46 protein-coding genes are annotated in these 49,010 nt (G+C 71.1%); 22 read left to right on the top strand and 24 right to left on the bottom strand.

The window, feature by feature from the left end:
* Window positions 1-714: 714 nt before the first annotated feature.
* The 9 genes from DEI98_RS17210 (at window position 715) to DEI98_RS17170 (ending at window position 12,511) form a co-directional block, all read left to right on the top strand.
* Window positions 715-2,418, top strand: a complete 1,704-nt coding sequence (locus DEI98_RS17210; protein WP_111101441.1) for a xylulokinase — start codon at window positions 715-717, stop codon at window positions 2,416-2,418.
* Window positions 2,415-3,125, top strand: a complete 711-nt coding sequence (locus tag DEI98_RS17205) for an L-ribulose-5-phosphate 4-epimerase (protein WP_111095893.1) — start codon at window positions 2,415-2,417, stop codon at window positions 3,123-3,125. Before DEI98_RS17210 ends, DEI98_RS17205 begins: the two co-directional genes overlap by 4 nt.
* Complete coding sequence (araA, locus tag DEI98_RS17200) at window positions 3,122-4,657, top strand: L-arabinose isomerase (RefSeq protein WP_111101440.1); 1,536 nt, start codon at window positions 3,122-3,124, stop codon at window positions 4,655-4,657. Before DEI98_RS17205 ends, araA begins: the two co-directional genes overlap by 4 nt.
* 17 nt (window positions 4,658-4,674) lie before the next feature.
* On the top strand, window positions 4,675-5,949 hold the full coding sequence (locus DEI98_RS17195) for an FAD-binding protein (protein ID WP_111101439.1): 1,275 nt from the start codon (window positions 4,675-4,677) through the stop codon (window positions 5,947-5,949).
* Window positions 5,950-6,043: 94 nt separating this feature from the next.
* Window positions 6,044-6,967, top strand: coding sequence for a cation-transporting ATPase (locus DEI98_RS17190; RefSeq protein ID WP_111101438.1), 924 nt, complete (start codon window positions 6,044-6,046; stop codon window positions 6,965-6,967).
* A 204-nt stretch (window positions 6,968-7,171) separates the two neighbouring features.
* Entirely contained in the window at window positions 7,172-8,839 is a 1,668-nt protein-coding gene (locus DEI98_RS17185; protein WP_111101437.1) for an ABC transporter substrate-binding protein, read from the top strand.
* Window positions 8,836-10,578 carry an ABC transporter ATP-binding protein gene (locus DEI98_RS17180; RefSeq protein WP_111101436.1) on the top strand — a complete coding sequence of 581 codons (1,743 nt, stop codon included), beginning with the start codon at window positions 8,836-8,838 and terminating at the stop codon, window positions 10,576-10,578. The genes DEI98_RS17185 and DEI98_RS17180 overlap by 4 nt, the downstream gene beginning before the upstream one ends.
* A complete protein-coding gene (locus tag DEI98_RS17175) occupies window positions 10,575-11,510 on the top strand; it encodes an ABC transporter permease (RefSeq protein WP_017888404.1) in 936 nt (311 codons plus the stop codon). Before DEI98_RS17180 ends, DEI98_RS17175 begins: the two co-directional genes overlap by 4 nt.
* Window positions 11,507-12,511: an ABC transporter permease gene (locus DEI98_RS17170; protein WP_111101435.1), complete on the top strand. Its 1,005-nt coding sequence runs from the start codon at window positions 11,507-11,509 to the stop codon at window positions 12,509-12,511. Before DEI98_RS17175 ends, DEI98_RS17170 begins: the two co-directional genes overlap by 4 nt.
* Window positions 12,512-12,606: 95 nt before the next feature.
* Here the strand turns inward: DEI98_RS17170 and DEI98_RS17165 are convergent, their stop codons facing one another.
* The 7 genes from DEI98_RS17165 to DEI98_RS17135 form a co-directional block, all read right to left on the bottom strand.
* Window positions 12,607-13,074 carry a DUF2087 domain-containing protein gene (locus DEI98_RS17165; RefSeq protein WP_111101434.1) on the bottom strand — a complete coding sequence of 156 codons (468 nt, stop codon included), beginning with the start codon at window positions 13,072-13,074 and terminating at the stop codon, window positions 12,607-12,609.
* On the bottom strand, window positions 13,074-14,393 hold the full coding sequence (locus DEI98_RS17160) for a GNAT family N-acetyltransferase (protein WP_111101433.1): 1,320 nt from the start codon (window positions 14,391-14,393) through the stop codon (window positions 13,074-13,076). Before DEI98_RS17160 ends, DEI98_RS17165 begins: the two co-directional genes overlap by 1 nt.
* A gap of 577 nt (window positions 14,394-14,970) precedes the next feature.
* Window positions 14,971-15,402: a hypothetical protein gene (locus tag DEI98_RS17155; RefSeq protein WP_110865289.1), complete on the bottom strand. Its 432-nt coding sequence runs from the start codon at window positions 15,400-15,402 to the stop codon at window positions 14,971-14,973.
* Entirely contained in the window at window positions 15,368-16,171 is an 804-nt protein-coding gene (locus DEI98_RS17150) for a signal peptidase I (protein ID WP_258370928.1), read from the bottom strand. Before DEI98_RS17150 ends, DEI98_RS17155 begins: the two co-directional genes overlap by 35 nt.
* Window positions 16,168-17,064 carry a hypothetical protein gene (locus DEI98_RS17145; protein WP_111101431.1) on the bottom strand — a complete coding sequence of 299 codons (897 nt, stop codon included), beginning with the start codon at window positions 17,062-17,064 and terminating at the stop codon, window positions 16,168-16,170. The genes DEI98_RS17150 and DEI98_RS17145 overlap by 4 nt, the downstream gene beginning before the upstream one ends.
* Window positions 17,061-17,639, bottom strand: coding sequence for a TasA family protein (locus DEI98_RS17140; protein ID WP_111095952.1), 579 nt, complete (start codon window positions 17,637-17,639; stop codon window positions 17,061-17,063). Before DEI98_RS17140 ends, DEI98_RS17145 begins: the two co-directional genes overlap by 4 nt.
* A 45-nt stretch (window positions 17,640-17,684) precedes the next feature.
* A complete protein-coding gene (locus DEI98_RS17135) occupies window positions 17,685-18,239 on the bottom strand; it encodes an alternate-type signal peptide domain-containing protein (protein ID WP_071404262.1) in 555 nt (184 codons plus the stop codon).
* Window positions 18,240-18,632: 393 nt separating this feature from the next.
* On the opposite strand from DEI98_RS17135, the gene pnuC reads away from it, so the two are divergent.
* Both pnuC and DEI98_RS17125 read left to right on the top strand, forming a co-directional pair.
* Entirely contained in the window at window positions 18,633-19,298 is a 666-nt protein-coding gene (gene pnuC, locus DEI98_RS17130; protein WP_110865285.1) for a nicotinamide riboside transporter PnuC, read from the top strand.
* A 90-nt stretch (window positions 19,299-19,388) separates the two neighbouring features.
* On the top strand, window positions 19,389-20,021 hold the full coding sequence (locus tag DEI98_RS17125; RefSeq protein ID WP_111101430.1) for a hypothetical protein: 633 nt from the start codon (window positions 19,389-19,391) through the stop codon (window positions 20,019-20,021).
* 25 nt (window positions 20,022-20,046) lie between these two features.
* Here DEI98_RS17125 and DEI98_RS17120 read toward each other — a convergent pair whose 3' ends face one another.
* The 6 genes from DEI98_RS17120 to DEI98_RS17095 all read right to left on the bottom strand — a co-directional run bounded on the left by DEI98_RS17120 (window position 20,047) and on the right by DEI98_RS17095 (window position 27,361).
* Window positions 20,047-21,267: an ABC transporter permease gene (locus DEI98_RS17120; RefSeq protein ID WP_111101429.1), complete on the bottom strand. Its 1,221-nt coding sequence runs from the start codon at window positions 21,265-21,267 to the stop codon at window positions 20,047-20,049.
* Window positions 21,264-22,199, bottom strand: coding sequence for an ABC transporter ATP-binding protein (locus DEI98_RS17115; protein ID WP_111101428.1), 936 nt, complete (start codon window positions 22,197-22,199; stop codon window positions 21,264-21,266). The genes DEI98_RS17120 and DEI98_RS17115 overlap by 4 nt, the downstream gene beginning before the upstream one ends.
* Window positions 22,200-22,443: 244 nt before the next feature.
* Window positions 22,444-24,102, bottom strand: coding sequence for a glycoside hydrolase family 13 protein (locus DEI98_RS17110; protein WP_111101444.1), 1,659 nt, complete (start codon window positions 24,100-24,102; stop codon window positions 22,444-22,446).
* 77 nt (window positions 24,103-24,179) lie between these two features.
* Window positions 24,180-25,094: a carbohydrate ABC transporter permease gene (locus DEI98_RS17105; protein ID WP_111101427.1), complete on the bottom strand. Its 915-nt coding sequence runs from the start codon at window positions 25,092-25,094 to the stop codon at window positions 24,180-24,182.
* Window positions 25,094-26,050, bottom strand: a complete 957-nt coding sequence (locus DEI98_RS17100; RefSeq protein WP_110865283.1) for a carbohydrate ABC transporter permease — start codon at window positions 26,048-26,050, stop codon at window positions 25,094-25,096. The genes DEI98_RS17105 and DEI98_RS17100 overlap by 1 nt, the downstream gene beginning before the upstream one ends.
* 12 nt (window positions 26,051-26,062) lie before the next feature.
* Window positions 26,063-27,361 carry an ABC transporter substrate-binding protein gene (locus tag DEI98_RS17095; protein ID WP_111055491.1) on the bottom strand — a complete coding sequence of 433 codons (1,299 nt, stop codon included), beginning with the start codon at window positions 27,359-27,361 and terminating at the stop codon, window positions 26,063-26,065.
* Between the two features lie 132 nt (window positions 27,362-27,493).
* On the opposite strand from DEI98_RS17095, the gene DEI98_RS17090 reads away from it, so the two are divergent.
* A complete protein-coding gene (locus DEI98_RS17090) occupies window positions 27,494-28,723 on the top strand; it encodes an ROK family protein (RefSeq protein WP_111101426.1) in 1,230 nt (409 codons plus the stop codon).
* Here DEI98_RS17090 and DEI98_RS17085 read toward each other — a convergent pair.
* Complete coding sequence (locus DEI98_RS17085; RefSeq protein ID WP_258370926.1) at window positions 28,635-29,327, bottom strand: CoA pyrophosphatase; 693 nt, start codon at window positions 29,325-29,327, stop codon at window positions 28,635-28,637. The genes DEI98_RS17090 and DEI98_RS17085 overlap by 89 nt on opposite strands.
* A gap of 183 nt (window positions 29,328-29,510) precedes the next feature.
* Here DEI98_RS17085 and DEI98_RS17080 point away from each other — a divergent pair, with 183 nt between their 5' ends.
* From DEI98_RS17080 to DEI98_RS17065, 4 genes are all read left to right on the top strand, one after another.
* Window positions 29,511-30,842, top strand: coding sequence for an esterase family protein (locus DEI98_RS17080; protein WP_111101425.1), 1,332 nt, complete (start codon window positions 29,511-29,513; stop codon window positions 30,840-30,842).
* Between the two features lie 5 nt (window positions 30,843-30,847).
* Window positions 30,848-33,346: a bifunctional lysylphosphatidylglycerol flippase/synthetase MprF gene (locus DEI98_RS17075; RefSeq protein WP_146243553.1), complete on the top strand. Its 2,499-nt coding sequence runs from the start codon at window positions 30,848-30,850 to the stop codon at window positions 33,344-33,346.
* Between the two features lie 38 nt (window positions 33,347-33,384).
* Window positions 33,385-33,918 carry a hypothetical protein gene (locus tag DEI98_RS17070; protein WP_111101423.1) on the top strand — a complete coding sequence of 178 codons (534 nt, stop codon included), beginning with the start codon at window positions 33,385-33,387 and terminating at the stop codon, window positions 33,916-33,918.
* Window positions 33,919-34,016: 98 nt separating this feature from the next.
* Window positions 34,017-34,472: a hypothetical protein gene (locus DEI98_RS17065; RefSeq protein WP_146243552.1), complete on the top strand. Its 456-nt coding sequence runs from the start codon at window positions 34,017-34,019 to the stop codon at window positions 34,470-34,472.
* Window positions 34,473-34,532: 60 nt separating this feature from the next.
* Here the strand turns inward: DEI98_RS17065 and DEI98_RS17060 are convergent, their stop codons facing one another.
* The 3 genes from DEI98_RS17060 to DEI98_RS17050 are packed head-to-tail and all read right to left on the bottom strand — an operon-like array spanning window position 34,533 to window position 36,779.
* Window positions 34,533-34,931, bottom strand: a complete 399-nt coding sequence (locus tag DEI98_RS17060) for a hypothetical protein (protein WP_111101421.1) — start codon at window positions 34,929-34,931, stop codon at window positions 34,533-34,535.
* 40 nt (window positions 34,932-34,971) lie between these two features.
* Window positions 34,972-36,222, bottom strand: coding sequence for an MFS transporter (locus DEI98_RS17055; protein ID WP_111101420.1), 1,251 nt, complete (start codon window positions 36,220-36,222; stop codon window positions 34,972-34,974).
* Window positions 36,207-36,779: a helix-turn-helix domain-containing protein gene (locus DEI98_RS17050; RefSeq protein ID WP_111101419.1), complete on the bottom strand. Its 573-nt coding sequence runs from the start codon at window positions 36,777-36,779 to the stop codon at window positions 36,207-36,209. The genes DEI98_RS17055 and DEI98_RS17050 overlap by 16 nt, the downstream gene beginning before the upstream one ends.
* Window positions 36,780-37,097: 318 nt before the next feature.
* Here DEI98_RS17050 and DEI98_RS17045 point away from each other — a divergent pair, with 318 nt between their 5' ends.
* A complete protein-coding gene (locus DEI98_RS17045; RefSeq protein ID WP_181438080.1) occupies window positions 37,098-38,057 on the top strand; it encodes an SGNH/GDSL hydrolase family protein in 960 nt (319 codons plus the stop codon).
* Between the two features lie 213 nt (window positions 38,058-38,270).
* Here DEI98_RS17045 and DEI98_RS17040 read toward each other — a convergent pair whose 3' ends face one another.
* Window positions 38,271-39,128, bottom strand: coding sequence for an enoyl-CoA hydratase/isomerase family protein (locus DEI98_RS17040; protein ID WP_111101418.1), 858 nt, complete (start codon window positions 39,126-39,128; stop codon window positions 38,271-38,273).
* Between the two features lie 119 nt (window positions 39,129-39,247).
* Here DEI98_RS17040 and DEI98_RS17035 point away from each other — a divergent pair, with 119 nt between their 5' ends.
* Window positions 39,248-39,841 carry a TetR/AcrR family transcriptional regulator gene (locus DEI98_RS17035; protein WP_111101417.1) on the top strand — a complete coding sequence of 198 codons (594 nt, stop codon included), beginning with the start codon at window positions 39,248-39,250 and terminating at the stop codon, window positions 39,839-39,841.
* A 134-nt stretch (window positions 39,842-39,975) separates the two neighbouring features.
* Here DEI98_RS17035 and DEI98_RS17030 read toward each other — a convergent pair whose 3' ends face one another.
* The 3 genes from DEI98_RS17030 to DEI98_RS17020 form a co-directional block, all read right to left on the bottom strand.
* Complete coding sequence (locus DEI98_RS17030) at window positions 39,976-40,227, bottom strand: hypothetical protein (RefSeq protein WP_146237757.1); 252 nt, start codon at window positions 40,225-40,227, stop codon at window positions 39,976-39,978.
* 108 nt (window positions 40,228-40,335) lie between these two features.
* Window positions 40,336-41,901 carry an FAD-dependent monooxygenase gene (locus tag DEI98_RS17025; protein WP_110865269.1) on the bottom strand — a complete coding sequence of 522 codons (1,566 nt, stop codon included), beginning with the start codon at window positions 41,899-41,901 and terminating at the stop codon, window positions 40,336-40,338.
* 38 nt (window positions 41,902-41,939) lie between these two features.
* Complete coding sequence (locus DEI98_RS17020; RefSeq protein ID WP_110865268.1) at window positions 41,940-42,545, bottom strand: TetR/AcrR family transcriptional regulator; 606 nt, start codon at window positions 42,543-42,545, stop codon at window positions 41,940-41,942.
* Between the two features lie 170 nt (window positions 42,546-42,715).
* On the opposite strand from DEI98_RS17020, the gene DEI98_RS17015 reads away from it, so the two are divergent.
* Complete coding sequence (locus tag DEI98_RS17015; protein ID WP_111101416.1) at window positions 42,716-43,234, top strand: hypothetical protein; 519 nt, start codon at window positions 42,716-42,718, stop codon at window positions 43,232-43,234.
* Window positions 43,235-43,540: 306 nt separating this feature from the next.
* Window positions 43,541-44,032 carry a hypothetical protein gene (locus DEI98_RS17010; protein ID WP_146237756.1) on the top strand — a complete coding sequence of 164 codons (492 nt, stop codon included), beginning with the start codon at window positions 43,541-43,543 and terminating at the stop codon, window positions 44,030-44,032.
* A gap of 59 nt (window positions 44,033-44,091) precedes the next feature.
* Here DEI98_RS17010 and DEI98_RS17005 read toward each other — a convergent pair whose 3' ends face one another.
* Both DEI98_RS17005 and DEI98_RS17000 read right to left on the bottom strand, forming a co-directional pair.
* Window positions 44,092-45,072, bottom strand: coding sequence for an alpha/beta hydrolase (locus DEI98_RS17005; protein WP_111101415.1), 981 nt, complete (start codon window positions 45,070-45,072; stop codon window positions 44,092-44,094).
* The gene (locus tag DEI98_RS17000) at window positions 45,065-46,606 is read right to left on the bottom strand and encodes an MFS transporter (RefSeq protein ID WP_309147107.1); all 1,542 of its coding nucleotides are present in this window, start codon (window positions 46,604-46,606) and stop codon (window positions 45,065-45,067) included. The genes DEI98_RS17005 and DEI98_RS17000 overlap by 8 nt, the downstream gene beginning before the upstream one ends.
* A gap of 194 nt (window positions 46,607-46,800) precedes the next feature.
* Between DEI98_RS17000 and DEI98_RS16995 the strand changes: the two genes are divergently transcribed.
* The gene (locus DEI98_RS16995) at window positions 46,801-47,163 is read left to right on the top strand and encodes a hypothetical protein (RefSeq protein ID WP_111022117.1); all 363 of its coding nucleotides are present in this window, start codon (window positions 46,801-46,803) and stop codon (window positions 47,161-47,163) included.
* A gap of 114 nt (window positions 47,164-47,277) precedes the next feature.
* Entirely contained in the window at window positions 47,278-48,084 is an 807-nt protein-coding gene (locus DEI98_RS16990; protein WP_111101413.1) for an isocitrate lyase/phosphoenolpyruvate mutase family protein, read from the top strand.
* A gap of 99 nt (window positions 48,085-48,183) precedes the next feature.
* Here DEI98_RS16990 and DEI98_RS18960 read toward each other — a convergent pair.
* Window positions 48,184-49,010: glycoside hydrolase family 16 protein (locus DEI98_RS18960; protein WP_309147106.1), on the bottom strand; the 827-nt coding region annotated here is incomplete at its 5' end.

Genomic DNA, 49,010 nt, shown 5'->3' with positions numbered 1-49,010 from the left:
GGTCCGCCGAGGTCGCACGACACGCCGCGACCGGTCCGCCGAGGTCGCGCGAACTCGGCGGACCGGTCGCGGCGTGTCGTGCGACCTCGGCGGACCGGTCGCGGCATGTCGTGCGACCTCGATCGTGCTGGTGCTGGTGCTGGTGCTCGTGCTCGTGGTCGTGCTCGTGGTCGAGCGGTCACAACACCCCGTCCGCCGTGGTCGAGCGGTCACGACTCGTCGCTCGGCGCCCCTCCAGCCGACACTTCGTGACCGCGCGGAGGGGATGCAGCGGGGTGTCGTGACCGTCCCGAGCGCCGGAGTTCGGGGTGTCGCGGGTTCGGAGAGTCGGTGGTCGGGACTTGCGCGGGTGCGGGGCAGTGAGTGGTCGGGACGTGCGCGGGTGCGGGGCAGCGGGTGGTCGGGACTTGCACGGATGCGGGGCAGCGGGTGGTCGGGACTTGCGCGGGTGCGGTGTTGCGGTGGTCGCACGTCGTCGCCGGCCTCGTTCGTCGCGCGGTCACGACCCGTCGCGCGTGGGACGTCGAGTGGTCAGGAATGGTCGGCTGCGGAAGCGCCGGACGACGGTTCGTGACCGGTCGGGGGAACTGAGCGGGGTGTTTCGACCGCTGGCGGGACGGGTGCACCGGCGGCGCGCCGCGGCGTTGCGTGAGTGAGCGCTCACGTGCCAGGATGTGAGCGCTCACTGAGGACGACGAGGTTCTGGAGGAACACATGGGTGACGACCGCCGACAGCGGATCGTGGACGGCCGCACCACACTCGGGATCGAGCTCGGCTCCACCCGCATCAAGGCCTGCCTGGTGGACGAGGACCTGGTACCCATCGCGGCCGGTTCCCACGAGTGGGAGAACGAGTACGTCGACGGCCGCTGGACCTACTCGCTCGAGGCAGTCGAGACCGGACTCCGTGCCGCGTACGCCGCCCTGGTGGCCGATGTCGAGGCGCAGTACGGCGTCGCCCCGAGCACCTACCGCGCGGTCGGCGTGAGCGCGATGATGCACGGCTACCTGGCGTTCGACGCCGCGGGCGAGCTGCTCGTGCCGTTCCGGACCTGGCGCAACACCTCGACCGGCCCCGCGGCCGAACAGCTCAGCGAGGCCCTCGGGTTCAACATCCCGCTGCGGTGGTCGATCGCGCACCTGTACCAGGCGGTCCTCGACGACGAGCCGCACGTGGCCGAGATCGCCGGTGTGACGACCCTGGCCGGCTACGTCCACCGTCGTCTGACCGGCCGGAACGTGCTCGGCGTCGGCGACGCGAGCGGCATGTTCCCGATCGAGGGCGGCCCCGTCGACAGCGGCCCCGGCGACCCGGGCGCGAAGGACTTCGACCACGCCATGCTCGCCACCGCGCAGGACCTGATCGGCGTGCCGGACCTGCGGTCCCTGCTGCCCGAGGTCCTCGTCGCCGGTGCCGAAGCCGGTGAGCTGACCCCCGAGGGTGCGGCCTGGCTCGACCCGACCGGCACACTCGAACCCGGCGCACCGCTCTGCCCGCCCGAGGGCGACGCCGGCACCGGCATGGTCGCGACGAACGCCGTCGCCCCGCGCACCGGCAACGTCAGCGTCGGCACGAGCATCTTCGCGATGGTCGTGCTCGAGCAGCCGCTGACCACCGCGCACGAGGAACTCGACGTCGTCACCACCCCGGCCGGGGACGCCGTGGCGATGGTGCACTGCAACAACGGCGCGAGCGAGATCGCGAGCTGGGCCCGGGTGTTCGGACGCTTCGCCGAGGCCTCGAGCGAGCGGACCGGCGCGACGCCGACCGGCATCGACGACGTCTACGCCACCCTGCTCGCCGAGGCCGTCGCCGACGACACCGACCCGGACGCCGGCGGCCTGCTCTCGTTCAACTACCTGGCCGGCGAACCCGTCACCCACGTCGAGGACGGCCGGCCCCTGCTGCTCCGCACCCCCGGCGCTCGCTTCACGCTCGGCAACCTGGTGCGCTCCGAGGTGCACGGCGCCTTCGCGACCCTGGCCATCGGCATGGACGTCCTGCACGGCGAACAGGTGCAGGTGGACCGGATGACCGCGCACGGCGGGCTCTTCCGCACGCCGGGCAGCCCGCAGCGGCTCCTCGCGGCGGCGTTGCGCGTGCCGATCGCGCTCGAGGAGACGGCGGGCGAGGGCGGCGCATGGGGGATCGCGGTGCTGGCCGCCTACCTCGAGCACACCGACCAGCAGCTCGCCGACTACCTGTCCGACACCGTGTTCGGCGGGGACGCCGTGCACGTGGCCGAACCCGAGCCGGCGGACCTCGCCGGGTTCCAGACGTACCTGGAGCGCTACCGGGCCGCACTGCCCGTGCAGGACGTCGCCGCGGCGACGACCCGCCCCAGCGCGACCACAGGACCGACCGAAGAGACCGACGGCGCCGACCCGCGCCTCCAGACAGAGGAAGTGACCCGATGACGGACGCGATCGACGAGACCACACGCCAGGCGGTGGCGACGACGCGGGAGCGCGTCGCGCGCCTGCACGGCGAACTCGTCCGCTACGGCCTCGTGATCTGGACCGGCGGCAACGTCTCCGAGCGCGTGCCCGGCACGGACCTGTTCGTCATCAAGCCGAGCGGGGTGTCGAGCGACGACCTGACGCCCGAGAACCAGGTCGTCTGCACCCTCGACGGCGTGCCGGCCGAGGGCTGGGGCAACGAGCACGGCCCGTCCAGCGACACCGCCGCGCACGCCTACGTGTACCGGAACATGCCCGAGGTCGGCGGCGTCGTGCACACCCACTCGACGTACGCGACCGCCTGGGCCGCCCGCGCCGAGGCGATCCCGTGCGTCATCACGGCGATGGCGGACGAGTTCGGCGGCCCCATCCCGGTCGGCCCGTTCGCCATCATCGGCGACGACTCGATCGGCCACGGCATCGTCGACACCCTGAGCGGCCACCGCAGCCGCGCGGTCCTGATGCAGAACCACGGTGTCTTCACGATCGGCAAGGACGCGAAGGACGCCGTCAAGGCGGCCGTGATGTGCGAGGACGTCGCACGGACCGTCCACATCGCACAGCAGGGCGGCGAGGTCGTCCCGATCCCCGAAGCAGACATCGATCGACTCTTCGATCGCTACCAGAACGTCTACGGACAGAACCCCGAAGGAGCCATGCGATGACGCAGGACACCACCGTCGCCCCCCAGGAAACGCTCGACAGCTACGAGGTCTGGTTCCTCACCGGCTCCCAGGGGCTGTACGGCGAGGAGACCCTGCGCCAGGTCGAGGAGCAGAGCAAGGCCGTCCACGCGGAGCTCGCCGGGCACCTGCCGGTGAAGCTCGTCTGGAAGCCCGTGCTCAAGGACGCCGACGGCATCCGCCGGGCGCTCATCGAGGCGAGCGCCGACGACAAGGTCATCGGGGTCACCACGTGGATGCACACGTTCAGCCCGGCCAAGATGTGGATCGGTGGCCTGCAGGCGCTGACCAAGCCGCTGCTGCACCTGCACACGCAGGCGAACGTCACGCTGCCCTGGGCGGACATCGACTTCGACTTCATGAACCTCAACCAGGCCGCGCACGGCGACCGTGAGTTCGGCTACGCCCTCGCTCGCCTGGGCGTCCGGCACGCCACGGCCGTCGGCCACGTCTCGGACCCCCGCGTCCAGCAGCGCGTCGCGAACTGGACCCGTGCCGCCGCCGGCGCCGCTGCCGTCCGCGAGCTGAAGCTGACCCGCTTCGGCGACAACATGCGCTACGTCGCCGTCACCGAGGGCGACAAGACCGAGGCCGAGATCGAGCTCGGCGTGCAGGTCAACACGTGGGCCGTCAACGAGCTCGCCGCAGCGGTGGACGCCGCAGCAGCGGACACGGCAGCGGTCGACGCGCTCGTGGCGACGTACGAGCGCGACTACGACGTGGACCCGTCACTCCGCAGCGCCGGCGGCGAACGGCACGCTGCGCTCCGCGACGGTGCCGCCATCGAGATCGGCCTCCGCACCCTGCTCGCGCAGAACGGCAGCGCCGCGTTCACCACCAACTTCGAGGACCTCGGCTCGCTCAAGCAGCTGCCGGGTCTGGCGGTGCAGCGCCTGATGGCCGACGGCTACGGCTTCGGTGCCGAGGGTGACTGGAAGACGGCGGTCCTGGTCCGCGCGATGAACGTCGCCGGCGCCGGCCTGCCCGGTGGCGCCTCCCTGATGGAGGACTACACCTACGACCTCACCCCGGGTGCCGAGAAGATCCTCGGAGCGCACATGCTCGAGGTCTCGCCGACGCTCACCACCACGAAGCCGACGCTCGAGATCCACCCCCTCGGCATCGGCGGCAAGGACGACCCGGTCCGCCTGGTCTTCACCGCCGACTCCGGCGAGGCCGTCGTCGTCGCGCTGTCCGACACCCGCGACGGCTTCCGCCTCACGGCGAACGTCGTCGACGTCGTGCCCCCGACCGAGGCCCTGCCGAAGCTGCCCGTGGGCCGCGCGGTCTGGGAGCCCCGGCCGTCGTTCCCCGTCGCCGCCGAGGCCTGGCTCACCGCCGGCGCCGCCCACCACACCGTCATGACGACGGCGGTCGGCCTGCAGGTCGTCGAGGACTTCGCGACCATGGTCGGTACCGAGTTCCTGGTCATCGACGAGCACACCACCGCACGCGGGTTCCGCGACGAGCTGCGTCTCCAGCAGACGTGGCACCGTCTCGACCGCGGCTTCTAGAGGAGTCAGGACCCACGATGGACGACGTGATCGCGGCCGAGCGCACCCGCACCAACTGGGCGGGCAACGTCACCTACCGCGCCTCGGCGCTGGCCCGGCCGACGTCGGTGGACGAGCTCCGGCAGCTCGTCGCCTCGACGCCGCGCCTGACGGCGCTCGGCTCGCGACACTCGTTCAACACCATCGCCGACACCGATGCCGTTCAGGTGTCACTGTCGGACCTGCCGCCCGTGCTCGACATCGACACGTCGCGTCGCGTCGTGCGGGTCGCGGCCGGCATGACGCACAGCCAGGTCGCGGCCGGTCTGGAGGCCCGTGGCTGGGCACTCGGGAACCTCGCGTCCCTGCCGCACATCTCCACGGCCGGGGCCGTCGCCACGGGAACGCACGGCTCCGGTGTTCGGAACCCGTCGCTCGCGCAGGCGGTGGTCGGCCTCGACGTCGTCCGCGCCTCCGGTGAGCTCGCGCACGTCGACGCCTCGTCGCCCGACGGGCTGCTCGACGCCCACCGGGTCGGGATCGGCGCGCTCGGCGTCGTCACCGCGGTGGAGCTCGCGATCGAGCCGACGTTCCAGGTCGCCACGACGGTGCACCTCGACCTTCCGTGGGACGCCGTCGCCGCGCGGTTCGACCAGGTGATGTCCGACGCGTACTCGGTGTCGATGTTCACGTCGTTCGACGACCGCGGTGCCCGGCAGGTCTGGGTCAAGCACCGCGTCGACGAGGCCGCACCGACCGTCGACCTCGTGGCCCTCGGAGCCCGTGCGGCCTCGGGTCCGGTGCACCCGGGTGAGAACGACCCTGCCGGGGTCACCGAGCAGGGCGGCGTGCAGGGGCCGTGGTCGGAGCGGCTGCCGCACTTCCGGTCCTCGTTCACCCCGTCGACCGGGGCCGAGATCCAGGCGGAGTACCTGATCCCAGCTGCCTCGGCGGTGGCGGCGCTCGAGGCGCTCCGACCGCTGGCGTCGCTGTTCGCCCCGATCCTCATCGCCGCCGAGGTCCGCACCATCGCGGCCGACACCGCGTGGCTCGCACCGTCGTCCGGACGACAGTCGGTCGGCCTGCACTTCACGTTTCGCCGGGACGCCGCCGCCGTGGCCGCGGCGGTGGCCCGGATCGAGGACGTCCTGGCACCGTTCGACCCTCGGCCGCACTGGGGCAAGGTCTCCGCGGCCAGTGCCGAGCGGCTGCACGAGGCGTACCCGCGGCTGTCGGACTTCGCCGCACTCGCCCGGGACCTCGACCCCACGGGGCGGTTCCGCAACGCGTTCCTGGCCCGCATCCTGTCCTGAGCCGCGCTGGTTCCCAGGGGATCAGGATGCGTTGTCCGGGTGTCGCACCGGAGCAGCGCCGGGCGTTCACATGTGAGGACGCAAAGGTCGGGGCATGGCGAACCTCAACCGCATCATCGGCATGGCCTCCAAGGTCATCGACAAGCAGCTCCAGAAGCGTGGGCAGGGGGGAACCGCGCCCGGCGCCGGGTCGCAGCAGGGCGGAACCGACTGGCGCGGCCTCGTGCGCAGCGCCGCGGACAAGCTGACCGGCGACGACCGGAACCAGCAGCAGCCGCAGCAGCAGTACGGCCAGCCGCAGCAGTACGGCCAGCCGCAGCAGTACGGCCAGCCGCAGCAGTACGGCCAGCCGCAGCCGCAGCCGCAGCCGCAGCCGCAGCACGGGGCCGACGCCGACAAGGTCGCCCTGGCGAAGTACGACTACCTGCTCCGCACCTCGTCGCCGGAGCAGCTCGAACAGGTCCACCACGACGCCTTCGCGCGGCTCACCCCCGCGCAGCGCCAGCAGGTCCGCGACCGCCTGAACTCCGAGCTCCCGCCCCATGAGCACCTGCGCGACGACTCGGCGGGCGGCATGGCCCGTGCGATGACTCGCGGAGAGATGTCGCGTCCGGGTCTGGTCCGACGGGTCCTCGGCGGTTCCGGCCGCTCGGGCAACGGCAACGGCCGCGGACGCGCCGGGGCGTTCGCCGGTGGTGCAGCGGTCGGTGCCGGCGCGATGGCGTTCGGTGGCCTCGCCGCCGCGGTGGCCGGGGGAGCGGTGCTCAGTGCTGCCGCCGGTCCGGTCCTGGCAGGGGCGGCCGACCTCGGCGTCGACTTCGAGGGCATCGCCTCGGGCATGGGCGACCTCGGACTCGGTGACCTCGGCGGTGGCGTCGAAGGACTCCTCGGCGGGGGCGAGCAGCTCCTCGGCGGGTTCGGTGAGCAGGCCGCGGGGTTCGGTGAGCAAGCGTCCGGGCTCGGCGAGCAGGCATCGAACCTCGGCAACGACTTCCTCGGTGGCCTCTTCGACCGCTGACGCGCTGCGGTGCGAACGCATCGGGAATAGTGGGACGGCGTCCGGCGCTTGCAATGTTTCGTCGTGCGTCGTCCGACGCACGCGAGATTCGGACGGGCCACCGTCGCGGTGTCAGGATGGACGCCGCCCGGCGGGTGAACCGTTCCGCCGTCGCAGCGACCGCCACCGCGATCGCGACCCCCTTCCCCGAGGAGCAGCACCGTCATGAGACGCCCCAACCGCCTGACGATCACCGCGGCCGTCGCCGCAGCAGCAGCCCTGGTCCTGACCGGCTGCTCGGGTGGGGGTTCGTCCGACGACGGCGCCGAGGGCACGGCGAAGGGCGGCACGCTCAACATCCTGACGCCGCAGACCTCGTTCCACCTCGACCCCGCGACCAGCCAGAGCCTCGGCATCACGTCGATGGGCCTCGTCGCCCGACGGCTCACCACGTGGGACGTCGAGCCGGGCAAGACGGCGAAGGTCGTCCCCGACCTGGCGACCAACACCGGGGTCTCGAGCGACGACGGTAAGACCTGGACCTACACGCTGAAGGACGGCGTCGAGTTCCAGGACGGCACGCCGATCACCACGAAGGACATCAAGTGGGGCATCGAGCGCTCGTTCGCGCCGACCCTCAGCGGTGGCCTGAGCTACCACAAGTCGCTCCTGGTCGGTGGTGACTCCTACAAGGGCCCGTTCGACGGCAAGTCGCTCGACAGCATCGAGACCCCGAACGACAAGACCATCGTCTTCAAGCTGAACGACGCGTACGGCGACTGGCCGTGGCTCGCGTCGATGCCCGCGTTCACCCCGGTGCCCGAGGGCGACGGCAAGGACACCGGCGCCTACGACCTGAAGCCGGTCGCGTCCGGCCCGTACCAGGTGCAGTCGAACACGCAGGGCTCGCAGGTCACGCTCGTCCGCAACAAGAACTGGAGCGCGAAGACCGACGAGGTCCGCACCGCCGGCCCGTCGAAGATCGTCTTCAAGGAGAGCCAGGACCAGTCCACGGTGACGCAGACGCTCATCGCGGACAACGGCGACGCCAAGAACTCGTTCGGCGCCATCTACCTGGGTGCCGCCGAGCTCAACCAGGTCCGCAGCAACCCGGCCGCCCAGGACCGCCTCGCCACCTCGAAGGCCGGCCCGATCAGCTACATGGCGATCAACACGCAGCGCGGTGAGCTCAAGGACCTCAAGGTCCGCCAGGCGCTGCAGTACGCGGTCGACCGCAAGTCCTTCCGGATCGCCGCCGGCGGCGCGATCGCCGGCTCGTACGCCTCGACGCTCATCACCCCGGGCATCGCCGGACGCCAGGACTACGACCTGTACAAGACGAAGGCCACCGGCGACGTCGACAAGGCGAAGCAGCTGCTCAAGGAGGCCGGCGTCAGCAACCTGAAGCTGACCCTGGTCACCCAGAACGACCCGACGTACCTCGCCCAGGCCCAGGCGCTGCAGTCCGGCCTGAAGCGTGCTGGCATCGCCGTGACGCTCAAGCCGCTCGACTACGACTCCTTCACGCAGGCGACCACCAACGGCACCGACTTCGACCTGTCGCTGTCGAGCTGGCAGCCGGACTTCCCGAGCGCGAACGCCAACCTGCAGCCCCTGTACGACTCGTCGCAGATCGGTGGCGGCGGCTACAACGTCTCGAAGTACAGCAACCCCGAGGTCGACGCCCTCATCGAGAAGGCCAGCTCCACCGTCGACCAGGACGACGCCCAGAAGCTCTGGGCCCAAGCCGACCAGAAGATCATGGCCGACGCTCCGGTCGTGCCGCTGATCTACGCGAAGCAGTCCTTCCTCGCCGGTTCGAACGTGCAGAACTTCCAGATCGCGGACTTCCCCGCGTACCCGAACTACCTCAAGGTCTCGCTCAAGCAGTGACCGAACCGATCCTGCAGGTCGAGGGGCTCCGCGTCGCGTTCGGCGACGCGGAGCCCGTCGTCCGTGACGTCTCCTTCGACCTGACGCCCGGCCGGGTCCTCGCCCTGGTGGGGGAGTCCGGCTCGGGCAAGTCCGTCAGCGCCATGAGCGTGCTCGGGCTCCTGCCGCCGCAGGCCTCGGTGTCGGGCAGCGCCCGGTTCCGTGGTGCGGAACTCATCGGTGCGCCCGTCGAGACGGTCCGCGCCGTCCGGGGTGCGGGCATCGGCGTGGTGTTCCAGGAGCCGATGAACTCGTTCACGCCGGTCCTGTCCATCGGCACGCAGATCGCCGAGGCGGTCCGGGCACACCCGACCGGGCTCGACCGTGCCGGCGTCCGGGCACGCGTCAACGAACTGCTCCGTGACTCCGGCCTCACCGACCCGGAGCGCATCCGGAAGGCCTACCCGCACGAACTGTCCGGCGGCCAGCTCCAGCGCGCGATGATCGCGATGGCCCTGGCCGGCGACCCGGTCGCACTCTTCGCCGACGAGCCCACGACCGCGCTCGACGTCACCGTGCAGGCGGGCATCTTCGACCTGCTGCGGCGGCTCGGCCGCGAGCGCTCCCTCGCCGTGCTGCTCATCACCCACGACATGGGCGTGGTCGCGGACGTCGCCGACGACCTGCTGGTGCTGCGCCGCGGCGACCCGGTCGAGCACGGGACCGTCGCCGAGGTCTTCGCCCACCCGACCGCCGACTACACGCGCGAGCTCCTCGCGGCCGTCCCCAGCCTGGAGGCGCGTCCCGCGTCCGCAGCGCCGCTCGCGTCGACCGAGACTCGGCCTGCCGGACCGGACTCGGCTCCGTCAAGCCGGGATCTGTCCGCAGACGCGATCACCGTCTCGGCGGTGAGCGGCGAGGCGGACGCGAGTCGGGCCTCCCGTCCGCTCGTCGCGCGCCTGCGCGACGTCGCCGTGCGGTACTCGCGCCGAGGCGGGCCGACCGTGTCGGGCATCGACCTCGACCTGCACGCCAGCGAGACCGTCGGCCTGGTGGGCGAATCCGGTTCCGGCAAGTCCACGATCGGGCGGGCGCTCGCGGGCCTTGTGCCCGTCGTCGCTGGCTCGGTCGAGGTGGACGGCAGCGACCTGCGGACCGCTCGCGGACGACGACTGCGCGAGCTGCGCAGTCGGGTCGGCATCGTGTTCCAGGACCCGGCGTCGTCGCTCAACCCGCGGCAGACCATCGGCTGGAGCATCGCGGAACCGCTGCTCGTGCACGGCACCGACTCCGCTGCGGAGCGGGCCGAACGGGTCCGTGAACTGCTGACCGCTGTACAGCTCGACCCGACGTGGGCCGAGCGGTTCCCGCACCAGCTGTCCGGCGGCCAGCGGCAGCGCGTCGCCGTCGCGCGTGCGCTCGCGCTCCGGCCGGCACTCGTCATCGCCGACGAACCGACCTCGGCCCTCGACGTGACGGTGCAGGCCGCCGTGCTCGACCTGCTCGCCGGGCTGCAGCGGGAGTTCGGCTTCGGCATGCTGCTCATCAGCCACGACCTCGCCGTCGTCCGTCAGCTCGCCGACCAGGTGATCGTGCTGCGCGACGGCCGGATCGTCGAGCGGGGGAGCACCGACGCCGTGCTCGACGACCCGCAACAGGACTACACGCGCATGCTCCTCGCCGCAGCGCCCGTCGCCGATCCCGTGCGACAGGCCGCCCGCCGCGAGGCGTGGCGCGCGTGGGAAGGAGTGGCCTCGTGACGGCCAACGTCGTCGACCGACCGGTCGCACCGTCCGGCCGCACGACCGGCTTCCGGGCCGTCGTGCGACGGGTGCGGCAGGACCGCTGGGCGGTGGCCTCGGCCGTCGTCATCGCGGTGTTCCTGGTGGTCGCCGTGGCGGCCCCGCTCATCGCGAAGGCGTCCGGGCAGGACCCGTACTCGTACGACATCGACGCACTCAACTCGTTCGGCGCTCCGCGCGGTCCGGGCGGCGGCATCAGCGGCGAGCACTGGTTCGGCGTCGAGCCCCTGACCGGGCGCGACCTGTTCTCGATCGTGACGTACGGCGCGCGGACGTCGCTCGGCATCGGACTCGCCGCGACCCTGGTGTCGATCGTCATCGGCGTCCTCGTCGGCGTCACGACCGGGTTCTTCGGTGGCTGGTACGACCGGGTGCTCTCGCGGGTCGTCGACGTGATCTTCGGGTTCCCGTCGCTCGTGTTCATGATCGCCCTCACCGCGATCGTGCCGTCGTCGTTCCCGAAGCCCGTGCTCGTCGTGCTCGTCATCGGGTTCTTCGGCTGGCCGGCCGTGGCCCGTGTGGTGCGGGGGCAGACGCTGTCGCTCGTCAGCCGCAACTACGTCGTCGCCTCCACCGCGATGGGCGCCGGACGGTGGCACGTCATCCGCACGCAGCTGCTGCCGAACCTCGCCGCGACGATCACCGTCTACGCCACCATCTCGATCCCGTCGATGATCGGTGCCGAGGCCGCGCTCTCCTTCCTGGCCGTCGGCGTCAACCCGCCGACGCCGTCGTGGGGTCGCAGCATCGGCGACGCCATCGGCTGGGTGCAGACCGATCCCATGTACCTCGTGTTCCCCGGAGCCGCACTGTTCCTCATCACCCTCGCCTTCAACGTGCTCGGTGACGCCCTGCGCGACGCCCTCGACCCGCGAGGAGGCACCGCGTGAACGCCGCCACCCTGCGGTTCCTCGCGATCCGCGTGCTCGGGGCCGCCGTCGTGCTGCTCGTCGTCGCGGCCATCACGTACGCGCTCTTCATGCTCCTGCCGACCAACCCGGCCCGGGCGATCTGCGACAAACCCTGCACGCCGGACCGGCTGCGAGAGGTCCAGGCGTTCCTCGGCACTGACAAGCCTTGGCTCGCACAGTTCGGCGCCTACCTGGCCGGTATCTTCACCGGCCGGACCTTCGGCAGCGGCAACAGCGTCATCGAGTGCGCGGCGCCGTGCTTCGGGTACTCGTTCCAGCTGCACGAGAGCGTCACCGAGCTGATCCTCGCGCGCCTGCCCGTCACGGCCTCGATCGCCGTGGGCGCCGCCGTGCTGTGGCTCGTCGCCGGGGTGTTCGGCGGCACCGTCTCGGCGCTGCGCCGCGGCACCTTCGTCGACCGGGCCGTCATGACGGTCGCGGTCGCCGGTGTCTCGTCTCCGGCGTACCTGGTCGGGCTGCTCGGCATCCTGCTGTTCGGGTTCGTGCTGGGCATCCTGCCGACGAGCGGGTACGTGGCATTCGGTGACGACCCGGTCGGCTGGTTCACCCACCTGGTCCTGCCGTGGTGCGTGCTGGCCTTCATCAGCGCTGCGATCTACGCCCGGTTGACCCGTGGTGAGATGCTCGAGTCGATGTCGCAGGACTTCGTGCGGACCGCCCGGGCCAAGGGGCTGCGGGAGCGCCAGGTCGTCGTGCGGCACGGGCTCCGGACCGCGATCCTGCCCGTCGTGACGCTGTTCGGGCTCGACCTCGGGTCGCTGCTCGGTGGGGCGGTCATCACCGAGAAGGTGTTCTCGATGCAGGGCCTCGGCGCGCTGCTCATCGACGCGGTGCACACGCTCGACCTGCAGGTGGTCGTCGGCTTCACGCTGTTCTCGGCGCTGCTCATCGTCACGGCGAACGTGATCGTCGACGTGGTCTACGCGTTCGTCGACCCACGGGTGCGGCGCCGGGCGTAGGGCCCCTCGCACGGTGCGAGGTTGTTCGCCCCGTGCGGCGGAACAACCCCACACCGAGGGACCTACCTCGCACGAGGCGGGACGACCCAGTAGCTTCAGGCCGGGCGGTCGACCCTCAACCGGTAGACCGAACCGTCGTCGGCGCGGGTCAGGACGCCGAGGTCCACGGCATCCCGGCGCACGACGGAGACATCGGTCGCGAACATGCCGACGGCCGCGTTCAGGACGGCCTCCGGAACGGCTCGGTCCGGTCCGAGTCGCTCGAACACGAGCTCGACGATCCGGACGGACAGCGCACGTCGTTCGACGTCCTTCACCGGCATCCGCTCGATCCGGTCGAACTCGAGCACCGCGGCCGGCGACTGCAGTCGCTGGAGTTCGCGTGACGTCCAGCCGAGCACCGACGCGTCCGGGCCGTCGTCGGTGACCCAGTCGAACGAGCCGACGGCCGCCCGGGTGCGGTCCTCGGCCGGGGCTCCGCCGAACACCGCCGCTCGCAAGGTGGGGGACGCCAGGACGGAGACGACCTGACGCGCGCGCCCCACCACCCGGGCGACGTCCATCAGAAGTACGTGATGCCGTGCGGCGTCCGCGGCGGCAGCAGCATCGCGCGGAGCAGCTCCACCGACGCCGGGTCTGCAGCGCGGACGAGCCCCGCGGCCGCCAACGTGACGGGGGAGACCGAGCCGATCAGCAGCGCACCGAGCTCCGCGACGTCGAGCTGGACGTCAGACCCGGCCACGTCGACGTCGTCGGTGATGCGTGTGACGGTGCCACGGGCCTCCTGGACGTCGAGGCGGTACGTACCGGTGGTGAAGCCGAGCGCGTCGGTGACCCCGAGTGTCAGCGACCCGTCGACGGCGAACGGCCGCGAGGCCAGCACCGCGGGCACGTCGAGCACGCGCAGCCAGACGTGGTCTTCTTCGTGGTCGACGTCGTACGCACGGTTGTCGCCGAGCGCCGCGACGATCGGGTCGTCGAGGCGCGAGCGGTTGTACTTCACGACGTCGTTGAGGTCGACCGAGAGCAGGAACTCCCACAGGGCGGTGTAGGCCTGGTCGTCCGCGTACACCAGGTCGACGATCTCGAGCGCGGTGTCGGAACCGCGATCCTCCTTGACGCGCCAGGTCACGTAGCCGTCGATCTCGTCGGAGCCGTCGGGACGGTGCACCGCCGCACGGACGTCCTTCGCCTTCTGCCCGTCGTGCCCGAGCAGGCCGAACGCGATCGGCCAGGTGCCGGTGTTGCGGACCATCGAGCCGGGGGTGCGGACGTGGAACCGGTCGAAGACCGCCTTGCCCGGGCCGTCGGCCAGCCACTGCGGCGTGACGACCGACACCGTGCCGGAGGTCGGGGCGAGCAGGGGGAGCGCGCGCTCGCGGCGGACGTGCACGGCACGCTCGCGGATGGCGCAGCCGAAGCCGAAGCGGCGGTAGATGGTGCCCTCGGACGCGGTCAGCGACGCGACGGCGTAGCCCTCGGCGACCCCGCGCTCGAGCGCGTGCGTCATCATCCGGCGCAGGATGCCACGGCGACGCTCGGTCGGGCGGACGGTGACCGCGGAGATCGCCTGCGTGTCGACGGAGGAACCGTCACCCCAGCTCAGCGCCTTGCGGAACCACGTGAAGGTGCCGGCCGGCCACGTCTCGTCGACGGACCCCGGGAACGGCTCGCGCACGTAGACCCCGAGGAACGTCTCTTCGTCGGCGATGAAGTGCGACGCCATGCGGGCTGCGCCCTCGGCGTCGGGGTCGGCTTCGTGGAAGCCCATCCCGACGGCCTGCATCCACGCTGCCGTCTCGGCGTTCGGTGCCCCCTTGTCGTCCGTCCCGGGCGCGAACTCGCGCAGCTCGTAGCGGTCGTCGAATGCCTCGTTGCTCACGTTCCGACACTATCGGGACCGGGTGACGTCACGACAGGCGCGTGTTCGGTCCGGTCGAACTGGAGGCCCGGATCGCGTTCGGCGGACGGGCTGCGGGGTGCGGGTGGCCGGTTCGGGTGCCGGGTTCGGGTGCCGCGGACGCACGGTGCGGGATGCAGGGCGGGCCGCACGGTGCGGAGTTCGTGGGTCGGGGCGGTGGAGGTGGTTCGGTGCGGGGTCGTGGCGGGGCACGGGGCGGGCAAGTTCGCGCGGGTCAGGATATCCGGCACGGTGCGGTTGTGTGGCTCTGGGCACGAGCTCGCACCGGGAGCGGGAACGCGCACGGAGTTGCCGCCGCTGCACCGTGCGCATGCGCGAGGAACCGGCACCGCACGACGAACCCGGCACGGTGCGGCTCCGTGGTCGCGTACTCGGGGCTCACCCGCAGCCGCACGGTGCGGGGTTCGTGGGTCGGGGCGGCGGAGGTGGCTGGGTGCGCGGTCGTGGCGGGGCACGGGGCGGGCAAGTTCGCACGGGTGGGGTGACCCGGCACCGCACGACGAACCCCGCACCGTGCGATTCCGTGGCCGTGGCCGCCTCAGTCGGTCGCGCCCCGCGGGGGATCGACGAGCAGCCCGACGCGGTCGTCCAGGTAGTCGGCGAGGGGGACCGCGGCGCCGGCGGTTGGGGACCACCGGACCGACGGCACGTCGTCGATGACGACGAGCACGCCCTCGGCGCCGACCAGGGAGTCGTCGACGGGGATCGGGACGGCGCCGTGGTTCACCGTGTCACCGGCGCTGAAGTGCCCCTTCGCGGCGGCGGCGCGGTAGGCGCGACGGACCTCGGCGGAGACCGACTGGTACTGCGACCGACCGGGTTCGGTGACACGGGTGATCGACCCGGTGGCCCAGACACGGCCGGCGGTCTCGGGGGACGACCCGATCAGGAGTGCTCCGACCCGCCACACCCGGCCGAGGGGTCGCATCGTCGGGTCACGACGGATCCCGAGGACGGCCTTCGGCTGCACGTACTCGCCGAGTGCTTCGTCCGGGACGTCCGCGGCGCGGAGCCGTCGGGCCGCTGCGTCGAGGAGCTCCCGCGCCCGCTGCACTCCGTCCGTCACGTCCACCGAGCCTAGACCGGGTGGTGGTCGTGTTCTCGGTGGTGGTCCGCTCGACGTGGTGCGCTGCGCTGCGGCGTCCGTGGCTGGTGCCGGTGCGGCTCGTGCCGGCGCGGCTCGTGCCAGCGCGTCGACGACGTGCGGCGCTCACGAAGCCCGCCGTCATCATCACTGCCCCGTACGTCAGGAGCACGCCGGCGACCGCGGGGATGAGCCAGCTCCGCGACCCGTTGACGACCTGGTTGACGATGCCGATCTCCGGCACGGAGTACCAGACCACGCCACGGATCTGCACGGCGGTGACCGGTGCCGGGTCGGCCTCGGCGTTGTTGTCGCCCTTGAGCACGAAGGTCCGCTCGCCGTCCGACGACGACGACACCGAGACCACGCGGTGGCTGACGACCGCGGGCTGGCCGGACACGATCTGGTAGGTCACGACGTCGCCGACCCGGATGTCGTCGATCGGGGTCGGACGGACCACTAGCAGGGTCCCCGGCGGCAGTGTCGGCTCCATCGACTGCGTCAGGACGGTGAGTGGCATCGAGCCGGTGGCCTTCGGCACGACGATCAGCACGACCGCCAGGGCCGCGACGAGCAGCAGGAGTCCGGTACTGAGACCGAGCACGACGGCGTGGACGACGGCGCGCCAGCCGGAGCGCGGGGTGGGGGTGCTCATGCGCCGCATCGGATCGCCGCCCCGTTGTCCTGCGTGAAGAGCGTGACCTTGCCGGTGCCCGCGACGGTGCTCGTGGGGTTGCCGGCGCTGTCGAGCACCTTGACGGTGACGGTCAGCGTGCCAGCGGTGCCGGCGCTCGCGGGGACGTCCGGCGGGGCGATCGTGATGAACGCGGAGTAGTCCTGCGCCTTCTGCCCGACCGGGGTCGAGCCGACGAACGCGCCGTACCAGGTGTCCATCGGCCGGTTCGCGGCGTCCCACCGGATCTCGACGTACCAACCGCCGTGGTCCGTGCAGACCAGCGAGGGCGTGGTGTCGACGGTCGCTGCCGGGGTGGACAGGGTGAAGCCGCCGGCGACGATGCCCGAGGTCCAGGTGCCGCTCGTGACGGTGAGGTTGACGTTCACCTTGGCGGTCGAGCCGGCCGGAGCCGACGACTGCAGGGTGCTGCGGGTGCACCAGACGGCGGAGGCGCCGGCGGCCAGCTTCGCGCTCATGCTCGGCAGCGACGCCCAGGTGCCGGTGACGGACCCGGTGCCGACGGCCGTGCTCGTGGTGCAGACCGCGGTCGAGGCGACCGGCCAGGCGACGACGGTGACGGCCTTGGCGAGCGCGGTCGAGCTGCCGGACACGACGGAGACCGTGGTGGTGGCGGTGCCGGCGAGAGTGCCCGAGTCGGTCAGGGTGATCGGCTTCGTCGTCGAGGTGACGCTCGACGAGAACGCCGTGGTGAGGCCGCTCGTGCCGCTGATGGACGCCGCGACCGTGCCGACCGTGGTGCTCGCCGCGGTGGTGCCCGACGCGCTCCACAGTGCCCACGCGGCGCTCGAGGTGCCACCGACGAACACGGCGGTGAGGAGCACGGCGACGAGGAGCCGGAGGCGGCGGTTCATGCGGAGACCTGCGTTCCGGTGACGGTGAGGGTGAAGTCGGTGGTGGCGCCGGCGACGGTCTGCGGGGCGTCGGCGTCGAGGGCCATCTCGAGGCAGGCGATGCCGCTGACCCCGGCCGGCAGGGTGAAGGACCCGGTGCCGGTGTCGAAGGTGGCGAGCCGCGCGCTCGTGCCGGTGAGCCCGGGCACGCACTTCGCGGTCGAGGACACCATCGCGAGGCGGAGCGTCAGTTCACCGGTCGCCGCCGCGACGGACGACTTCGAGGCCGTCGTCGTGACGCGCATGGACAGGGGGACCGACCCGGTGTTCCGCACCGTGAAGGTGCCGGTGGTACTCGTGCCCGGCCCGAGGACCGCGGTGTTCATCGCCGTGGTGCTGCCGACGGTGACGGTCGCCGTGGCGGAGCGCACCGTGGTGGCTGCAGTGCTGGCGGTCCCGTTCCAGAGGGCGTACGTGCCGCCGGCGCCGAGGAGCGCCGTTCCGACCGCGACGACCAGGGCGATCGCGACCGGCCACACCCAGCGGTACCGTCGGGCTGCGCGGTGGCGTCCCGTCGTCCGCGATGTGGCGGTCATGTGCGTGCTCCTGGTCGTCGTGGTCGGTGGGGTGCGATCGGGGGATCAGGAACCGATCGCGGTCTGGGTCAGCGTGAAGGCCAGCGCGCTGAGGTTGATCGAGCCGCCCTGACCGGTGGTCGCCGATGCGGGGAGCGTCACCGTGAAGACGACCTTGACGGTCGACGTCGACGAGGACGGCGAGACCACGAAGGTGTTCGTGTTCGACGAGGACTGCACGACCGAGGCGCTCGTCGACGTGACGGCCAGCGTCTTCGTCGTGGCGGCGAGCAGCGCGGCGTCGCCGGTGATGCTCTGGTTGGCGTAGGTCAGGTTCGCCTTGAGGTCCTGGCCGGTCGCACCGATGTTCAGCGTCTGGGTGAACTGGAACGTGTTGCCCGGGACCATCAGGGCCTTCGTCGGGTCGATCGCGGTGGAACGACCGTTCGTGATGTCGGTCCAGGCACCGTCGTTGTTGGCGCTCAGCGTCAGGGTGCCGGCGCTCACGGCGGACGCGGCGCTCGAGGCGCTGGCGTTCCAGAGGGCGAACGTGCCCGCACCGCCGAGGAGGAGTGCGACGCCTGCTGCGCCGGCGATGGCACCGGTGACGATCTTGTGCATGGGGTGGATCCGTTCCTGCGTGCTCCGGGCACGCTGAAGCCCACCGGGGACATTCGGGCGTCGTGTCCGGTGGGGAGGTTGTCATCGACCCAGTGGTTGGAGGGGGTCGCGGCTGACCGGTGCCGAGAGCGGTCGCCGGGCCTCGGAGCGCATGTGCTGCTGCTCGGGCGGGCTGGACTCGCTCTGGTGTCGACGTTACCTGTCCCCCAAAGTGCCGACAAGCGAGAACGAGCGTTCACCCGGACCCCAGAACAGGGGTCATTTTTGTCCCCGCTTGGGAGGACATAGTTTGTACCCCGATTTCTGGGTGCGCGCTGCGCGTGCGCAGGGCAATCGCGGAAGGAATGTCGGTACGCACCGCGTCGTTGCACCGTCCGGAAACGAGGAGGGCCCATGGGCATCGTGCGCTGGTTGTTCGACGCGCAGATCGTCATCGGCGACCAGACGGTGCTCTGGCGCGAGGTGATCGGCAACGTCTTCGGGCTGCTCAGTGCCCTCGGTGGCATGCGCCGGAAGGTCTGGGCCTGGCCGGTCGGACTCGTTGGCAACGCCCTGCTCTTCACCGTCTTCATGGGTGCTCTCTTCGACACCCCGAACCCCGTCAACCTGCTCGGGCAGGCCGGCCGCCAGGTCATGTTCATCATCGTGAGCATCTACGGCTGGTACCGGTGGACGCACCGCCCCGAGGACGCGACGACCGTGATCGACCCGCGCTGGGCCTCCTGGCGGACCCGTCTGCTGCTCGTCGTTGGCATGGTCGGCGGCACCGCCCTGCTGACCCCCGTCTTCCGCGCGCTCGGGTCGTATGAGCCGGTGTGGAGCGACGCCTGGATCTTCGTCGGATCGCTGCTCGCCACGTACGGCATGGCGAAGGGGTGGGTCGAGTTCTGGCTCATCTGGGTGGCGGTCGACCTGGTCGGCGTGCCGCTGCTGTTCTCCGCCGGGTACTACGCCTCCGGGTTGATGTACGTCTTCTACGGCGTCTTCACGCTGACCGGGTTCTTCGTGTGGATGCGCCAGCGGGTCCGCCCGCCGGCGGCGCCCGTCACCGTCGGCTGACCGCCGTGATCATGACGCGCTGACGCGGCCCGGAGCACGGCCCCCGCTCTGGGACGAGACAAACGGCCCGGAATGCGCTGCAATGGTCGGATGGAACCCCTGCACGGCGAACGCGTCGAGGACGACGAGTCCCTCGCAGAGCGCACGGTGCGCGCGGCCATCCGTGCCTACCGGCTGCACCCGTTCGACACCGTCGACGCGGCTGTCGTCGCCGAGGTGGCCGGTATCCCGCTCGAGACCGTCGAGCGGCTGTTCCCGACCTGGCACGCCCTGCTCCTGGTCACCTACGACCGGTGGGCGCAGCTGCGGGGGACCCGGCGGAAGAACCCGCCCACGTGCACGATCGAGCACGTCCGCCTGACCCTGGCCGAGGACGTCGCCGACCCCGGGCTCGTCCGGGTGCTCGCGGGGCTGATCACCGTGGCCAGCTCGGAGTCCGGGTTCGCCGAACTGTTCCGCAAGCGGTTCGAGGAGTACGCCGAGCAGCTCACCGACGGGCTGCAGCGCGACTTCGACAAGGGCTCGGAAGAGGCCGGCATCCCCGCGTACCAGGCTGCGACCCAGCTGCTCTCGGTCTACGAGGGGCTGCAGATCCAGATGCTGGTCCGCCCGCACATCGACGTCCTGGTGGAGTTCGACCGCGCGGCGAACACCCTGCGCCAGGGCTGGAAGCGGCACGCCGTCCCGTCGTGGGACCTCGACGAGGCACCCGTCCGCGTCTGACGTCGTGCGGCACCGACCGACGAGGTCAGCCCCGCCGACCCCGCGTCCACGACAGCATCTGCCGCACCGTCACCTTCGACCCGTACTGCGCGACCGAGTGCCGGAACAGGTACTCCGCGAACCACAGCAGCAGCCCGGCGACGACGAACACCTCGACGATGCAGACCACCGACTCCGCCACCGTCAGGGCACCGACGGCGTTCCGCACCATCGCGGTGATCGGGGTGAAGGTCGGGAAGTACGTGAAGAACTGCGCGACGGGCGACGTCGGCGTCGTCATCACGAAGAACGCCGCGTACAGGGGGATGATCAGCGCGAAGATCGCCGCCGACTGCAGGGCCGAGGCGTCCTTGATCGACGGGACGGCGGCCCCGACGGCGACGAACAGCCCGGACGCCAGCAGCACCCCGCCGACGAGCAGCAGCGCCCCGGTCACCATCCGCCACGGGTCGACGGTCAGCCCACCGAGCTGCGACGACACCAACGGCAGGGCGACGAGCAGCCCGACCAGGCCGGGCACGACGAACACGCTGACCTGCACGAAGCCGACGAGCAGCATTGCGATGACCTTGCCGCGGATCAGGTCGCCTGCGGTCACCGTGGTCAGGATCATCTCGGAGATCCGGTTCTCCTTCTCCTCGACCACGACGGTGACCATCCGGGCGGCGAGCAGGATGACGAGCCCGAAGAACGCTGCGACGAACAGGAACGGCGGCACGACGGACAGCCAGCCCGGTGCGACCCGGCCGTCCGCGTAGGTGGTGACGTCGGTGGCAGGCGGACTGCGGAGCAGCTGCACGGTCTCGGGGTCGTCGACGGACGCGGCGACGCTCTGCTCGAGCACCCGCTCGGCCAGCGACGAGTACACCCCGTTCGCGAAGAGGCCGCGGTCGGCGGCGTCGACCCGGATGGCCGTCGTGGACGGCGACGACGGGAACGCGATGAAGGCGTCGAGGTCACCGGACCGGACGGCGGCGCGGTCGGTGGCGGCGTCGGTGGACGGGGTCCCGCCCCACTTCGCGGCCACGGACTCCGACACCAGGCCGGACTCGTCGACGTAGTGGAACGGGGTCTTCGTGGCCGACGACCCGGACACCACGGAGTTGGTGCCCGCGGCCTGCCCGATGCCGACGAGCAACGAGACGACCACGATGACGACCGGCAGCGCGAGGGTGCCGATCCAGAACGCGGGCTTCTTGACCGCGCGGATGAACTCGAACCGGACGACCGTGCCGAGGTTGCTCATGCCGCTGCCCCGTCGGTCGACGCCGCAGCGAGGGCGTCGTGCCCGTAGACCTGCACGAAGATCTCGTCGAGCGGGATCCGGCGCATCTCGAACGCGGTGACGTGCACCCCGGCCGCGACCAGTTCTGCCAGGACGTCCGCACCGTCCGGAGCGGCGGCCTGGGTCGGGACGAGGTAGGCGACGTGCCCCTCGTGGCGGGCGAGCCGGTACAGCGGTGACTTCGGTACGGGACCGTCGAGCCCCACACGGGCGACGGCGCCACCGAAGGCGTCCTGCACGTCGGGCACGGATCCGTACGCGGCGGCCCGGCCGTCCTTGAGCAGCAGGATGCGGTCGCAGAGCCGCTCGACCTCGTCCATGTGGTGCGTCACGAGGACCACGGTCGCCCCGTCGGCCTTCCGTTCGTCGACCAGGTCGAGCAGGAGCCGCCGGTTCACGGGGTCGAGGCCCTTGGTCGGTTCGTCGAGGATGAGCAGCCGCGGCTGGTCCATGATCGTGATGCCGAGCTGCACCTTCTGCTGCTGCCCGCCGGACAGCTTGTCGACGCGCAGCTTCGCGCGGTCGGCGAGCCCCACCCGGGCCAGGTAGTCCATGCTCCACGCGGTCGCCTCGGCACCGCGGAGCCCGCGCAGACGCCCGAAGTAGGTCATCACGTCGATGACGGACTCCTTGCGGTACAGCCCGCGCTCTTCGGGCAGGTAGCCGATGCCGCCGGTTGCCGGTCGGTAGGGGCGGCCGTCGATCGTCAGCGTGCCCGCCGTCGGGTTGGTGATGCCGAGCAGGGCCCGGATCGTCGTGGTCTTGCCGGAGCCGTTGCTGCCGAGCAGCCCGAACGTCTCCCCGGGGGCGACGTCGAACGACAGCCCGTCGACCACGTTGCGGTCCCCGAACCGCATCACGAAGTCCTGCACGCTGATGCTCGCCCCGCTCATGCGGCGACCCTACCGGGACTTCCTTCCCAGAACGGCCGCGATGGGATGCGAGAACGGGCGTACCTGGTCGGAACTCTCGACCCGGTACGCCCGCTTCCGGCAGGTACGCCCGTTTCCGCCGGGTACGCCGGGTACGACAGGTTCCGCGGGCAGACGCGGGCAGACGACGGACGGGAGGCGCGGTGCCAGCTGGCACCGCGCCTCCCGTCCGTCATCCGGTCGCGCCCAGGGCGCGAGCCTTGCGTCAGGAACGCAACCAGGCCGTCCCCACGCCCGACAGGGCGCCGTCGACCACCGGGGCCGAGGCGAGCAGCAGCTCGCCGGCCGGCAGCGCGAAGGGCTCGTCGCCGAAGACCGTCACGCTCGTCCAGCCGTTCGGCCGACGGAACGCGAGCACGTCGTCGCGGCCGGTCTCGATCCACTCGAGCTGTTCCTCGGACTGCAGCTGGCCACGCAGGCCGAGCGCCTTCCGGTACAGGTTGAGCGTGGAGTCGGGGTCGGTGTCCTCGGCCTCGACGCTGGAGTCGGCGAACCACGCCGGCTGCGGCAGGTGCGAGCCGTCCGGACCGAAGCCGAACGACGAGCCGGTGCGCGTCCACGGGATCGGCACGCGGCAGCCGTCACGACCGACGTCGACGCCCGGGTTGCGGAAGAACGCCGGGTCCTGGCGGTCGGCGTCCGGGATGTCGCCGACCTCGTGCAGACCGAGCTCCTCGCCCTGGTACAGGTAGGCGGAGCCGGGCAGGGCGAGCTCGAGCAGCGTCGCGGCCTGTGCGCGACGGAGGCCGAGCGACCGGTCGAGCGCGTCCTGCGAGCCACCGGCGAGCAGCCAGGCGCTGCCCTGCTTGTCGGTGCCGCCGGCGCGGGGCGGCAGGGCGTAGCGGGTGGCGTGCCGGACGACGTCGTGGTTCGAGAACACCCACGTGGTCGACGAGCCGGACTGCTCGGCGAGGCCGAGGTTGAACTCGATGATCGTGCGGAACTGGCCGGCGTCGAAGTCGGCCTCGAGCAGGTCGAAGTTGAACGCCTGACCGAGCCCCTCGGCGCTGGCGTAGCGGGCGCGGCGGTGGGCGGGGACCCAGGCCTCGGCGACCGCGGTGCGGGCCGGCGTGTACTCGTTGAAGACCGTCCGCCACTCGGCGTAGATCTCGTGCACGTCGTCACGGTCCCAGAGCGGGTGCGTACCGTCCTTCGGCATCTCGGCCAGCTCGGCCCAGGTGGGCAGGGTCTCGCCCAGGTCCTTCGCGAGGCCGTGGGCCACGTCGATGCGGAACCCGTCGACGCCGCGGTCGGACCAGAAGCGCAGGGTGTGCAGGAAGTCGTCGCGGACCTCGCGGTTCGCCCAGTTCAGGTCGGGCTGCTCCTTCGCGAAGCTGTGCAGGTACCACTGGCCGTCGCCGACGGCGGTCCAGGCCGGGCCGCCGAAGATCGAGATCCAGTCGGCGGGGGCTTCCTCGCCGGACGGCCCCGTGCCGTCGCGGAACACGTAGCGGTCGCGGGCGGGGGAGCCCTTGGGCGCTGCGAGCGCCTCGCGGAACCACTCGTGTCGGTCGCTCGTGTGGTTCGGGACGACGTCGACGATCACCCGGATGCCGGCGGCGTGCAGTGCCTCGACCATCCGGTCGAAGTCGTCGAGGGTGCCGAGGCGCGGGTCGACGTCGCGGTAGTCGTCGACGTCGTAGCCGCCGTCGGCCAGGGCGGACGGGTAGAAGGGGCTGAGCCAGACGGCCTCGATGCCGAGTGAGGCCAGGTACGGCACCCGCTCGGTGATGCCGGGCAGGTCGCCGATGCCGTCGCCGTTCGCGTCGGCGAACGAGCGGGGGTAGATCTGGTAGACGCTGGCCTGGCGCCACCAGGTCTCGTCGTGCGAGGTGGCGGCGGGCTGGGTGAGGGTGTCGGTCACGTCGGGCCTTTCGTGGGTCGTGGTGTTCGTGTCGGTCGGGGTCACGCTGGCGGTCGGGACCCGGGTGTCGGTGTCGGTCACTTGATGGCGCCCTGCGTCACGCCGGCCATCACCCACCGCTGGGTGACGAGGTAGACGATGATCGCCGGGGCCATCGCCATCAGGTACGAGGCGAACGACACGTTGTAGTTGTTGCTGAACTGCGTCTGGAACATCTGCTGCAGCACCGGCAGGGTCTGCAGCGCCGGGTCGGAGGTGATCAGCGACGGCATCACGAAGTCGTTCCAGGACGCGAGGAACGCGAAGATGCCGACGGTGGCGCTCATCGGTGCCAGCAGCGGGAACACGAGTCGCCAGAACACCTGCCCCGTGCTCGCACCGTCGATGCGTGCACTCTCCTCCAGCTCCGCCGGGATCGACCGGAGGAAGGCCGTGAAGAGCAGCACGCTGAAGGACAGCTGGAACATGACGTGCAGGATCGCGACACCGAGCGGGTTGTCCAGGTGCGCGAGTCCGGTGAGCTTCACCTGCGACAGTGCGAGCACCGGGAACGGCAGGAACATCGCCGCGAGCAGGTAGAAGAACGACCAGCGGAACAGCCGGCGGTCCCAGTTCCGGGTGATCGCGTAGGCCGTGAACGAGGCGAGCAGGATCGTGCCGACGACGGTGATCGCGGCGACGAACACCGAGACCCCGAACGCCCGCGGGAAGTCGGTCAGCTGCCACGCCTGCACGAAGCCGTCGACGCTGAACGGTGCCGGCAGCGAGAACGCGTTGCCGTCGACTGCCTGGCCGGTGGTCTTGAACGCCATCGTCAGGGTGACGTACAGCGGCACGAGCACCGACAGCGCGCACAGCACGAGGACGACGGTGACGGGCCAGTTCGAACGACCGCGGCCGGCCTTGCCCGAGCCGGAGGACCGGTCGGCGTCGACGGAACGGATGCTGCCGGTCGCGGTGGTCCCCGGTCGCAGGGGTGCTTGCAGGGACATCAGAGCGCTGCCTTCCCGCGGGTCGCCCGCAGCTGGATCACGGCGATGACGACCGCGATGACGAAGAAGATCGTGGCGTTCGCCATCTGGTAGGCGTAGTCGCCGCCGTTGAAGCCCTTGAAGATCGACATTGCGACACTGGTGGTCGAGGTGCCGGGGCCGCCGTCGGTCAGGCCGACGATGATGTCGTACGAGTTCAGGAAGTTCTTGAACCCGATGACCAGGTTGATCAGGATGTAGCCCGCCGTCAGCGGCGCGGTGATCGAGACGAGTTGCCGCCACGCGCTGGCACCGTCGAGGGCTGCCGCCTCGTACACCTCGCCGGGGATCGAGAGGACGCCGGCGATGTAGATGAGGAGCGTCGACGGGATCGCCTGCCAGGCGGTGACGACCACGATCGCCAGCCAGGCCAGGTCGGGGTTCGCCAGGATGCTCTGCTCGAGCGGCCCGAAGCCGATCGCGGTGGCGAAGGCCGGCAGGCTGTTCGCGAACAGGAACGAGAACACGTAGGCGATGACGATGCCCGAGATCACCATCGGCAGCACGAACACCGCACGCAGCGCGATCTTGCCGCGGATCTTCGACGTCAGCGCGATGGCCAGCAGGAACGCGATCGCGTTCACGACGATCACGGTGACGAGCGAGAACCCGAGCGTGAACAGGTACGCCTGCAGGATCGCGGGGTCGGAGAACACCGCGATGTAGTTGGTGAGCCCGGTGAACCGGAACTCGCCGAAGCCGACGGAGTTCGTGAAGCTCAGCACGATGCCCATCACCGCCGGCAGCGTGATGGCGAGCGTGAAGAGCACCAGGGTGGGCAGCAGGAACGCCAGGAAGAGCGGGTCGACGCGGGGCTTGCGTCGTCCGTCCCGTCGTCCGGCCTGGAGGCCCGGTGCGGCTCCGCCACGGCGGCGGCGGTCCGCCGTCGTGATGGATTCGGTGGTCGTGGTTGCCATTCGGACGTCTCCTTACGCGGCCGTGCGGAGCGCGAGACGCGCCCAGTCGGCGTCGAGGGTGCGGAGCTGGCGCTGCGGGTCGCCGCCGAAGGCGATCGACTGCGCGTAGTTCGCGACCGGGATCTCGGCGGGGATGAGCTGCGAGGCGCCGAGGTAGAAGGCTGCGTCGTCGTAGTACGACTGCATGCCGCGGAGGGCGGGGTTCGACGCCGGGGGAGCGTCCTTGCGGACCCCGAAGCCGTTGTTGTCCGCGTTGTACTTGTCGTTGACCTGCTTGGTCATCAGGAACGACAGGAACTCGCGGGCGGCCTCCTGCTTGCGCGACGCCTCCGGGATCCAGAGCGCCAGGTCGACGTTCACGCGGACCTTGCGGTCGGCCGGGTCGTCGGTGACGGGGAGCGGGAAGGTGCCGAGGTCCATGTCCTTCGTGGTCTTGGCGATCTCGCCGAGGGCCCACGGCCCCTGCAGGTACATGCCCGCCTTGCCCTGGGCGAAGGCGAGGTTGCCGTCGCCGTACCCGCGGCTCGCGGCGCCGTCCTGGTGCCAGGCGCGGAGCTGCACCATGCGCTCCATCGGCTTCCGCAGGTCGCGCTCGAACGAGACCGCGGACCCTTCTCCGACGTTCGTGCCCTCGCGCCGGAGTGCCTCGAAGGTCGCCGGGGTGTCGATCATGCCGCCGATCGAGTAGTCGAACATGCCCTGGGCGATCGTCCAGTTGTCCTTGAACGTGCCGTAGATCGGCGCGATGCCGGCCTTGGTCAGGCGCTCGCACACGTCGGCGAACTCGCTCCACGTCGTCGGGACCTCGAGCCCCTGCTGCGCGAAGAGCGCCTTGTTGTAGATCACCGACGCCGCCGTCACCGAGTACGGCAGGGCGCTCTTCCGGCCGGGGTAGTCGGCGGTCTGCTCCATGAGCGGCCACAGGTCAGGGTTGATGGTGTCGGCCTGCGGCAGGTCGGACAGGTCGGTCAGCGCGCCGTGCTCGACGAACGGCACGACCGAGAAGTTGTAGTTCCAGCAGCCGAGGTCCGGCGGCCGGTTCCGCACGAAGTTCGCGGACATGCTCGAGGTCGAGTCGCGCACGACCCGGACCTTCGACTGGCTCTGGTGGAACTGCGCGATGACGTCGTCGAAGTAGCCGATGACCTCGGGCTTCGACACGTAGAACGTGATGGTCTCCGGCTTGGCGCTCGAGGACCCGATCGGGGCGCATCCGGCGAGCGCGAGGCCCGCCCCGATGCCGCCCGCTCCCAGCAGGAACCCGCGTCGGCTGACCGATGCTGCGCTCCTGGCGGTGGCGTGTGCTTGCACGTCGTCTCCGTCCGTCCGGACCCGGCGTCCCTGCCGTTCCGTCCCGCGAGCGGCTCCGATGCTGCTCGCGGAACTAAATGTAGCGAGAAAATCTAATTCCGCAAGGAACTCGTCGCGCGATAGGGTCACGACATGCCGCCACCCCGTGGAACGAGCGCAGAGACGCTGCTCGCGTACGCCTTCGACTCGTCGGCGTTCACCGCGACCGAGGCGATCGACGCCACCGGGCTGACCCGGTCGACCGTGCTGGGCGCCGCCGAGGAGCTCGTGCGGCTCGGCTGGCTCCGCGAGCTCGACGACGCCCGGGCCGCGGGGGAGTACCGGATGGGACGCCCCGCCCGCCGCTACGAGCTCGACACGGTCGCCGGGGTCGTCGTCGGTGTGGACGCCGGCCAGCACCGGGTCACCGCCTTCGTCGCCGACCTGCGCGGCACGGTGCTCGGTCGTGCCGAGGGGTCGCTCGGAGAATCAGGCCTCGACGTGCCCGTTCGACTCGGGGTCCTCGCCGACACCGTGGCCGCCGCCCTCGCCTCGGCCGACGTCGACCGCACCCGGGTCCTGGTCACGGTCGTGGGCATCCCGGCGCCGGTCGACGCCGCCGGTGCCTCGCCCGACGACGGCGGCTTCTGGGTCCGGATGAACCCGGGGTTCGCCGACGCCGTGCCGGACGGGCGGGTGCTCGTCGAGAACGACGCGAACCTCGCCGCGCTCGCCGAGCGGCCGTCCTCGGGCGACGCCTCGTTCGCGGCGCTGCTGTCCGGCGAACGCTTCGGCGCGGGCCTCGTCGTCGACGGGGTCCTGCTGCGCGGTGCCCACGGTGGCGCCGGGGAGATGCGGGTGCTCGAACTCGTCGAGGGTGTCGGCTCGTCCGACGGCATCGGCGCCGTCGCCCGCACCTTCGTGGCCGACGCCGTCGCCGCCGGGCACATCCCCGCGGACGCCGCGCTCGCCGCGGACGCCGCACTGGTGTTCGCGGCCGCACGGAGCGGTGATCCGGTCGCACGCACGATCGTCGACCGTCTGGGGGACCGCCTGGCCAGGGTCTGCATCCTGCTCGCGAGCCTGCTCGACATCGACCGCGTGGTGGTCGCCGGCGCGATCGCCCAGCCCGCGGTCGCCGTCATCGACCGCGCGCGCGACCTGCTCGCCAAGGGGCACTTCGATCCGGTGCCCGAACTCGTCGCGTCGTCGCTCGGGGCCGACGTCGTCGTCATCGGGGCCGTGGCCCACGCGGTCGACGCGGTGCGGGCCGACCCGCTGTCGTTCCCGCTGCTCAGTCGGGCAGCGGCACCTCGTGGTTCCGGTCCCACGGTTCCGTCCAGCCGAGTCGGTCGAACAGTGCATCCAGCAGCATCGCGGTGAAGCCCCACACCAGGTGCTCGTCCCCGTCGGCCTCGATCGTGAACGCCGGTCCGCGCCACTCCTGACCACTGCGGCGGATCACGGTCACGCCACGGTTCGCCGGGTCGAGCAGGTCGGCCACGGGGACCCGGAACACCGCCGCCGACTCGTGCTCGTCGACGACGCGGATCGGTGAGGGATCGCGCCACCAGCCGATGACGGGTCGGACCAGGTGGTTCGAGAACGCCAGGGGCACGGCTGGCAGGGCGCCGAGCACCTCGACGCCGGCGGGGTCGAGCCCCGTCTCCTCCTGTGCCTCGCGCAGTGCGGCGGCGACGGCGTCCGCGTCACCGGGGTCGATGCGTCCACCGGGGAACGCGACCTCGCCGGCGTGCGCGCGCAGGGTCGTGGCCCGGGCGAGGAGCAGGACGTCGAGGTCCCGCGGGACGCCGGGCGCTGCCGCCGGTCGGTCGCTCGGCGTGTGGTCGAGCGCGCCGAAGAGCATCAGGACCGCGGCCCGACGTGGTGAGGCCGTGCTGCCGGGTTCGACGAGCGGCCCACCGTCACCCCAGCCGTCCGCTGCGACCGCCGCGAGAGCAGCCCGTACCGATCCGTCGTGCGTCACCCGTTCACCCTAGGTGCGCGCCACCGGGCGGTCCCGCGGCAGCGTCGCACCGAACGCCTCACTGGGCGTTGTTCGAGTGCCATCTGGGAGCCGCACAGGTGGGAACTGTGCGAACCGGAAGCGCCTCGGTGCCCCGTTCGCAGCGGGCCGCCGCCACGATTGCACCGTCCGCCGGGAGGCCCCATGTTCCACGATCTGCTCCGACCCCTGTTCCACGTCGCCGTCGTCACACCGTCCGTGCTCGTCCCGGTGGACGTCGCCGCCGGGCTCCTCACCGTCGCCGCGCTCCTGCCGGCGTTCGGTCGTCACTCCCGGCATCCGGTCCGGGGCCTGCTCTGGCGGCTCGGCGCCGTGGCCGTCGGCGCCGCGATCGGGCTGGTCGCGGTGTGGTGGTTCGGGGACGTGCAGGACCTGTACGGGGTGTCGTTCACCCCGATCACCCGGATGTGGGTGGCCCTTGCCTTCGGCGGTGTCGGGCTCCTCGTCGTGACGGTCGTCCAGGGCGGCTGGCTCCGCCGCGTGCTCGGCGTGCTCGCGGCGGTGGCGGTGGCCCTGGCCGCCGTCCTCGGCGTCAACGTCGACTTCGGGGCGTACCGCACGATCGAGCAGGCCGTGACGACCGATCCGTACCCGTCGGGTCCGCTGGGACACGAGACGGGCGTGGGGCGCGCCTCCAGTCCGGTGGTCGACCCGGCCACCTGGCGGGCGCCCGCCGACATGCCGCGACGCGGGAAGGTGCTCTCGGTCACCATCCCGTCGACCGCCTCCCACTTCCAGGCACGGCCGGCGGTGGTGTACCTGCCGCCGGCCGCCCTGACCGAGCGACCACCGACCCTGCCGGTCCTCATCAGCCTGGCCGGGCAACCCGGGCAGCCGAGCGACATGTTCCAGGCTGGTCGGCTCGGCGCAGTGATGGACGCGTTCGCCGAGGCCCACCACGGACTCGCCCCGATCGTCGTCGCGCCGGATCAACTCGGGGCACCGGACCGGAACCCGATGTGCGTCGACTCGTCCCTCGGCCGCTCCGCGACGTACATCATGACCGACACCACGAACTGGATCCGGCAGCACCTGCGCGTCGGGGCAGCGCCCTCGGCCTGGGGCATCGTCGGGTTCTCGCAGGGAGCCACGTGTGCCATGCAGTTCTCCACCGCACACCCCGGCGTGTTCGGCACGACCTTCGCAATCTCGAGCGAGCTCGCACCCCTGAACGGCTCCGTCCAGCACAGCATCCGGTACGGGTTCGGCGGCTCGGCCTCGCGGTACGCCGCAGCGGCACCGCGGGCGATCATGCGTGCGCACGGTCCCTACCCCGGGCACCTGACGGTGTTCGCCTACGGCAGCGACGACGCCCCCTACGTCGCCTCGACCACGGCACTCCGCGCCGCCGCGAACGCCGCCGGCATGCAGACCCGGCTGTTCGTGTCCGAGGGCTCCGCCCATGACTGGAACACCGTCCGCTACGCCCTGCGCGTCGGGATGCCCGGCGTCATCGCGCACCTGGGCCTGCGGTGAGCGCGGTGGTCGCGGCCCTCGCGTGGGCGCATCCGAGACGGCTCGTTCCGGCAGCCCGTCGGTACCCGCTGACGAGCGTCGTCTCGGCCCTGACGATCGTCGCCGGCATCGCCGCCGTGGTGCTCAGGTGCCTCGGCACGAAGGACGGTCGGACGCTCGACACACTCGGCGGGACGATGGGTCCGCTCGGCGTGGTCGCGGTGACGAGCAGCGTCGTCGGGTTCCTCGTCACCTTCGTCGCCGTCGTTGTCTGCACCGCGGCGTCCGAACGGCTGCTCGGCTGGCGGCGCACCCTGCTCGCGATGGTCGTCACGACCGTGGTGGGGACCGGGCTCGGCGCCCTGCTGCAGCTGTTCGACGGCGCCCCGGCGAACCGCGGCTTCCTCGTGCACCTGGGACACGTCGGCCCCTGGACCTGGATCGTCGGGACCATCGTCACCGCGAGCGCGTTCGCCGGCGCGCTGTGGCGACGCCGGATCCGGGTGGTGTCGATCGCCGTCGTCGCGGCACTGCTGCTCTACGCCGGACACGCGTCCGACCTGCACGCGGCACTCGCCCTGGTCGTCGGCCTGGTGCTCGGCCGCGTGCTACGACGGTCGCCGGTGCGGAGCGGCTGGACCCGGAGTTCATCACGCGAGACCCGGGTGCTGCTCGTGGCCGCGGTGACCGTGTCGGCCGTCGGGCCGGTCCTCGCGCTCGTCACCGGTGCCCAGTTCGGGCTGCTCGCCCCGCTCGCCGTGGTGCTCGACACCGGGCCGACCGGCCGGATGCCGCACTGCTCGGTGACCGGGGTGACCGCCAGCTGCGTCCGGGCGCTCGCCGAGGTGCACCCGCACGGCCTGTTCCACTCGCTGCTGGCCGTGATGCCGCTCGTGGTCCTGGCGGTCGGCGCCGTGGGTCTGCGGCGTGGGAGCCGGTTCGCACTGTGGCTCGTCGCGACCGTCGACCTGGTGTCCGGCGTCGCGACCGCCGTCTCGTACGGGGTGCTTCCCGAACGCCACCACGCCGTCGTGCAGCGCCTGGCGTCGGACCACCTCGCGGTCTCGCTCTCGATCGCCGCGTCGGTGCTGGTGCCGATCGCGACCGCCGTGGTGCTCGTCCTGCGCCGCGCGGACTTCCCGGTCCGGACCGACCGGCGGCGTCTGCGGACCTTCGTCCAGACGGTCGCCGGTTCGGCCGTGGTGCTCGCGGTCGTCGTCGTCGGTGTCGCCGTGGCTTCGGGCGACAGCGTGCGCGAGCCCCTCCACCTGGCGCTCGCCGTGCTCGGCCCGATCGCCCCCGTGACCCTGCCGACGCACCTGGCGCAGGCCGACCCGGCGCTGCGGTTCGTCGTGGGTGTCTCCGGCCCGCTCCTGTGGCTCGCCGTGGCCATCGCCGCGGTCCGGCCGACCGGCGCCGGGCGCTCGGACAGCGACCTCGACGGGCAGGATGCCGCACGGGTGGCCGCTCGGGCGCTCCTGGTCGCCGACGGTGGTGACACCTTCGGGTGGATGACCACCTGGCCCGGCAACGAGTACTGGTTCACCGAGGACGGCCGTGCCGGTGTCGCCTACCACCGCACCGGCAGCGTCGCCGTGACGACCGGTGGCCCCTTCGGACACGAGGACGCGCGGCTGGCGGCACTCGAGGGCTTCGCACGGGCCGCGGACGACCACGGCTGGACGCCCGTCTTCTACGGCATCGACGCCACCCTCGGCGCTGCACTCGCCCGACTCGGTTGGACGACCCTTCCCGTGGCCGAGGACGCCGACCTCGACCCGCGCACCTGGACGACGACGGGCAAGCGCAAGCAGGACGTCCGCACGGCCGTCAACAAGGCCGCACGATCCGGCACCACCGCACTCTGGTCGGACTGGGCCTCGCTGCCCGGCTCGGTCACGCGCCAGATCGAGGCGATCTCGGAGGAGTGGGTCGCCGAGCGCGAACTGCCCGAGATGGGGTTCACCCTGGGCGGGATCGACGAGATGCGCGACCCCGCCGTCCGGACGCTCGTCGCCCTGGGGTCGGATGGCACCGTGCTCGCCGTCACCAGCTGGCTGCCCGCCTACCGCGCCGGGCAGGTGGTCGGTTGGACGCTCGACGTGATGCGCCGCGCGCCGGACGCCCCGAACGGTGTGATGGAGTTCCTGGTCGCGAGTGCGGTCAACCGGATGCGCGCTGACGGTGCCGAGCGGCTCAGCCTGTCCGCGGCCCCGCTCGCGTCGTCGGCCGAGCCGCAGGGTGCCGGCCGGAGCGGCGTCGAATCGTTCCTCGACGTCGTCGGCGGCGCGCTCGAGCCCGTCTACGGGTTCCGCTCCCTGCTGCGCTTCAAGGCGAAGTTCGGGCCCGACCTGCACCCCCTGGTGATGGCGTACCCGGACCCGGTGGCGCTGCCCACGATCGGCGTCGCGATCGTCCGTACCTACCTGCCGGGGCTGTCGCTGCGCCAGGCGGTGGCGATCGTGCGGGAGCGGCGTCCGGCGCACGGGGTCCGGGCTGAGCAGCCGGGGGAACGGGTCGGCTGACCCGGACGGTTCCCCAGCGCCGTCGGTACGTTCGGAGCATGGGAACCGAACGGGCCGACGGACCGGCCGTGGACGAGCACGATCCGTACGAACGCCGCCCCGGTTACGTCACGAGTGCCGACGGCCGGACCGACCGGATGACCTCGGACATGTTCGTGGGCATCGCGGTCGGCTTCGTCCTGGTGATGGTCTTCGGGTTCTTCCAGCTCGTCGAGTGGATCGCGATCGGAGCGGCCGTGGTCATCGGCGCGGCGGTGTGGTTGGTCCTGCGCAGCCGGCGACGGCGTGCAGATCGCCGCGCTGGTCGGTCGCCGGACGCCGTCCCGCGTGCCCGGGACCGGGCGATCGCCGAGGCGAACGGCGGTCGCCGGTTCTTCGTCGCCCAGAACCCGGTCGTCGTCATCGTGATGGGGGCGATCTTCATCAGTGTCGCGGTCGCGCCGCTGCTGTTCGGCGGGTTCTCCGTCGGTCGGATCGTGACCGGGGTCATCGTCGTCGCGAGCGGCGTCGTCTGCATCGTGCAGGGGATCGGCACGCTGCGGGTTCGCCGTCGGGAGCGCAGCGGGGGCTGAACCTGTTCGTGGTGGAGGCCGCTGTCGGTGTCAGGATCCGTCGTTCCACGACATCTCTCAGTGAGCGACCCCTGCTCCGACAGAAGGAGAGACCACCGATGAACACCCGAACCCGCGTCAGCGTCACAGCTTTGGCCGCCTTCGTCATGGTCGCCGTTCTCAGCGGTTGTGCTGCGAGCACCGCGACTCCTTCACCGTCCGCCACCTCGGCGACGACCGGGGACGAGACCCCGGCCCCGTCCCCGTCGGCCACCGCGACGGACGCCGTGACTCCGTCGACCCCGTCGTCGTCCCCGTCGCAAGACCCCGGGACGTCGGCGCTCGCGCAGCACATCTACGACGAGTGCAGCAAGGGGGCCGCGGATGCCGGGGTCACCCTGACGTTCACGAACGACCCGTCGGGGTACCCGGGCAGCGACGGGACCTACCAGCTCATATACCCCTTCACCTTCGACGACGGGCACACCGACCCGTACGCCGTCTACAACTGCACGCTCACCGACGACACGGTCAACTCCTCGTACGTCAGCAGCGGGATGACCGACAGTCACTGACCATGGTCGGCGACGGCGACGGCGACGGCGCGGGCGTCCGGTGACAACCCCACCCGCGGGTCAGGGCGGGGCTTCGCGCGACCAGTAGTCCGCTCGGACCACGAGAAGTTCGCCCTGGACCTCCGACGTCAGATTGACGACGCGGGGATCCCACAGCGTCCCGGGCAGCCTCGCGAACGGTTCAGTGCCCAACGTCGTCGACAGTTCGGACGGGCTCACCCCCGACGGCGGCTGCACGGACACGAGCGACCAGCACCCGCCGGACGCGCACTGCTCCTCCTCGTCGATCACCCTGCTCCCGGCCGGCAGGGGGATCGACGACGACGTCGGCACGTCGCCTTCCGTCGCGCCCATGACCAGCAGTGCGGCGCGCACACCGACAAACAGGACGGCCGCGGCACCGACGATCAGAACGGTCGCGACGATCGCTCGTCGGGTTTTCGTCCGGTGCCTGGTCACCTCCGCAGCGTAGGCGGCGGCTCGGGCGGACCACCGGACGTCAAGCCGCCGACACCGTGACCGAGCGGCGTTCCATGAGCCGCCACGATCCGCCGAGCAGCGGCGTGAGCGTCACGACCGTGTACACGACCGCGACGACGGCGAAGGTGGCCTCGACCCCCACTCCGTCGGCAGCGACCCCGGCGAGCAGGCCGCCGACGGGGATGCCCGCCCACGCGCCGGCACCGAGCAGGCCGAACACCCGCGCCCGCATGTGATCCGGGATCCGCTCGAGCTCGACGGCTCCGAGGATCGGGTTGATCGAACCGGCCGCGAGCCCGGAGAGCGCGGCGGACGCGAGCATCCACGGCAGGCCGAGCCCGAGCGCCGGAACGACCAGGGACGGCCCGCCGGCGAGCACGAAGCACAGGGCGAAGACCAACCGTCGCGGCACGCGGTGTGCCACGTACCCGAAGGCGACGGAGCCGAGGAACGCCGCACCCCCGAAGACGCCGGTGACGAGCCCGAGCGCCTGCGCGCCGCCGAGCTGCTGGTCGGCGTAGAGCGGGAGGAGCGTGGTCGAGCGTGCGGCGTCGAGCAGGTTCGTCACGAGCACCAGCGCGACGACGAGCCGGAACAGGGGATCGCGGACGCAGAACCGGAACCCGTCGGCGATGTCGCGCCAGTACCCCTGCGACTCCACGGGCTCGCCTGACTCGACCGGCGCCACCGCGCCGCGGACCGTGAGCGCCGTGAGCAGCGCGGCTGCCCCGAAGGTGATCGCCACGCAGGCCAGGCCCGGCATCGGACCGAGGACGGCGACCAGGGTCCCACCGAGGGGCGCACCGATCAGCACCGACAGCCGTGACGACGCCTCGAAGTGGCCGACGGCGCGTTCGAGCGGCACGCCTGCCGCGGTCGCGAGCCCCGGCAGGAGCACCCGTCGGGCGGACTCACCCGGGGTGTCGAACAGCCCGCTGACGAACACGAGCGCGAGGAGCGCCCAGAACGGCAGACCGACGGTCCAGGCGAGCACCGGCATCGCGAGCAGGGTGAGCCCGCTGATGACGTCGGACGCGACACTCGAGCGGACGAACCCGACCCGCTCCACGAGGGCGCCGCCGAACGGACCGCCCAGCACGATCGGCACCGTCGCCATGAACGCGGCGATGCCCACGTCGGTGGCGGAGCCGCCACGCGCGAGGACGGCGAACGGCACGGTGATGGTGGTGACAACGTTCCCGATGCGCGACACCACCTGCACCGCGAGCAGTGCGCGCAGTTGCGCGCGGGGGCTCAGCCGCGGGGCCATCGGTATGCCTGGTTCAGCACGAAGACCTGCTCGGAGCCGTCCCTGGCGTGGTGCTCGGCAGCGACACCGGCCCAGCGGTCCACGACCCCGCGGAGTTCCTCGCCCATGTCCTGGAGCTCGGCTGCCGTCAGGCGGAGCACGCGGTCCGAGCTCGAGGACGCGGACACCCACTCGCGTCCGAGCGTCGGCGCGAGGTCGACGAACGCCTCGTAGTTCGCGGCGTACACGCGGGCGACCGCGTGGTCGAGGGCGTTCGTGGCGAGCAACCGCTCCGGATCGTCGAGCGCGTCGGCGAGCTCCCACACGGAGGCGTCGCGTGCGGCTCGCCACCAGCGCTCACGGCGGTCCGTGCCCGCGTCGGGAGCGGGTTCGATGAAGCCCGCGGCGGCGAGTCGGGTGCAGTGGTAGCTGATCGTGCCCGGCGCCTCGTCGATCACCTCGCCGATCGTCGCGGCGGTCTGCGGGCCGTTCGCCCGCAACAGGCCGAGGATGCGCAGGCGCGTCGGGTGAGCGAGGGCGCGCATCTGGGCGGGGTCGTCGATCCGTCCTTGGGTCATGGTGCGACCCTACATGCACAACAGATCTTGTGGAGTTCTGCCCGGGTGCTCAGCGTCGTCGTACGACCTCCGTACCTTGTGGCCCTCTCATGGCGCGGGGCGTCCCACCGACCTACCGTCTACTTGTCAGACGATCGTCTGTCGAATAGGCCCTCTGGAAGGAACCTGCTCCATGCGTCACGCTCCTCGCCTCCGCCGGACCAACGCGCTGCTGATCACCAGTGGCGTCCTGACGGCGGCAGCGCTCGCTGTCGGGCAGCCGGGCCCGTCTCCGCGGCCAACGCCGACGGCGCGGCGCCCGCCCAGTCCGTGGCCGCAGTGTCCTCGCTGTCCCGCGGTGACAGCTACGTGGCCCTCGGTGACTCGTACGCGGGCGGCTTCGGCGTCGCCCCCTACGGCTCGGGTCCGGCGGCCGGCTGCTTCCAGTCCACCACCGACTACCCGCACCAGGTCGCAGCATCACTGGGACTCCAGCTCGACGACCGTGCCTGCGCCGGTGCCACCACCGGCAACATCTCCCGGGTCGCGCAGAAGACCGGAGCCGGAAGTGCCACCGCGCCCGTCCAGGCCGACGCGCTCTCCAAGGACACGGACGTCGTCACGGTGTCGATCGGCGGGAACGACCTGGGGTTCTCCGGCGTCATCGCGAACTGCGTCGCACTGGACAAGGCCGGCCCGGTGTTCTCGGAGATCCACGGGAAGACCTACGACCACTGCAAGGACTACTACGCACCGGTCGTGCACGGCGTCACGCGGGATCGTCTCGCATCGCGCATCCGCACGGTCGTGGCACCTCGGCTCGCTGCGACGTTCCGCGTGATCGCGCAGCGTGCTCCGCAGGCGAAGGTGTTCGTCGTCGGCTACCCGATGCTCGCGCCGGGTGCGGCGCAGGCCCCGAAGGGATGCTTCTCGAGTCTCCTCGGTGACTCCGGTCTCGAACCGCCGTTCCCGCAGAACGCGTTCCCCTTCACCGCCACCGACACCGCCTACTTCCACCGCACCCAGAACGCGCTCGACGCAGCGGTCAAGGCTGCGGCGAAGGCTCGTGGGTTCACCTACGTCTCGACGCTCCAGGGCTCTGCCGCGCACACCCCCTGTGCCGCGTCGGGTTCCGCATGGATGGCGGGACTCACCCTGACCGACCGCGGCACCGCCGCGAACAGCACGCCGCTGGCCGGAACGAAGTACAGCATCCTCTTCGGCGCACTCCACCCGAACGCTGCCGGCATCGCGTACCTGCGTGACCAGACCAAGGCCGCGATCGTCGGATCGCGCTGACGCACCAGCGCCTGCTGGTCGCGTCGTCGACGCGACCAGCAGGCGGACGGGAGGCCCGGTGCCAGCTGACACCGGGCCTCCCGTCCGTCTCGTGTGGACCACCGGGCGTCTGTCGTCGCACCGCGGGTCTCACCCGAGATGCAGTGAGCGGCCGGCGTGTGCTGCGTCGGCCGCTCTGGGACATTCCGGCGGGTTCCCGTCGGGGTTGTCGGATCAGAGCCCGCTGATCACTGATTCGAGTCGGAGTTCGCCGTCGCGGGTCTGCATGCCCGCGGCGAGCAGGACGTGCGCGCGGTCGGCCGCGGCCGGAGTGAACAACGGGCCGAGGAGCGCGTTCTCTGCAACCAAGCCTGCACGGGTGATCGGGCTCGGGGCAGCGTTCACCGCCTTCTTGACGGCGGACACGACTGCGGGCTGCAACCCGCCGATCCGGCGGGCCAACGCGTCGACGAAGGAGTGGATCTCGTCGGCCGGGAGTGCTCGGTTCACGAGACCGTACCGCTCTGCGAGTTCGGCATCGACGAGCTGCGCACCGAGGAGGATCTCGAGTGCACGCGCCCGGCCCACGAGTGCGGTCAGGTACTGGGTGCCTCCACCGCCGGCCATGATGTCCATCAGCACCTCCGGCTGCGCCTGGCCGGCACCGCCGATGGCGGCGAAGCGCATGTCGAGGGCCATCAAGAACTCGTTGCCACCACCTCGGGCGAGGCCGGTCAGCTTGCCGATCGTGACCTGCGGAAGCGAGCGGACCTCTTCGTGGACGACCTGCATGAGGTTGAGGTCTGCGGGGAACTCTGCGTCCGGGTTCGCCTCCATCGTCGCGGCGACGGCTGTCGACATGACCTCGGGTTCCGTGATGAACCGTGTGTCGCCGTGTGCGATGAAGATGTCCGGGTCGGCGCTGTCGAAGACGATGACTCGCACGTCTTCGTCTTCACGGACCTGGGCGACGAACCGGCGGATCGACGGCAGCAGGGTGCCGTCGGAGAGGTTCAGCGGTGGGTTGTCGATCGTGACGTTCGCAACGCCGTCGGCGACGGTGATGCGCAGGGCGGGCAGGTTGTAGGTCATGGGGCTTCTCCCTCTGGGGACGCGGCGGTGACGCCGAGCGTCGTTTGTGACATTGAGTATCACGATAAGGACTCCGCATCATTCCTGCAAGTGAGTGCACATCCTCGTAGGATCGATGCATGAACCCGATGAGCACGCGAGCGATCGGACGAGCGGCGGTGCGGGACGAGCTGGGGAGCATCGGACTCCGTTGCTTCCTGGAGTCAGGCTTCGAGGCCGTCACGTTCGAGGACCTGGCCGGACGAGCAGGAGTTTCTCGAAGCACCTTCTTGCGCTACTTCGGCAGCAAGGAGGACGTCGTCCTGCATGTCTTCGATCCCCTCGGTGAGCAGATGGCACAGGCCCTCGGGGAGCGTCCGGAGTCGGAGGACACCTGGACTGCGCTTCGTCACGCGGTCAGGCCCGCCGTGGCGCTCATCGAGGACGATTCCGACGCGGGCTTCGCGCGACTCGACTTGGTTTGGTCGACGCCCGCGTTGTGGGCTCGGCTCCACGAGAAGCAGGCAACCTGGCGAGAAGGACTCGCTGCGGTGCTCGTCGAGCGTGAAGCCAGCAGCCAGTTGCGACGCATCGCGGTGCAGACACTCGTGATGGCCGCCTTGGGTTGCGTCATCGTCGCGTACGACGGATGGGTCGAGAGCGGCGGAGCTGAGCGCCTCGGTGAGCTGGTCGAGGACGCTTTCGCGGCCCTTGCCCAGGGAACGGTTCGCTGACGAGCCTCGAGCGTCCAAGGCAACGTGCGGGGAACAGCGTTCTCCCGTCCCGGGTGCGAATGGTCTTCGGAGACTGCTTCTCCGGAGACGTGTTCTTCTTCACGTACTCTCGCGCGCTTGTGACTGTTCAGTGGTCAGATGAGCAGCCCGATGGTGAGCACGACGATCCCGCCCGCCGTGAGCAGGGCCGGTCCCGCGACCCGGCCGGGAGCGGGCCGTTCCGTCGCACGCGCGAAGAAGGCGGCGACGAGCATCGACGTCGCGCCTCCGTAGATGAGCACGAAGGCTTCGGGGAAGAAGCCGATGATGTGGACCCCGAGCCCGGCGAAGACCGTCAATGCCGACGTGAACAGGTGGGCTCTGGAAGCTGCTGGGAGCTCAGGCATTGCTCGTGTTCTGAGGAGAAGGCCGATCAGACACCAGATCGAAGCGGTCGCGAAGAGCGCGCCGCTGATCGAGATGATCGCGGCTCCGATCACGTCGAGGTTCACGCGTTACACCGCTCCGGTAGAGCCGTGTTCGGGTGTTCCGAACCAGGCGGCGAGTGCCTCTGTGAGGGAGGCGGGGTCGGTGTGGGACCAGGCGACGAATCCGTCGGGCCGAATCAGCATCGAGGTCTGTTGGTGCGTTGTGGCCAGCGGCACGTAGTCGACGCGGTCGTTCCATGGGGCGATGGTGTCGCGGTACGTGCCGGTCGCGTCGACCAGGATGGGGTGGGCGGTGCGGAGCAGTTCCGGGATTCTGCGGATGGTCCCGTCGGCGAGTTCGACCTGTGATGACGGTGCAAACCATCCGGTGGGGCCGTCGGGGTTCGCGGAGTTCGCGGGGCTCGTGTCGTAGCGGACGTCCGAGCCGGCGAGGAGATCTGCGATGCGCTGCACGGTGGTCGTGTCGGCGAGCATCTCGGCGAAGAGGTCGCGGAGGGCGGTGACATCCGAGCCGGGCGCCATGAGGGCGGTCTGCGCTTGGGTCTGCATGAAGACGCGTTGTCCGAGCGGGCGCCGCTCTGTCTCGTAGGTGTCGAGCAAGCCCGCGGGGGCCCAGCCGCGGAGGCTGGCGGCGAGTTTCCAGGCGAGGTTCGCCGCGTCCTGAAGCGCGAGGTTCAGGCCGGGTCCGCCTGCGGCAGAGTGCACGTGTGCGGCGTCGCCGAGGAGGAAGATCCGCCGGTCGCGGTAGCGGTCAGCGACGCGTGTGTTCCGACCGGTCAGACGGCGCAGCAACGTCGGCTCACCGTCGGCCGGCGCGTTGAGGTCGAGGCGGACGCCGAGGACGCGCTCAAGGCTGTCTTCCATCTCGGTCAATGTCATGGCTGCTCCCTCACCGGGGAAGCTGCGGTCAGGCTGGTCCTCCCATTCCGCGGTGTAGACCAGCGGGTGCTCCGGGTCACGGAGGGCGATGGTGACGACGCCGGTTTCAGTGCGGTGGAAGCTCTCCGGGATCTCTCCCAGACCCGCAACGTGCACTTTCCCGGGGCCGGCGGGCGTCAGCTGCTCAGTTGGTGCGATCAGGGCTGTGCGGTCCACGATGTGGTGGTCGGTGTTGCCGGGGAAGCCGATACCGGAGAGCTTCCGAACAGTGCTTCGCGCGCCGTCACTCCCCACGAGGTACTGCGCCGACGCGGTGCTCTCAGCTCCGGTCGCGACGTCGACGAGGTCGACGGTGACGGAGTCGTCGTGTTGGGTGAAGGAGCGCATCTCGACGCCGCGACGGATCGCAACGCCGAGTTCCGCTGCGCGGTCGTTGAGTACGCGCTCGAGGTCGCGCTGGTTGATGTGGAGCAGGTACATCGGGTTGCGGTCGCCGAGCGTGTGGAGCGGCAACGGCAGCGCTCCGAAGAAGAAGCCCGGAGCCGGCTCCGGGACGGCCCGCCCAGCACACCGCTCGAACAAGCCGCGGTGGTCCAGTAGTCGGACGACCTGCCCGGTCAAGCCGTGCGCCTTGTCCCATTGGTTGATCTCGGGGAGGCGTTCGAGGACGAGGGGGTTCGCACCCGCGAGCTTCAGCTCGCAGGCGACGAAGATGCCCACGGGTCCGCCTCCGACGATGACGACGTCGTACATGATGGTCTTCCTTCTGTCGAAGAGTGTGGGATCAGTGGTCAGCGGAGGTGGTCGAAACCGTCGCCGAGGAGTTGGAACGCAGCTCGGAGGATCGGCTGGAGGGGTTGTGGCTCCGCGCGCGCCGCCCAGGACTCCAGCGTTGTCAACAAGGTCGACAGCGCAGCGGCGGACACCAGACCAGGAATGGGATCCTCCGGTGCTGCGTCTGAGCGCGCCGCGACGGCGGCCGCGAACACTGCGTTCGCTGCGCGGGCACCTCGATCGACGGCTGACTGCATGCCTGGCGTCGACAGCACTGCGAGCAGCCCGCTCTGCTCCTCCCGGGACGGGGTCGTCGTCTCTTCTGCCTCGTACGGCGCGAGCAGCGCCTCCGTGATGGCAGTCCACAACGGCTCCTCGCGCGGCCGCTGGAGCAGATCGTCGGCCGCCGTGCGCACGCGTTGCACGTGGCGGTCCGCGATCGCGTCTTCCTTGCTCGAGAAGTAGTTCCCGAACGTCCGCCTCGACACTCCGACCCGACCGACGATGTCCTCGACACGGATGTTGTCGAGCCCCCGCTCCCGGGCGAGCAACACTGTCGTCACACTCAACGCGTCACGGATCGCTGCCTTCTTCTGCTCACGGAACGAGATCTCGTCTGTCATGACACCAAACTAGAACAAGTTTGCCCATTGGGCAAGTTTACTCAATGGGCAACTACTGACCTCGGGATCAACGGATCACAGACGGTCGTTCACGAGACACTCATCGACCCGGGGGAGAGCGGCGTGCCCGAGTGGAACGACCGTTGCGCTCGCTCGATAGCCTCCTGCGCGTGGGCATCTCCGACTTCGACGTTGCACCCAGCGCCGGGTCGCGGTTCGGGGTGGTCGTGCTCGGAGTCGCAAGCGCGGTCGCCGGAGTTCTCGCCGTCATCGGATGGCCGCTGCCCGTCATCTCGTCGACACACGGCCGAGGTCAGCACGCGTGGGCGCGCACCGTCCGTGAAGTCCACGACTGGTTCGCGCACGACGGGTGGCGGATGTCCGGCGCATCGTGGATCTACGGTGCTCTCGCGGTCGTCGCCCTGGCCGCCGCTGTCATCCTGCGCCATCCTGCCTGGAGCGGCCGCCGCGCGTTGCTGATCATCGTCATTCCGGCCGGGGTGCTCCTCGTGTTGGGCCCCGCGCTCCAGTGGGCTCTCGGGCTGCCATGGTCGAACTACGGAAGCGGATCGGCCGGCGGAACAGCCATCGGCATCCTCGTCACGGTCGCGTGCGGCGCCGTGCTCACGGGGTTCCGTCAGGCCCTGCGGCGAAGAGCCCGCCGCAACGAAGCGGCGCCCGCCCGCTGAGGAGGCCGAGGTCGGAGCAAACGGGGGCTGTGCCGGCGCGAACTCCGAATCGGCGTTGCTGGTTACCGCAAGATCGGTGAGGAACTGTCGTGTGCGCCGGTTGTCCGGCAGTACGGTCCGGGAACAGCCTGACCCGAGGCTGCGAGAAGCCAACCCGAAGGCGACCCGATGGACAACTGCGACGAGCGACGGCCTGGCGCCCTCGCGTTCACGAAGCATCTCGGCGAGCAGTTCGGCGGTGATCTCCGGCGGACAAGAGCAGCTCCGGTCGCGCCACGACTCCACGGCGCGGTGAAGGCGACTGCCGTGCGAGCGCACACCGCCGGCGGCTCGAACGGCGGACTCCGTCAGGTCGTTGCTGCGCCAGTCCCGTTGCGGTTCGAGTTGGCGAGCACGGGGCTGTCCCTCGCCGGCCTGGGTGTCGCGATCGGATGCGGAGTCGCGCGCACGATCGGCCCGCAGGTCCTGCCAGTCGCGAGGATCGCGGATCCCGAGGTGCGCGACGCGGAGCTCGACGAACGCGGCGGGTTCGAGGCACAGCTCGCCGACGTGCTCACGGAGCCCCGGCCTCTCGTCGTCGAACTCGCTGCAGAGGAGCTGGCGGCGGACACCATCGTCATGCCCGTCGTCGGTGATCGTGTCCACTACAGCCGGGGTTCTGGGCACCTCATCGGGCTGCAGGGAGTCGTCGTCGCGTCCGATGAGGGCGAAGCTCTGCCGCGCGGGCTGCGGTACGTGCAGCTCGACGGTGAGGCGTGGCCGATCGTCGTCACGGTGGTGTCCCTGGACCGGATCTAGCTGGTGCTGCGACTCGGTCCGGGCACGAGCGCCACGATTCGCCCGTGCCGGGACTGCCGTCAGACGGCCGGGCTGAGGAGGCGCCCGGTGAACTCGCACAGAGCCTGCACCGCCCGCTGCGACAGCGTCGCGTCGGGCATCATGCTCGTCGATCCGTGGAACGCTCCCGGCCACACGTGGAGTTCCGACTGGACTCCTGCCGCCCACAGCGAGCTGGCGTAGGCGACGGTCTCGTCGCGGAACACCTCGGTGCTGCCGCAGTCGATGTACGCAGGCGGGAGCCCGGTGAGGTCCGTCGCGCGGCCGGGTGCAGCGTAGATCGACACGTCCTCGCCACCCCGCCGGTCGCCGAGGTAGGCGTCCCAGCCGAACCGTGTCATCTGCCGGTCGGCGACCCCGACACCGTCGAACTGCCGAGCCGACAGCGTCGCGTCGCGGTCGTCGAGCATGGGACTCACGAGCACCTGGCCGATGACGGAGGGCCCCTGTCGGTCGCGGGCGAGGAGGGCGGTGCCGGCGGCGAGACCGGCACCGGCGCTCTGCCCGACGAGGACGATGCGCTCCCAGTCGATGCCGAGTTCGTCGGCGTGCTCAGATGCCCAGACGAGACCGGCGTAGCAGTCCTCGACCGGGTACGGGTCCGGGTGTTCCGGCGCCAGGCGGTAGTCGGGGCTGACCAGGACGACGTCGTGCACCAGCAGCCACTCGTCGTAGGAGTCGAGGTTGCCGAGGTGGTGGCCGAACATCATGCCGCCGCCGTGGATCGCGTAGGCCAGGGCAGCCGTGCCGGTGCGGCCGGTGCGTTGGATCACGGCGAGGTCGATCGGGTCACCGCGGTGCCCCGGGATCGTGATGCTGCTCCGCTCGAGGCCGCGAGCACGCAGTCCTTCGTCGAGCTGCGCCTCGGTCATGTCCAGTTGTCGCATCTGCGGCAGCATCTGCGCCGTGAGGTGGAAGCGGCCTCGCGCGTCCATGGCGGTGAGGAAGGGCACGAACTCGGGATCGAACGGCGGGCGGGGGAGGGCGATGGTGTCAGACACGGGAGGTCTCCTCGGTGATGGTGGTCGGGTCGGTGTGTGCAGGGGTGTGGTCGGCAGGTTGGGACGAGGCCGCGTCCTCTGGTTCGACGGCGGGCCGGGCTCGGAGCATGCCGACCACGACGAGCAGTGCTGCGACCACGGCGAGGCCGAGGCCGGCGACGGTGAGGGCGTCCCGGAAGCCCTCGAGCCGGGCGGTGGTCCAGGCGGTCGTGGTGATGCTCCCGGCGACGAAGGCGGCGACGATGGTCCCCGCCGCGGCGACGGCGGCACCACCCGCGAGCTCGCTCGAGGTGTCGACGAGCGCCGCTCCGACCGAGGTGCGGTCCGCGGGCAGTCCCGTGAGGACGGACGCGCCGGCGACGACGCCGACGACCCGCATGCCGGCGGCGACGAGCACGAGCGCGACGAGCACCCACGGGTACCCGTACCGGCTCAGGGCGCCGAAGACCGCGAGACCGGAGACGACCGAGACGGCGCTCATCCAGGCGGCGCGGCCCAGGCCGACCCGCTGCACGAACGGCCCGACGAAGCGGCCGCCGACGAGCAGCACCACCACCTGCGGCAACGTCCCGACGGCGGCCAGCGCCGGCGGCCAGCCCCAGGCGAACTGCAGCTGCAGGGTCACGAGGTACGACAGTCCCGCGACGGCCAGACCCGACGCGGCCTTGAACGCGAGGCCGCTCGAGACGAGTGGTCGGGCGAGCAGGTGCAGGTCGATCAGCGGGTGCCGCGCGGTCCGCTCGCGGGCGACGAACCCCACGGCGCAGGTGGCGGCGAGGGCGAGGACGGCCCACCCCCACCAGCTGTGGACTCCGGACTCGACCAGGATCGTCGGCGCCACGAGCGCTCCAGCCGTGGTCCCGGTGCCGAGCAGCGCTCCGACCACGTCGACCGGATCGCGACGGAGCCCCGCCGCCTCGTCACAGGCGACACCCAACCGGATGCCGACGAGTGCGAGGACCGCGATGGGCACGTCGGCCAGCAGCAGCACCTGCCACGGGGCGACGGCGAGCACGAACCCGCCGACGGTCGGACCGATGGCCAGCCCCACGAGCCCGGCCGTCGAGATGACGGTGAGCGCCCGCACCCGGAGGCCTTCGTCGTCGAAGAGGCGGAACGCCAGCGCCATCGACCCGGGTGTCGTCATCGCCGCGGCGACGCCCATCGCGACGCGCACGGCGATCAGTTGCTCGGTCGACGTGACCACCGCCGTGGCGAGGCTCGCGAGGGCCAGCAGGACGAGCCCGGCGAGCATGACTCGGCGGCGTCCGGTGCGGTCGGCGACGGCGCCGAAGAGCAGCATCAGCCCTCCGAAGGCGACCGAGTAGGCACCTGAGACCCACTGCAGGCCCGTCGTCGACGAGCCCAGATCGCGGCCGATCGTCGGCAGGGCGACGTTGAGCACGGAGTTGTCGAGCATCTCGAACAGGAACACCGCGGACAGCCCGGCGAGGGCGATCCAGGCGTCGCGCAGACGAGGAGACGAACCACCGCCGGGCACGCGCCCGGTGGTGCGAGCGGGACTGGGGGACACGATGGCGCACTCCTTCGAGGGAAGAAGTGGCGACTCGTTCGATGCCGCGTGCTGGTGCGTCGCGGATCGCGGCGCCTTTTACCTCAGTGATCGAGACCATACACGGACTGCCCACTCGAGGAAAGTCCGCGGCGGACGTCCCGGTTGCTGCCGTCCAGTTCGAGGTGGGAAGTGGCAGGACCTACCCTGGACGGATGCTCTCCCGCCGCGAAGCCGCCGTCCGGCTCGACATCCCCCTCGAGATGGCGACCCGCCACGGCATCCCGTCGCGCCTGAGCGAAGCGGAGCTCGACGCGATCGAGCAGGACCCGCCCGCCTGGCTCGTGCAGTCCCGCGCCAACCGCACCGGCACGAAGAAGGTCTGGACGCGCCTGGAGTGCGTGGTCTGCGGCTTCGACGAAGAGGCGCGCCCGAAGAAGTGGTGGCCCGAGTGGGACTACCTGATGTGCGACTACCACGCCCCGTACCAGGCGCCCGAGCCCACCGCCGGCCTGACGCGGCGCGAGGTCGAGGGCATCGGCAGCCGCTTCATCGCGCTCGTCGACGAGAAGCTCTGAGCAGCAGCACGATGCGCCTGCGGGGCAGGTCTCCTCGCCCCGAGGGCTGAGCGGCCCCACCGCGTCGTCCGGAACCCGCCAGCTCGTCCGCGCTCGGACCGATGGGATCGAAGGGTGAACGCCACTTCGACCAGAGCCGCGACCTTCCACGGCCTCCACGACCACCCATCCCGGCCACTCGTCCTCGTCAACGTCTGGGACGCCGTGAGCGCCCGACTCGTCGAGGACGCCGGCGCGACCGCGATCGCCACGACCAGTGCGGGCGTCGCCTGGTCCCTCGGGCGACCGGACGGGAACACCCTGACCCGCGCGGAGGCGATGGACGCGGTCGCGCGGATCGCTGCCTCGGTGTCGGTGCCGGTCACCGTCGACATCGAGTCCGGCTACGCCGACGACGCGGACGGCGTGGCGCGCACGGTGGACGCGGTGCTCGAAGCGGGCGCGGTCGGGATCAACATCGAGGACGGCAGGTTGCATCCGGAGGCGCTCGCCGACCGGATCGGGGCAGCCCGGCGCGCAGCGGAACGAGCCGGGGTGCCCCTGTTCGTCAATGCTCGGACCGACGTCCACCTCGCCGGTCTCGTCGATCCCGAACGACTCCTGGCCGAGACGCTCGAGCGTGCTCGTCGCTACCGCGGAGCCGGCGCGGACGGCGTGTTCGTCCCCGGAGTCCGAGACGTCGAGACCATCCGTGCGCTGGTGGAGTCGATCGACGGCCCGGTGAACGTGATGGCCGGTCCGGGGTCGCCGACCGTGGCGGAACTCGCCCGGCTCGGGGTGGCCCGCATCAGTCTCGGTTCCGCCGTCGCGCAGGCCGCGTACGCCGTCGTCCGGCAGGCCACGGCCGAGCTGCGGACCACCGGCACCTACGACTCGCTGGCGGCCGGGGTGGACTACGCGGACCTCAACGCGCTCTTCTGAAAGGCGCGCGACGCCCTGAACGCGACCACGCAGACGGACGGGAGGCCCGGTGCCAGCTGGCACCGGGCCTCCCGTCCGTCTCGGGTGGAGCTGCGGACGCTACTCGGTCGTCGAGACCCAGTCGATGAGCAGGTTGCCCTGCTCGCCCCAGTTGCCGACCTGGAACATGAAGCGGTGCGGGGTCGTCGGCACGTCGTGCGTGACGGTGCCGAGGACCTTGCCGTCGACGCTGTACGTGACGGACTCACCGGGGACCCAGTCGACCTTGTAGGTGTGCCAGTCGCGCCACGAGACGCCGGTGCCGAGCTGGACGCGCTCGGCTTCCTTGCCCGGGGTCATCGAGTGGTGGAACACCGAGGGGCTGTCCTCGAAGTTGCCCTCGGGGAAGTCGATCTCGCCGTCGGCCCACACGTTCGACGTCGGCCACAGCATGAAGGCCGCGCCGTTGCCGTCGCCGCCGGTCGCCTTCGCGCGGACCGAGAACGAGCCGCCGACGTGGTCCCAGGCGCCGTCGGAGGAGCCGAAGGTGCCGGCCGCTCCGGCGCCGGTGCCGAGGGCGACGTCCATCACGCCGTCGTGCACCGACACGGTCTTGCTCGGCGCGTAGATGCCCGAGGTGCCGTCGGGGTAGGGCTGCCACGACTGCGGGTACAGCGACTGGACGAGGCCGGTGACGGCGTTCGTGGTGAAGTCCTCGACGAACGAGGCGTCCGGTGCGATCGCGGACAGGTCCGCGGGGGAGGCCTCCGCCTCGGGTGCTGCTTCCGGCGCTGCCTCGGACTCGGGCTCGGCCTCTGCGTCGGGCGCGGGCTCGGCGACAGGGGCCGAGTCCTCGATCGGGGCGGAGTCCTGCTCGGGCTCCGCATCCGGGGTCCACTCGTCGGTGGGGGCCGGGGTCTCCGTCTCGTCCGGGGCCGGCGTCGGGG

Origin of the sequence: Curtobacterium sp. MCLR17_034, assembly GCF_003234485.1 — a bacterium.
GTDB lineage: Bacteria > Actinomycetota > Actinomycetes > Actinomycetales > Microbacteriaceae > Curtobacterium > Curtobacterium flaccumfaciens.
Note: the sequence above shows the minus strand (reverse complement) of the source record. Positions and strands in the feature narration are given on the sequence as shown.

What these genes read in the sequence shown, in the direction of transcription:
- DEI98_RS17210 (WP_111101441.1), top strand. Translation starts at nt 715, where the DNA reads ATGGGTGACGACCGCCGACAGCGGATCGTGGACGGCCGCACCACACTC.
- DEI98_RS17205 (WP_111095893.1), top strand. Translation starts at nt 2,415, where the DNA reads ATGACGGACGCGATCGACGAGACCACACGCCAGGCGGTGGCGACGACG.
- araA (WP_111101440.1), top strand. Translation starts at nt 3,122, where the DNA reads ATGACGCAGGACACCACCGTCGCCCCCCAGGAAACGCTCGACAGCTAC.
- DEI98_RS17195 (WP_111101439.1), top strand. Translation starts at nt 4,675, where the DNA reads ATGGACGACGTGATCGCGGCCGAGCGCACCCGCACCAACTGGGCGGGC.
- DEI98_RS17190 (WP_111101438.1), top strand. Translation starts at nt 6,044, where the DNA reads ATGGCGAACCTCAACCGCATCATCGGCATGGCCTCCAAGGTCATCGAC.
- DEI98_RS17185 (WP_111101437.1), top strand. Translation starts at nt 7,172, where the DNA reads ATGAGACGCCCCAACCGCCTGACGATCACCGCGGCCGTCGCCGCAGCA.
- DEI98_RS17165 (WP_111101434.1), bottom strand. Translation starts at nt 13,074, where the DNA reads ATGGACGTCGCCCGGGTGGTGGGGCGCGCGCGTCAGGTCGTCTCCGTC.
- DEI98_RS17150 (WP_258370928.1), bottom strand. Translation starts at nt 16,171, where the DNA reads ATGAGCACCCCCACCCCGCGCTCCGGCTGGCGCGCCGTCGTCCACGCC.
- DEI98_RS17145 (WP_111101431.1), bottom strand. Translation starts at nt 17,064, where the DNA reads ATGAACCGCCGCCTCCGGCTCCTCGTCGCCGTGCTCCTCACCGCCGTG.
- DEI98_RS17140 (WP_111095952.1), bottom strand. Translation starts at nt 17,639, where the DNA reads ATGACCGCCACATCGCGGACGACGGGACGCCACCGCGCAGCCCGACGG.
- DEI98_RS17135 (WP_071404262.1), bottom strand. Translation starts at nt 18,239, where the DNA reads ATGCACAAGATCGTCACCGGTGCCATCGCCGGCGCAGCAGGCGTCGCA.
- pnuC (WP_110865285.1), top strand. Translation starts at nt 18,633, where the DNA reads ATGGGCATCGTGCGCTGGTTGTTCGACGCGCAGATCGTCATCGGCGAC.
- DEI98_RS17125 (WP_111101430.1), top strand. Translation starts at nt 19,389, where the DNA reads ATGGAACCCCTGCACGGCGAACGCGTCGAGGACGACGAGTCCCTCGCA.
- DEI98_RS17120 (WP_111101429.1), bottom strand. Translation starts at nt 21,267, where the DNA reads ATGAGCAACCTCGGCACGGTCGTCCGGTTCGAGTTCATCCGCGCGGTC.
- DEI98_RS17115 (WP_111101428.1), bottom strand. Translation starts at nt 22,199, where the DNA reads ATGAGCGGGGCGAGCATCAGCGTGCAGGACTTCGTGATGCGGTTCGGG.
- DEI98_RS17105 (WP_111101427.1), bottom strand. Translation starts at nt 25,094, where the DNA reads ATGTCCCTGCAAGCACCCCTGCGACCGGGGACCACCGCGACCGGCAGC.
- DEI98_RS17100 (WP_110865283.1), bottom strand. Translation starts at nt 26,050, where the DNA reads ATGGCAACCACGACCACCGAATCCATCACGACGGCGGACCGCCGCCGC.
- DEI98_RS17090 (WP_111101426.1), top strand. Translation starts at nt 27,494, where the DNA reads ATGCCGCCACCCCGTGGAACGAGCGCAGAGACGCTGCTCGCGTACGCC.
- DEI98_RS17080 (WP_111101425.1), top strand. Translation starts at nt 29,511, where the DNA reads ATGTTCCACGATCTGCTCCGACCCCTGTTCCACGTCGCCGTCGTCACA.
- DEI98_RS17070 (WP_111101423.1), top strand. Translation starts at nt 33,385, where the DNA reads ATGGGAACCGAACGGGCCGACGGACCGGCCGTGGACGAGCACGATCCG.
- DEI98_RS17065 (WP_146243552.1), top strand. Translation starts at nt 34,017, where the DNA reads ATGAACACCCGAACCCGCGTCAGCGTCACAGCTTTGGCCGCCTTCGTC.
- DEI98_RS17055 (WP_111101420.1), bottom strand. Translation starts at nt 36,222, where the DNA reads ATGGCCCCGCGGCTGAGCCCCCGCGCGCAACTGCGCGCACTGCTCGCG.
- DEI98_RS17050 (WP_111101419.1), bottom strand. Translation starts at nt 36,779, where the DNA reads ATGACCCAAGGACGGATCGACGACCCCGCCCAGATGCGCGCCCTCGCT.
- DEI98_RS17040 (WP_111101418.1), bottom strand. Translation starts at nt 39,128, where the DNA reads ATGACCTACAACCTGCCCGCCCTGCGCATCACCGTCGCCGACGGCGTT.
- DEI98_RS17035 (WP_111101417.1), top strand. Translation starts at nt 39,248, where the DNA reads ATGAACCCGATGAGCACGCGAGCGATCGGACGAGCGGCGGTGCGGGAC.
- DEI98_RS17030 (WP_146237757.1), bottom strand. Translation starts at nt 40,227, where the DNA reads ATGCCTGAGCTCCCAGCAGCTTCCAGAGCCCACCTGTTCACGTCGGCA.
- DEI98_RS17025 (WP_110865269.1), bottom strand. Translation starts at nt 41,901, where the DNA reads ATGTACGACGTCGTCATCGTCGGAGGCGGACCCGTGGGCATCTTCGTC.
- DEI98_RS17020 (WP_110865268.1), bottom strand. Translation starts at nt 42,545, where the DNA reads ATGACAGACGAGATCTCGTTCCGTGAGCAGAAGAAGGCAGCGATCCGT.
- DEI98_RS16995 (WP_111022117.1), top strand. Translation starts at nt 46,801, where the DNA reads ATGCTCTCCCGCCGCGAAGCCGCCGTCCGGCTCGACATCCCCCTCGAG.